Here is a 57,671-nt window from a genome sequence, read left to right on the forward strand (position 1 = left end):
GTACCCAGGTACGCAGTATCTGGATGATCGGCCTGCACGCGTTTGCCAAACGCGAAACCCGGATGTACCCGGAAGAGCCGGTATATCTGCCGCCGCGCTACCGTGGCCGTATCGTGCTGACGCGCGACCCGGACGGTTCCGAGCGCTGCGTTGCCTGTAACCTGTGTGCGGTAGCGTGCCCGGTAGGCTGTATCTCTCTGCAGAAAGCCGAGACGGTAGACGGCCGCTGGTACCCTGAGTTCTTCCGCATCAACTTCTCACGCTGCATCTTCTGCGGTCTGTGTGAAGAAGCGTGCCCAACCACGGCGATTCAGCTGACTCCAGACTTCGAGCTGGGTGAGTACAAACGTCAGGACCTGGTGTACGAGAAAGAGGATCTGCTGATTTCCGGTCCGGGCAAATACCCGGAATATAACTTCTACCGGATGGCGGGTATGGCAATCGACGGCAAAGATAAGGGCGAAGCAGAGAACGAAGCTAAGCCTATCGACGTCAAGAGCCTGTTACCGTAAGGAGAGGGCAATGGAATTCGCTTTTTATATCTGTGGCCTTATCGCCATCCTGGCTACGCTGCGAGTGATTACGCACACCAATCCGGTGCATGCGCTGCTGTACTTAATCATCTCGCTGCTGGCCATTTCCGGGGTGTTCTTCGCACTGGGCGCGCACTTCGCCGGTGCGCTGGAAATCATCGTCTACGCCGGGGCCATCATGGTGCTGTTCGTGTTCGTGGTGATGATGCTGAACCTGGGCGGCTCTGAAATTGAGCAGGAACGTCAGTGGTTAAAACCGCAGGTGTGGATTGGTCCGGCAATTTTGTCGGCCATCATGCTGGCGGTGATTGTTTACGCCATTCTGGGCGTCAACGATCAGGGCATCGACGGCACGCCGATCGGCGCTAAAGAGGTCGGTATCACGCTCTTTGGCCCATACGTTCTGGCGGTTGAACTGGCCTCAATGCTGCTGCTGGCAGGTCTGGTTGTTGCTTTCCACGTTGGCCGCGAAGAGCGTGCTGGCGAGGTGCTGAGCAACCGCACTGACGACCGCGCGAAAAGAAAAACGGAGGAGCGCGCATGATCCCCTTAACACATGGACTGATCCTCGCTGCGATTTTATTCGTTCTGGGTTTGACCGGTCTGGTTATCCGCCGCAATCTGCTGTTTATGCTGATCGGTCTGGAAATCATGATTAACGCCTCCGCGCTGGCCTTCGTGGTCGCCGGAAGCTACTGGGGCCAGACCGATGGTCAGGTGATGTACATTCTCGCCATCAGCCTCGCGGCCGCCGAAGCGAGTATTGGCCTGGCGCTGTTGCTGCAGCTCCATCGTCGCCGCCAGAACCTGAACATCGATTCAGTAAGTGAGTTGCGTGGATGAACATGCTTGCCTTAACCATTATTTTTCCGCTGATTGGCTTCGTGCTGCTGGCGTTTTCTCGCGGCCGCTGGTCTGAGAATCTGTCTGCAACCGTGGGCATTGGCTCCATCGGTCTGGCTGCGCTGGTAACGGCGTATGCGGGTATCGATTTCTTTAACAACGGGCGTCAGCCTTTCAGCGTGCCGCTGTGGACGTGGATGTCGGTCGGTGATTTCAACATCGGCTTCAATCTGGTGCTGGACGGCCTCTCGCTGACCATGCTCTCCGTGGTCACCGGCGTTGGCTTCCTGATCCACATGTTCGCCTCCTGGTACATGCGCGGTGAAGAGGGTTATTCCCGCTTCTTCGCCTACACCAACCTGTTTATCGCCAGCATGGTGGTTCTGGTCCTGGCCGATAACCTGCTGCTGATGTATCTGGGCTGGGAAGGCGTAGGTCTGTGTTCTTACCTGCTGATCGGTTTCTACTACACCGATCCGAAGAATGGCGCAGCGGCCATGAAAGCGTTCGTTGTGACCCGCGTGGGTGACGTCTTCCTCGCTTTCGCGCTGTTCATTCTTTACAACGAACTGGGCACGCTGAACTTCCGCGAAATGGTGGAACTGGCGCCGGCGCACTTCGCTGCAGGCAACAACATGCTGTGGTGGGCTACGCTGATGCTGCTGGGTGGCGCCGTGGGTAAATCCGCGCAGCTGCCGTTGCAGACATGGCTGGCCGACGCGATGGCGGGTCCAACCCCTGTCTCCGCGCTGATCCACGCCGCGACCATGGTAACCGCCGGTGTCTACCTGATTGCGCGTACCCATGGCCTGTTCCTGATGACCCCGGAAATTCTGCATCTGGTGGGTATCGTCGGTGCGGTCACCCTGGTGCTGGCAGGCTTTGCCGCGCTGGTGCAGACCGACATCAAACGCGTTCTCGCGTACTCCACCATGAGCCAGATTGGTTACATGTTCCTGGCGCTGGGCGTTCAGGCGTGGGACGCGGCAATTTTCCACCTGATGACGCACGCGTTCTTTAAAGCGCTGCTTTTCCTCTCATCCGGTTCCGTGATTCTGGCCTGCCATCACGAGCAGAATATCTTCAAGATGGGCGGGCTGCGTAAGTCCATTCCGCTGGTTTATGTCTGCTTCCTGGTGGGCGGCGCGGCGCTGGCGGCACTGCCGCTGATCACCGCGGGCTTCTTCAGTAAGGACGAAATCCTTGCGGGTGCCATGGCGAATGGTCATATCAATCTGATGGTTGCGGGTCTGGTCGGTGCGTTCATGACCTCCCTGTATACCTTCCGTATGATTTTCATCGTATTCCACGGTAAAGAACAAATTCACGCTCACGCAGGGAAGGGGATTACCCACCACCTGCCGCTGATTGTGCTGCTGGTACTGTCCACCTTCGTTGGCGCGATGATTGTGCCACCGCTGCAGGGCGTACTGCCAGACACCACCGAGCTTGAGCACGGTCGCGTTCTGACGCTTGAAATCACCTCCGGTGTGGTCGCTATCGCGGGCATCCTGATCGCTGCATGGCTGTGGCTGGGCAAACGCACGCTGGTGACTGCCGTTGCCAACAGCGCGCCGGGCCGTCTGCTGGGCACCTGGTGGTACAACGCGTGGGGCTTCGACTGGCTGTACGACATGATCTTCGTTAAGCCGTTCCTGGGCATTGCGTGGCTGCTGAAGCGCGACCCACTGAACAGCCTGATGAATATCCCGGCGATCCTTTCTCGCTTTGCAGGTAAAGGCCTGCTGTACAGCGAGAACGGTTACCTGCGCTGGTATGTGGCGTCCATGAGCATTGGTGCGGTTGTCGTGCTGGCGCTGCTGATGGTGTTGCGTTGATCGTTAAGTGAATTTTATTCGAATTCGTTGAAAATCAGGCCCCTGCTGGGGGCCTTAAAAAGGAATGTAAATCGCCATGTTACTACCCTGGCTAATATTAATTCCCTTCATCGGCGGCTTCCTGTGCTGGCAGACTGAACGCTTTGGCGTGAAGATGCCGCGCTGGATCGCGCTGATCACCATGGGATTGACGCTCGCGCTTGGCCTGCAACTGTGGTTGCAGGGCGGTTACTCACTGACCCAGTCTGCGGGCATTCCGCAGTGGCAGTCTGAGTTCATTCTGCCGTGGATCCCTCGTTTCGGCATTACGATCCACCTGGCGATTGACGGTCTGTCGCTGCTGATGGTGGTGCTGACCGGTCTGCTCGGCGTTCTGGCGGTACTTTGCTCCTGGCGAGAAATCGAAAAATACCAGGGCTTCTTCCACCTGAACCTGATGTGGATCCTGGGCGGCGTGATCGGCGTGTTCCTTGCCATCGACATGTTCCTGTTCTTCTTCTTCTGGGAGATGATGCTGGTGCCGATGTACTTCCTGATCGCGCTGTGGGGCCACAAGGCGTCCGACGGTAAAACGCGTATCACGGCGGCAACCAAGTTCTTCATCTATACCCAGGCGAGTGGTCTGGTGATGCTGATTGCTATTCTGGCGCTGGTGTTTGTTCACCACAACGCGACCGGTACCTGGACCTTCAACTACGAAGATCTGCTGAAGACGCCAATGTCCCACGGCGTTGAATACCTGCTGATGCTGGGCTTCTTCATCGCGTTCGCGGTGAAAATGCCGGTCGTTCCGCTGCACGGCTGGCTGCCAGACGCGCACTCTCAGGCACCAACGGCGGGTTCCGTTGACCTGGCGGGCATCTTGCTGAAAACGGCCGCCTATGGTCTGCTGCGTTTCGCACTGCCGCTGTTCCCGAATGCCTCCGCAGAGTTCGCACCGATTGCCATGTGGCTGGGTGTGATCGGTATCTTCTACGGTGCCTGGATGGCCTTCACGCAGTACGACATTAAGCGTCTGATTGCCTACACATCCGTTTCCCACATGGGCTTCGTGCTGATTGCTATCTACACCGGCAGCCAGCTGGCGTACCAGGGCGCGGTGATCCAGATGATTGCGCACGGTCTGTCCGCAGCCGGCCTCTTCATCCTGTGCGGTCAGCTGTACGAACGTCTGCATACCCGCGACATGCGTATGATGGGAGGCCTGTGGAGCAAAATTAAGTGGCTGCCAGCGCTGTCCATGTTCTTCGCGGTGGCTACCCTGGGGATGCCGGGTACCGGTAACTTCGTCGGCGAATTTATGATTCTGTTCGGCAGCTTCAAAGTGGTACCGGTGATTACCGTGATCTCCACCTTTGGTCTGGTGTTCGCTTCCGTGTACTCGCTGGCGATGCTGCATCGCGCCTACTTCGGTAAAGCGAAGAGCGAAATTGCTGCACAAGAACTGCCGGGGATGTCGCTGCGTGAGCTGTTCATCATCCTGCTGCTGGTCGTACTGCTGGTGCTGCTGGGCTTCTTCCCGCAGCCGATTCTGGATACCTCGCATAGCGCGATGGGTAACATCCAGCAGTGGTTTGTTAATTCTGCTTCTACTACAAGGCCGTAATTCGCCATGACAATAACTCCACAACAACTGATCGCGCTGCTACCGCTGCTGATCGTCGGATTGACGGTGGTGGTTGTGATGCTCTCCATTGCGTGGCGACGCAATCACTTCCTGAATGCCACGCTGTCGGTCATCGGCCTGAACGCCGCGTTAGTCTCTCTCTGGTTTGTTGGCCAGGGTGGGGCAATGGACGTCACGCCGCTGATGCGCGTTGACGGTTACGCCATGCTGTATACCGGTCTGGTGCTGCTGGCGAGCCTGGCAACCTGTACCTTTGCGTACCCGTGGCTCGAAGGCTACAACGACAATAAAGAAGAGTTTTACCTGCTGGTTCTGATTGCCGCGCTGGGCGGCATTCTGCTGGCGAATGCGAACCACCTGGCCGCGCTGTTCCTCGGTATTGAGCTGATCTCTCTGCCGCTGTTCGGCCTGATTGGTTACGCCTTCCGTCAGAAGCGCTCCCTGGAAGCAAGTATCAAGTACACCATTCTGTCTGCTGCTGCGTCCTCGTTCCTGCTGTTTGGTATTGCGCTGCTGTACGCACAGTCCGGTAACCTCTCTTTCATGGCGCTCGGCAAGAGCCTCGGTGACGGCATGCTGCATGAGCCGCTGCTGCTGGCAGGTCTGGGCATGATGATTGTTGGCCTCGGCTTCAAACTCTCTCTGGTGCCGTTCCACCTGTGGACGCCAGACGTCTACCAGGGCGCTCCGGCTCCGGTGTCGACCTTCCTGGCGACGGCGAGCAAGATCGCTATCTTCGGTGTGGTCATGCGTCTGTTCCTGTACGCGCCTGTGGGTGACAGCGAAGCGGTTCGCGTGGTGCTGGGCATTATCGCGTTCGTCTCCATCATCTTCGGTAACCTGATGGCGCTGAGCCAGACCAACATCAAGCGTCTGCTGGGCTACTCGTCTATCTCTCATCTGGGCTACCTGATGGTGGCGCTGATTGCGCTGCAGAGCGGCGAGATGTCGATGGAAACCGTGGGCGTGTATCTGGCCGGTTACCTGTTCAGCAGTCTCGGCGCCTTCGGCGTGGTGAGCCTGATGTCCAGCCCGTACCGTGGCCCGGATGCCGATTCACTGTTCTCCTACCGTGGTCTGTTCTGGCACCGTCCGATCCTGTCCGCGGTAATGACCGTGATGATGCTCTCTCTGGCAGGTATCCCGATGACGCTTGGCTTCATCGGTAAGTTCTACGTGCTGGCCGTCGGTGTGCAGGCGCACCTGTGGTGGCTGACTGCGGGCGTGGTTATCGGCTCCGCGATTGGTCTCTACTACTACCTGCGCGTGGCCGTGAGCCTGTACCTGAGCGCGCCTCAGCAGCTCAACCGTGATGCCCCAACCAACTGGCAGTACAGCGCCGGTGGTATCGTCGTGCTTATCTCCGCACTGCTGGTGCTGATCTTCGGTATCTATCCGCAGCCGCTGATTGATATCGTGCAGCGAGCGATGCCGCTGATGTAAAAACAAAAAACCCGCCTCGGCGGGTTTTTTTATGGTTTGCCCAGCGGCGCTACGCTTGCAGGGCCTACGGGTTTTGTAGGTCGGGTAAGCGTTGCGCCACCCGACTAAGCCAGCTGCTTCCTGCTAATTAAAGGCCCGTCAATCTTCTTCATCGAGCGATCCAGCACTTCCTCAATCACCGACGACAGCTCGTTCAGCTCAAACTTCGCCACATATCCGTCCGCCTTCACCTTGCGAATATGGTCTTCGTTGGCGTTGCCGGAAAGGGAAGAGTGGATCACTACCGGAATGTCCTTCAATATCGGATCGGTTTTGATTTTGCGCGTCAGCGTAAAACCGTCCATCTCCGGCATTTCGAGGTCGGTCAGCACCAGAGCGATCTTATCGGTGATGGGAACCCCTTCAGCCTGCGCCTGTGCGGCCAGCACGCCAATTTTCTCCCACGCGTCTTTGCCGGTGATATGCAGCTGCGCGGGGATCTCCATCGCCTGCAGACCTTTCTCCAGCATCGATCGCGCCACCTTGGAATCTTCTGCAACGATGGCGACAGCGCCTGGCTTGATATGGAATTTGGTGGTCTTCAGATTCGTGGCGTGCAGATCGTGATTGGCCGGGGTGATGTCATACAGGATCTGCTCAACGTCCAGCACCATCGCCAGATCGTTGGTATCGGTCTTCTCGTCAAGACACGCGATGCTGGTGATGTAGCGACCGCTGACGGCGGTTTCCGCCGCATGCACCTGCTTCCAGTCCAGACGCATGATGTTCTCAACCGATTCCACGGCAAACGCCTGCACGCTGCGCGCATATTCGGTGATCAGCAGGATGTTCAGCCCGGTGGTGGGCTTACAGCCCGCCACGGCGGCCAGGTCAATCACCGGGATCACCTGATCGCGAATATTCACCATTCCCATCAGCGGCGATTTCATCCCGGCGGGTTTCGTGAACTCCGGCATCGGCACAATTTCACGCAGCTTAAAGACGTTAATGCCAAACAGCTCGGATTTATTTTCGTTCAGAGAGGTGCCAAGACGGAACAGCAACAGTTCAAAACGGTTCGACAGGGTCAGATTCGCCCTGTCATCAATATCTTTCTGGAAATTATCCATTCTACCCTCGAGAGAAATGCTGACCTTTTAATCGTTATCGGCATCCTGAGGGAAAAATGAAGGACTAAACGCTAACCTGAGCGAAATCTTCGGCCAGCTCACATTCCGGGAACAGCGCGCGGCACTCTGCCAGCAGGCTTGCGCATCCCCGCGCGTCGTAGCGCGAGCTGACGTGGGTGACGATGAGCCGCCCGACGCCCGCGTCACGGGCAAGCTGCGCCGCCTGACGCGTGGAGCTATGGCCCCGGCTGTTGGCTTTCTCTTCCATCGCCGTTTCAAGCGTCGCTTCATGCACCATCACGTCCACGCCCTGAGCCAGCGTGAGCGCCGCCGGGCACGGGGCCGTATCGCCAAAAATCGCCAGTTTTTTGCCGGGCTGCGGTGCGGCGAGATAATCCTGGCCGTTAATGACGCGTCCGTCCTCCAGTGTGACGGTCTCTCCGTGCTTAAGACGCTGGAACAGCGGCCCGGGTTTTACGCCATCGGCCATCAGCGCGGCGGCGTCCAGCGCGCCGGGTTTATCATGCGCATCAATACGGTAGCCATAGCACTCCACAGGATGATTGAGCGGTTGAGCGGTAACCCGGTAATCCCCGTCATCAAAAACCAGGCCTTCGGCAATCTCAACGACCTCCAGCGGATAATCGGTCCATGACCCGCTCAGGCGTAGCGTAGTTTCGACAAATTCACGAATACCCGCTGGCCCGTAAATCGTCAGCGGGTTAGCGTTACCGGCCATCGAGCGGCTGCACAGCAGGCCGGGAAGGCCAAACAGGTGGTCGCCATGCAGATGGGTGATAAAAATTTTATCCAGCTTGCCGGGGTGGTAAGCGGTGTGTAACAGCTGATGCTGCGTCCCTTCACCGCAGTCAAACAGCCACAGCCCGCCGCGGGTGGGATGCTTAAGATCCAGCAGGATCGCCGTCACGTTCCGTGAGCGGGTTGGCACGCCAGCGGACGTACCCAGAAAAATCAGTTCCATAACGCAATCAGCCCTTTGCCGAACGGGGAGGGGTTTAGTATAACGTGATGAACCCCAGGAAGGAGACTGACATGATCCAGTGGCAAGATTTACATCATAGCGACCTCACCGTTGATTCACTTTACGCCCTGCTGAAGCTGCGCTGTGAAGTGTTTGTTGTGGAACAGACCTGCCCGTATCAGGACATCGACGGCGATGACCTCGTTGGTGAGAACCGCCATATCCTCGGCTGGCGGGATAACGAGCTGGTGGCATATGCGAGGATTCTGAAAAGCGAAGACGATTTTGAGCCTGTCGTCATTGGCCGCGTCATCATCAGCGGCAAGGCGCGGGGTGAAAAGCTGGGCTATCAGCTGATGGAAAAAACGCTGGAGACGTGCCGGAAACAGTGGCCGGACAAGGCGTTATACCTGGGCGCGCAGGCGCATCTTCAATCCTTTTACGGACACTTTGGCTTTGCGCCAGTGACGGATGTATATGACGAAGATGGCATTCCGCATATCGGCATGGCGCGAGAAGTGAAACAGGCGTAATGGCATCTCGTTGGCTATAGTTAGCGGACTGGTGTACTAACATGGAGAAAAATATGTCATTTCAATCCTGGGATACCCGTATCGACGACGACCTGGCCTTGCTGAGCGAAACGCTGGAAGAGGTGTTACGTTCGTCCGGTGACCCTGCCGATCAGAAATATATTGAGCTAAAAGCCCGTGCCGAGCAGGCGCTGCATGAAGTGAAAAACCGCGTCAGCCATGCGTCAGATACTTACTACTACCGTGCCAAAAAAGCGGTGTATCGTGCCGATGATTACGTGCATGAAAAACCGTGGCAGGGTATTGGGGTGGGTGCTGCCGTGGGGCTGGTGCTGGGGCTGCTGTTAGCCCGTCGTTAAGCCGCTTAACCACTCCCTATACGTGGGTACTGCTATTTATGGCCAGTACCCCGTATAATATGACGTTTTAACAGGGAGAGGTTCGCGTGAATTCGATTTTCCTCGCGCTGGAGCAACTGCGTACCCAGCTATCGCAAGCGTTACCCGCAGCACCCGGCATACGTCATTTCGACGTCACTTTCCCGTTAAACGACGCCTTCGATCCCCTCGCCTGGCTGGGCGAGCAGCAGTGTTATCCGCAGTTTTACTGGCAGCAGCGTAACGGTGATGAAGAGCTGGCCGCGCTGGGGGCGGTCAACCAATTTTCCTCTCTGGCATTAGCTTCGCAGTTTTTGCGCGCGCAAAACGCGGCAAGTGATACCCGCATCTGCGGCCTGAACGCCTTTAATCCCGAACAGGGTAGCCTCTTTTTACCGCGACTGCTCTGGCGACGCACCGCCGGCAACGCCACGCTGCGCCTTCAGCTGTGGAGTGACCGCTCCCTTGTGGAGGATGCCCGCGTCGCGCAGGATTTTTTACAGCAGCTCCGTCCTGCGAGATCTATCCGTCCGCTCTCCGTGCAGGTTGAGCACGAAACCCATCAGCCGCAGCAGGCCGAATGGCTGAAGCTTATACGCAGGGCGACGGAGACCATCGCGCGCGGTGACTTTGACAAGGTTGTGCTCGCCCGGGCAACCGATCTGCAGTTCACACAGCGCGTTAACCCTGTCGCGCTAATGGCCGCCAGCCGCGCCCTCAATTTACATTGCTATCATTTCTGCATGGTATTCGACGCCCGCAACGCGTTTCTCGGCTCTACGCCCGAGCGTCTCTGGCGGCGGCGCGGCAAGCTGCTGCGCACGGAAGCGCTCGCGGGAACCGTCGCCAGCCATACTGATGATAGCCAGGCGCAGCGTCTCGGCGAGTGGCTGCTGAACGATGATAAAAACCAGCGCGAAAATATGCTGGTGGTGGAAGATATCTGCCAGCGTCTTCAGCACTCTACGCAGACGCTTGAGGTACTGCCCCCCCAGGTGGTACGCCTGCGTAAGGTGCAGCATTTGCGCCGCTGTATCTGGACCGAGCTGAAACAGGCCGACGACGAGCAGTGTCTGCTCATGTTGCAGCCGACCGCGGCGGTTGCCGGATTACCCCGACAGCCCGCGCGCGAGTTTATCCGGAAGGTTGAACCCTTTAACCGCGAGTGGTACGCCGGTTCGGCCGGGTATTTATCCCCCGAACAGAGTGAGTTCTGCGTGGCGCTGCGCTCCGCGCGCGTTCAGGAGGACTCCCTGCGGCTCTACGCCGGTGCCGGTATTGTCAGCGGATCTGACCCGGAGCAGGAGTGGCAGGAGATTGAAAACAAAGCAGCCGGATTGCGCTCTCTGCTCCTAAGGGATTAACACAGATTCGCGCAATCCCGATTCATATCAAAATTCCAATTTTTTCTATTATTTATACTGTGTCGCATTCTTGATACCGGACAATCTCATGTCAGTAAGTTCTTTTAACCGACGCTGGGCGGCGGTGATCCTTGAAGCCCTGACGCGCCATGGCGTCAGGCACGTGTGTATTGCACCGGGCTCTCGCTCAACGCCGCTGACGCTGGCGGCTGCAGAAAACCGGGCGTTGATTCACCATACCCACTTTGATGAACGCGGTCTCGGCCATCTTGCGCTGGGTCTGGCGAAAGTCAGCAAAGAACCTGTGGCGGTGATCGTCACATCCGGTACCGCCGTGGCGAACCTCTATCCGGCCCTGATTGAAGCCGGATTAACGGGTGAAAGACTGATCTTACTGACGGCCGATCGTCCCCCTGAGCTTATCGACTGCGGTGCCAATCAGGCCATTCGCCAGCCGGGGCTCTTTTCTTCGCATCCTTCGCAGACGATTTCGTTACCGCGTCCCACCCAGGATATTCCGGCAAGCTGGCTGGTCTCCACCGTCGATCACGCCATGGAGACGTTGCGCAGCGGGGCGTTGCATATCAACTGCCCGTTTGCCGAGCCGCTGTACGGCGAGCTGGACGACACAGGTCTTGACTGGCAGCAGTCCCTCGGCGACTGGTGGCAGAGTGAAAAATCGTGGCTGCGCGAGCAGACGCATCTTGAGAGCGCGAAGCAGCGCGACTGGTTCTTCTGGCGGCAGAAGCGCGGCGTGGTGATTGCCGGGCGCATGAGCGCCGCAGAAGGCAAGTTGGTTGCCGAATGGGCGCAAACCCTTGGCTGGCCGCTGATTGGCGACGTGCTTTCGCAGACCGGTCAGCCGCTGCCGTGCGCCGATCTCTGGCTGGGTAACGCGAAAGCGGTCACCGAGCTTGCGCAGGCGCAGATTGTGGTCCAGCTTGGATCGAGTTTGACAGGCAAACGCTTACTGCAGTGGCAGGCCACCTGCACCCCGGAAGAGTACTGGCTGGTGGATTCGCTGGAAGGACGGCTTGACCCGGCGCACCACCGCGGTCGTCGTTTGATCAGCAGTATCGACGCCTGGCTGACGCTTCATCCGGCTGAGAAACGCAAGCCCTGGGCGGTAGCTATCCCGGATCTTTCGCGCCAGGCGTGGGAACTGACCAAAGCGCACTGTGAAGCGTTTAGCGAAGCCGGGCTGGCGCACCGAATTCGCCAGTGCCTGCCTGAACAGGGGCAGCTGTTTGTCGGCAACAGCCTGGTCGTGCGGCTGATTGACGCTTTCTCAAAGCTGCCCGCGGGCTACCCGGTGTACAGCAACCGCGGTGCCAGCGGCATCGACGGGCTGATCTCTACGGCGGCGGGCGTGCAGCGCGCCAGCGCGAAATCGACGCTGGCGATCGTGGGCGATCTCTCCGCGCTCTACGATCTTAACGCGCTGGCGCTACTGCGTCAGGCGTCAGCCCCGTTTGTGCTGATTGTGGTCAACAACAACGGTGGTCAGATTTTCTCCCTGTTGCCAACCCCGCAGAGCGAGCGCGAGCGTTTCTATCTGATGCCGCAGAACGTGCAGTTCGAACACGCCGCTGCGATGTTTAGCCTGAAATACCATCGTCCGGAAAGCTGGGAACAGCTGGACGCGGCGTTAAGCAGCGCCTGGAAACAGCCGGGCGCGACGCTGATTGAGCTGGTGGTGAACGAGGCTGACGGTGCGCAGGCCCTGCAAAGCCTGCTGGCGCAGGTGAGCCAGCTGTGATCCTCTCTGGCGTGCAGCAGGCTGGCAAACCAGGCTTTCCCTGGCTGGTCTTTTTGCACGGTTTTTCAGGCGACCGGCGCGAGTGGCAGAGGGTCGGTGAAGGGCTCAGCGATTATCCCCGGCTGTATCTGGATTTGCCGGGTCACGGTGGATCCCGAAATCTGGGCGTGACGGGGTTTGACGAGATGAGCACGTTGCTCACCCGAACCCTTCTTAGTTACAACATACTTAAATTCTGGCTCATCGGGTACTCCCTCGGCGGCCGCATTGCGATGTTTCATGCCTGCCAGCAGCCGAAGGGGTTGTTCGGGGTGATTGTTGAAGGTGGGCATCCGGGCCTGCAGTATGCCGATGCGCGAAATGCGCGGCTGGCGTCCGACCGCCGCTGGGCAACGCGTTTTCGCACCGAACCGCTGGATAAGGTGTTCGCTGACTGGTACCAACAGCCCGTGTTTGCCTCCCTCACGGACGCCCAGCGCGAGGCGCTGATTACCCTGCGCAGCCAGAACAACGGCGCGACGCTGGCGATGATGCTCGAGGCGACCTCGCTGGCCGTGCAGCCGGATTTGCGTGCCGCGCTTAGCGCACGCGATTTCTCTTTTGACTATCTCTATGGCGAACGGGATGAGAAGTTCGCGGCCCTTGCCGCGGAAGTGAACGCCGTTCGCCATGCCATTCCAGACGCCGGACACAACGCCCACCGGGAAAACCCCGATGCGGTTATCGCGAGTCTGGCTCAGATACTGCGTTATCGAATAAAGGACACTCTATGATCTATCCTGATGAAAACATGCTTTACGCCCCGGTTGAATGGCAGGACTGCTCCGAAGGCTACACCGACATTCGTTACCACAAATCCACCGATGGCATTGCCAAAATCACCATCAACCGCCCGCAGGTACGTAACGCCTTCCGTCCGCTGACCGTGAAAGAGATGATTCAGGCCCTGGCGGATGCGCGCTACGACGACAACATCGGCGTGATTGTCCTGACCGGCGAAGGCGATAAAGCGTTCTGCTCCGGCGGCGATCAGAAAGTGCGCGGCGACTACGGCGGATACCAGGACGATGCGGGTACTCACCACCTGAACGTCCTCGATTTCCAGCGCCAGATCCGCACCTGTCCAAAACCGGTGGTGGCGATGGTGGCGGGCTACTCCATCGGCGGTGGTCACGTGCTGCACATGATGTGCGATCTGACCATTGCCGCTGAGAACGCCATCTTCGGCCAGACCGGTCCGAAAGTGGGATCCTTCGACGGCGGCTGGGGCGCCTCGTACATGGCACGCATCGTCGGGCAGAAAAAAGCCCGCGAAATCTGGTTCCTGTGCCGTCAGTACAACGCTCAGGAAGCGCTGGATATGGGCCTGGTGAATACCGTGGTGCCGATTGCCGATCTCGAAAAAGAGACCGTTCGCTGGTGCCGCGAAATGCTGCAAAACAGCCCGATGGCGCTGCGCTGCCTCAAGGCCGCTCTCAACGCCGACTGCGACGGTCAGGCGGGTCTGCAGGAGCTGGCGGGCAACGCCACTATGCTGTTCTACATGACCGAAGAGGGTCAGGAAGGGCGCAACGCGTTTAACGAAAAGCGCCAGCCGGACTTCAGCAAATACAAACGGAATCCGTAATGCGTCGTGCGCAGGTTTACCGCTGGCAGATACCGATGGACGCGGGCGTGGTGCTGCGTGAACGGCGGTTAAAAACCCGTGACGGTTTCTTCGTGCATCTGCAGCAGGACGAGCGGGAAGGCTGGGGCGAAATTTCACCTCTGCCGGGCTTTAGCCTGGAGTCGCTGGATGACGTGCAGTCAGCATTGCTGGCGTGGGCGGACGCGTGGCGTGAGGGCGCGGATCCGGCGTTGCCGGACGTGCCTTCTGCGGCTTTTGGCATCAGCTGCGCGCTGGCGGAGCTGGACGGCAGCCTGCCTGAAGAGGCTAACTACCGCGCGGCACCGCTCTGTACGGGCGATCCTGACGAGCTGTTCGCGCTGCTCTCCGCCATGCCGGGCGAGAAAGTGGCGAAAATTAAAGTCGGTCTCTACGAAGCGGTGCGCGACGGGATGGTCGCTAACCTGCTGCTGGAAGCGATCCCCGACCTCCATTTGCGTCTGGACGCTAACCGCGCCTGGACGCCGCTCAAGGCGCAGCAGTTTGCTAAGTACGTCAACCCGGCGTACCGCAACCGCATTGCCTTCCTCGAAGAGCCGTGCAAAACCCGCGACGATTCGCGCGCGTTTGCCCGCGAAACGGGGATAGCCATCGCCTGGGATGAAAGCCTGCGTGAGGACGATTTTGAATTTATCGCCGAGCCCGGCGTCAGCGCGGTGGTGATTAAACCGACGCTGACCGGCAGCCTGGCGAAGGTGCGCGAGCAGGTCGCGGCGGCGCACGCCTCGGGGCTGACGGCGGTCATCAGCTCGTCGATTGAGTCCAGCCTTGGGCTGACCCAGCTGGCGCGCATTGCCGCCTGGCTAACGCCGGATACGATCCCCGGCCTCGACACGCTGAACCTGATGCAGGCCCAGCTTATCCGCACGTGGCCGGACAGCGCGCTGCCGTGCCTCGACGTCACGGCGCTGGAGCCGTTGTTATGAGTTTTACCGACTGGCCGTGGCGGCACTGGCGCGCGCAGTTTGCTGATAAACCGGCCCTGAGGCTGAACGACGAGGTGCTCAGCTGGCAACAGCTGTGCGCACGCGTCGACCGCCTTGCGGCAGAGTTTCATCTGCAGGGCGTGGAGGAGGGCAACGGCGTTCTGCTGCTGGCCCATAACCACCCGCAAACTCTGCTGGCGTGGCTGGCCCTGCTCCAGTGCGGGGCGCGTATTCTTCCCGTTAATCCGCAGCTGCCGCGCCCGCTGCTGGACGTGTTGCTCCCGCAGATGACGCTGCGCTTTGCGCTGGTGCTGGACGGTACCTGCGACGGTCTTCCTGCCCTGAGTATGCGCGAGCGCGCAGGGGAATATCGCGTTGCGTGGCAGCCGGCGCGGCTGGCGTCCATGACGCTGACCTCCGGCTCTACCGGGCTGCCGAAAGCGGCGGTGCATACCTGCGACGCTCATCTCGCCAGCGCGCGCGGCGTGCTGGCGCTGATGCCCTACGGCGAAGATGACGACTGGCTGCTTTCGCTGCCGCTGTTTCACGTTTCCGGCCAGGGGATTTTATGGCGCTGGCTGCAGGCCGGCGCGCGGTTAACCGTGCGCGAGAAACAGCCGCTGGCGCAGGCTTTGCGCGGGTGTACGCACGCCTCGCTGGTGCCGACCCAGCTCTGGCGTCTGCTTAATACCCGTCAGCCTGTCGCACTGAAAGCGGTGCTGCTGGGCGGAGCCGCCATCCCTGTGGAATTGACGCAGCAGGCGCGCGAGCAGGGGATTCGTACCTTCTGCGGCTACGGCCTGACCGAGTTTGCCTCTACCGTCTGCGCAAAAGCGGCGGACGGCGAGCCGGACGTAGGCTATGCGCTGCCGGGCAGAGAGGTGCAGGTAGTTAACGGTGAAGTCTGGATCCGGGCAGAGAGTATGGCCTCAGGCTACTGGCGGGACGGCGAACTGGTTCCGCTGACCAACGCGCAGAGATGGTTCGCCACCCGCGATCGCGGTGAATGGCATGATGGTCGCCTGACGATCCTGGGCCGCATGGACAACCTTTTTTTTAGCGGCGGAGAAGGGATCCAGCCGGAGAGCCTTGAGCGTGTTATCGCCCGCCATCCGCAGATTAACCAGGTGTTTATCGTCCCGCTGGACGACGCCGAGTTTGGACAGCGTCCGGTGGCGGTGGTGGAGTGCGAGCCGGTCACGGATATCAGCTGTTTGCCTGACTGGGTCAGGGATAAGGTGGCGCGTTTTGAGCAACCCGTCCGCTGGCTGCTGTTGCCGACCGAACTCAAAAATGGCGGCATTAAAGTCTCGCGCCGCGCGTTGCAGCAGTGGGTGAACGCCTCGCTGAAGGGATAATAACCGTTTCAAATAATTACAATCTACTGACCTGCCGCACGCAGAGTGCTTGATCCCCGGAAGACTCCGGTTAAAATCTCGCGGTTTTGGGACTTCTTTATAATAATTGTGTGGGATCACGACAATGAAAAAAGCGGCATTAGTGGGCTTCGGCCTGATGGTTGTATCTGCGGCGGCTAACGCCATCAGCATTAACGGCTCGGCGGGTCAGGATTATACCCACCTGGGCTTTGGCATGGGGACCGAGACTTCCGGTCTGGCGATGACCGGCGGCTGGACGCATAACGATGACGACGGCGACGCGGCCAGCCTCGGCCTGGGTCTGAACGTTCCTCTTGGCCCGTTCCTGGCCACCGTCGGCGGTAAAGGTATCTATACCAACCCAAATGACGGTGACGAAGGGTACGCGGCGGCAGTGGGCGGCGGCCTGCAGTGGAAAATTGGCGACAGCTTCGGCCTGTTTGGTGAGTACTACTATTCGCCGGACTCCCTCTCAAGCGGTATCGAAAGCTATGAAGAGGCCAACGCCGGCGCGCGCTGGACCATCATGCGTCCGATTACCATCGAAGCGGGCTATCGCTATCTGAACCTGGCCGGCAAAGACGGCAACCGCGACAACGCGCTGGCCGACGGCCCGTACGTGGGCGTCAGCGCAGGCTTCTAATCACTCCGGCGCGGCATTCTGTCGCGCCAGTTTCTCTCTTCTCCACCCCCGCGTTTGCGCTATAGTGTTTTGACCAAATAAGCGGGAGAACATAATGATTAACGTGGAGATGTTATCCACCGGCGACGAAGTGCTGCATGGACAAATTATCGATACCAATGCTGCCTGGCTTGCCGATCTTTTCTTTGAGCAAGGATTACCGTTAACGCGCCGCAATACGGTGGGCGACAATCTTGAGTCGCTGGTCGCTATTCTGCGCGAGCGCAGCGAGCACTGCGACGTGCTGATTGTGAACGGCGGGCTCGGCCCCACCGGTGACGATCTCAGCGCGTTGGCCGCCGCAACCGCAAAAGGCGAAGGGCTGGTTCTGCACGAGGCGTGGCTTTCGCAGATGGAGCGCTTTTTCTCCGAACGTGGCCGCGTCATGGCCCCCAGCAACCGCAAACAGGCTGAAATTCCCGCCAGCGCCGAGCTGGTCGATAACCCGGTGGGTACCGCGTGCGGGTTTGCCATGCAGCTGAACCGCTGCCTGATGTTCTTCACGCCGGGCGTGCCCTCAGAATTTAAAGTGATGGTCGAGCAGCAGATCCTGCCGCGCCTTCGCGATCGTTTTACTCTGCCTGAACCGCCGCTGTGCCTGCGTTTGACCACCTTTGGCCGCTCGGAAAGCGATCTGGCCCAGAGCCTTGACCCTCTCCCGCTGCCGCCGGGCGTCTCCATGGGCTACCGTTCCTCCATGCCGATCATTGAACTCAAGCTGACAGGCCCGGCCGAACAGAAAGAGGCGATGCTGGCCCTGTGGCCCGAGGTGCAGCGCGTGGCGGGCGAAAGCCTGATCTTTGAAGGGACGGAAGGGCTGCCCGCGCAGATTGCGACGCATCTGCAGTCGCGTCAGCTGAGCGTGACCTTAAGCGAGCAGTTCACCGGTGGCCTGCTGGCCCTGCAGCTGTTGCGCGTCAACGCGCCGCTGCTGGCCAGTGAAGTGGTGCCTTTCCAGCAGGAGACCCTGGCGCAGACCGCCCGCTGGGCTTCAGAGAGAAGGGTGAAGCATTTTGCCGGTCTGGCGCTGTTCGTCGGGGGGCTGGACGAGGAATACCTTAACTTCGCGCTGGCGACGCCGGAAGGCACCTGGGCCCTGCGGGTAAAAATGAGTATCACCCGCCACAGCCTGGCGGTGCGTCAGGAGGTTTGCGCTATGATGGCGCTGAACATGCTGCGCCGCTGGCTGAATGGCAAAGAGGTTGCCAGCGAGCACGGATGGATTAACGTTGTCGAGTCGCTGTTCATTGAGTAACACCAGTGCCGGGGCCTTTCGCCCCGGCACTGTTTAGCCCAGCGCCTTCGCCAGCAGGGTGATTGGATGCTCGCAGCGCTTGCTGGTGGACATCTCAATCTGCCACTTGCAGGTTTCGCAGTCCGTCACCACGATATCCGCGCCGCTCTCCTCAATCTGACGGAACAGCGGGGCGCCGATCGCCTGCGACGTTTCATAGTTTTCACGCTTAAAGCCGTAGGTTCCCGCAATCCCGCAGCAGCGCGAATCCAGCACCGTCAGCTCCAGGCCCGGAATTAACCGCAGCAGCTCAAGCGTATAGAGCGACCAGCCCATCTTTTCCATATGACACGGCGTGTGATACACCACTTTCAGGGGTAATTTCCCCAGCGGCAACGTCTGCCCGCTATCGAGCTTACGCCACAGGAAGCGTGTCGCCAGCTCGATGTGCTCGCGCAGGCCGGTGTTATCCACGTCCAGCAGATGCGGGTACTCATCGCGCAGGGTGAAGGTACAGGTGGACGAGGTCGCCAGCACCGGAATACCTTTATCGACAATCGCTTCGCGCAGGGAGGTGACATTGCTCTGAGCCTGCCTGCGCGCTTTATCGGTAAACCCGTTGGCGATCAGCGGTACGCCGCAGCACTTCTCTTTGTTCAGTAGCTGAACGCCCGTTCCCATGGCGTTCAGCACCTTCAGCAGATCTTTACCCAACTGCGGGTGGTTGTAGTTCACATAGCAGCCGTGGAAGAAGGCCACCTGATCGGCGTACTGCGCCTGTTCCGCCGCGACGGATTTGTACCAGCGGCGGAAGGTGCCGTGAGAATATTTCGGCAGGCTGCGGTGATGATCTATCTTCAGCGTGGCATCCAGCAGCTGGCGCACCGGTTTGAGAGAGGTCGCGGCATTCACCAGCGGGGCAAAGGGCGTCGAGACGCTGCCCATCAGATCGGTGTGGCTCAGAATAGCGTCACGCAGCGTCGGCTTTTGCGTGCTATAGCGCGCCCGGGCTCGCTGGATGATATCGCCGATTTTCACATCCGACGGGCAGGCGACTTCGCAGCGTTTGCAGTTGATGCAGTATTTCAGCGCCTCGTCGTACAGCTTGCCGTCCTTCAGGCGCAGACGCTCGCCGTCCGGCCCGGCCTGTTTTGGGCCGGGATAGCGTGGGTTCACGCCGCTCACCGGGCAGACGGTGGTACACAGCGTGCATTTAATGCAGCTTTCAAAACGGGTGTCGTTCATTGTTCAGCCTCCGTGCGTTGGCTAATCTGCTCTGCCACATACAGCGCCGTGACGGCGCAGACCCCGCCACCGCATCCCTGGGCAATGGGATCGTACCCGCCCAGAAGCGAGCCGATGGCAAAAAGATTACTGACGGGCTTACCGGAAAGTTGCGGATGCAGCTGGTTATCGACGATCACGCCGAACTGCTGCCAGGGCTGCGGCGAGAAGAAATCACTTTGATACCAGTCCGCGCGGGAGGCTCGCTGGCGAACATCCAGCCCCATAATGGCTTCCCGGATGCCCTCCCGGCTGCTCAGCAGCCCGTTGCTGAAGAAGCTGCCGCTTGCCAGCACCGTAAAGCGCGCGCGAAGCGGAATATCGTCGTGGTTGCGCGTCCAGACTTCGCTCACCGCGCCGTCGGTCAGGGTGATTTTTTTCACCTCGTCACCCGCCATCCACACGCCGCCCTGCGCGACAAACTGGCGCTGGAGCTGGGTATGCAGGCGAATGCCGGGGACGGAAGGGGGCAGGGTTGGCAGCAGGCCGAGCGTGCAGGGCAGACGATCCGAGAGCCAGCGCCAGAACCGGTTGTCGCGTAAACCAAAGCAGGCGGGCATCAGCAGGGCGTCACAGCTGTCGCTGTGGGGCATGAGCGCGTCATACAGCAGCGGCCATTTATCCTCGTTATCCAGAAAACGGGCGATATTCACCGCGCGAAACTCGCTCGGGTTGTCGCGCAGGACATCCAGTTCAGGCAGCTCTATCTCTGCCGTGTCGGCGTTAACGCCCTGGCGACAGAGCGACGCGGCCGCGAGGTGGGGCTGAAAATCCAGAAAGCCGCTAATGCCCACGACCCGCACGCGTGCGGCATTGAAGGGAGCAACGGGCACTTCTTCCGGGCTGAGCCAGGCAGAGCGTAGGGTGCCGAGCGGGGTGACGCGCTGGTGATTGAACCGGGCGCTTCCCTTCAGACGCGCGCCGCAGTCCGCCAGCAGCGCTTCGGTTTCCAGCGCAAAGCGGTCAATATGCTGGGCGCCAATCAGGTGATAAGGGTGCTCCGGCGGCAGTTTGTCGCGGTACGCTTCGTCCACCAGATCCAGAGAGCCCGACGAGAAGTGCAGGGCGCTCTGGCCCCGGGTGATAATGGCGCAGTGAAGACCCTGCTTCGAGAGCTTGATGCCGCAGAGCAGGCCTGCCAGCCCGCCGCCGACGATTACGGTATCAAATTTCATCGCGTTGCTCCTTCTCAAGACCGCAAAGCCCCTGGTAGACCCAGCGGGTAAATTCGCTTTCGCGCAGGGCATCGCCCCAGGCGACAGGCTGAATGCCTTTCCAGCGCTCGTTTAAAAACGCGCTGAGCTGATCGAGCGACTGGGTGGCGGTGGTGGTATGAAAACGCTGCAGCAGCCCGGCGGCACGACAGGCGCACAGCTCGCCCTGACAGGTTCCCATTCCCACGCGGGTGCGGCGACGAAGATCGAGCAGGCTTGTGACCGTCAGGCTCTCCACCGCGTACTGCACCTCACCGGCGGTGACGGCTTCGCACTCGCATACCAGGCTGCGGCTCAGGCGTCCTTCACCGAGCCACTGCGGCGTTCTGTCGCCGTGGCGGTAAATCGCGGATCCGCGCAGCGGCGCGGGCAGGGAGATGATTTTTTGCAGCGTTTTTTCGGTGGACTGCCGCGAGCCGGGCAGCGCCTGGTCTGCCGTCACGCATGTTTCGGTATTCCGCAGCTTGCGGCAGACGGCATCGGTCGCCCACTCGGCCATCAGGCGGTAGGTCATCAGCTTGCCGCCGGTGATGGTGATAAACCCGTCCATGCCGTCGCGCTCGGCGTGATCGAGCAGCACGATGCCCCGGCTGACGTTACGTCCGCTCGGGTCGTTGTCGCTGGCAACCAGCGGACGCACGCCCGCGTAGGCGCGCAGAATACGCGTCTGCGCCATCACTGGGGCCAGTTTTTCCCCTTCGCGCAGCAGGACGTCGACCTCTTCGGCGGTCACGCGGTTGTAGTCAATCTCGCTGTAGTCAACGTGGGTTGAGGTGGTACCGATTAACGAAATGGTGTCGCCCGGGACCAGGATATCGGCGTCGGACGGTTTGCGGCAGCGGTTGATCACGTGATTATTGATGCGGTGGTCAAGGATCAGCAGCGAGCCTTTTGCCGGGAACATGCGCACCGACAGATCCGCGTATTCCGCGATGCGCTGCCCCCAGATCCCCGCCGCGTTGACCACCACGGCGGCATACAGCTCGCTGTGTTCGTTATACTGCTTATCAAGGATCCGCGCGCCGCAGATACGATGACCTTCACGGATAAGCCCGGTCACTTCGTGCCCGGTCAGTATGCGCGCGCCATGCTCGCGGGCGTCCAGCATATTGGCGGCCGTCAGGCGAAAGGGGTCAACGGTGCCGTCAGGCACTTTTACCGAGCCGATAAGCGCCGGGTTAACCGACGGTTCAAGCCGCCGCGCCAGCGCCGGGTCCATTGCCTCAGCCTGAATGCCCGCCGCAGTGCAGGCGGTAATAAATGTGTCCTGAAAGGCGAGATCATCTTCGGGAAGAGTAATAAAGAGGCCGTTGGTTGGCTCAATGCAGTGGCGGGCGATACGCTTGAGGATCTGGTTTTCAGCAATACATTCGCGTGCGGACTCACCGTCGGTAACCGCATACCGCGCTCCGCTGTGCAGCAGGCCGTGGTTACGCCCGGTTGCGCCCGTGGCGATATCGTGGCGCTCCAGCAGTGTGACGCTTAAGCCGCGAAGGGCGCAGTCGCGTGCGATCCCGGCGCCGGTTGCGCCACCGCCAATGATTATCACATCGCTGTAACGAGGATCGTGAATGGTCATTGTTTACCCTCTATGTTCGTTTTTTTATCATTTAGCCATATCAATAGTGTGGTTTGTTTGATTTCGAACATAAACGCGCGAAATTCGAAAGTGAAACGTGATTTCATGCGCTTTTTTGCGCATTCTGTCATATTTCTGTAACAATCTGTGCGTTGATTCACAGTAACAATCACCGTGATTTCTTAACATCCCCGCCTCTGGAATTCAGGTGCGAGCCACCTGCCCATTCAATTCAAGGCCACGGAGGCTGTTATGCTCAGTATCTTCAAACCTGCGCCGCACAGGGCGCGTCTACCAGAGGCAGAAATTGATCCGCTATACCGCCGTCTGCGCTGGCAAATTTTCCTGGGGATTTTCTTCGGGTACGCGGCGTACTACCTAGTACGTAAAAACTTCGCGCTCGCGATGCCGTATCTGGTGGAGCAGGGCTTCTCCCGCGGCGATCTGGGGTTTGCGCTGTCGGGGATCTCAATCGCCTACGGTTTTTCCAAATTCATCATGGGTTCCGTGTCGGATCGCTCGAATCCGCGCGTGTTCCTGCCCGCCGGCCTGATCCTGGCGGCCGCGGTCATGCTGTTCATGGGCTTTGTGCCGTGGGCGACGTCAAGTATTGCGATTATGTTCGTGCTGCTGTTCCTCTGCGGCTGGTTCCAGGGGATGGGGTGGCCGCCGTGCGGACGTACCATGGTGCACTGGTGGTCGCAGAAGGAACGCGGCGGCATCGTGTCGGTGTGGAACTGCGCGCATAACGTAGGTGGCGGTATTCCGCCGCTGCTGTTCCTGCTGGGGATGGCCTGGTTCAACGACTGGCATGCTGCGCTCTATATGCCTGCCTTTGGCGCCATCGTCGTGGCGATTTTCGCCTTCGCGCTGATGCGCGATACGCCGCAGTCCTGCGGCCTGCCACCGATTGAAGAGTATAAAAACGACTATCCGGATGATTACAGCAAGGAGCACGAAGAAGAGCTGACCGCAAAACAGATCTTCATGAAGTACGTCCTGCCGAACAAGCTGCTGTGGTACATCGCGGTGGCGAACGTGTTCGTTTATCTGCTGCGCTACGGCATTCTGGACTGGTCCCCGACGTACCTGAAAGAGGTGAAGCACTTCGCGCTGGATAAATCGTCCTGGGCCTATTTCCTGTATGAATATGCCGGGATCCCGGGCACGCTGCTTTGCGGCTGGATGTCGGACAAAGTGTTTAAAGGTAACCGCGGCGCGACGGGCGTGTTCTTTATGACCCTCGTCACCATCGCGACAGTCGTTTACTGGCTCAACCCGCCGGGCAACCCATCAGTAGACATGGTCTGCATGATCGTTATCGGCTTCCTGATTTATGGTCCAGTAATGCTGATTGGCCTGCACGCGCTGGAACTGGCGCCGAAAAAAGCGGCAGGCACGGCGGCTGGCTTTACCGGTCTGTTCGGCTACCTGGGCGGTTCGGTCGCGGCGAGCGCCATCGTGGGCTACACCGTTGACTTCTTCGGCTGGGACGGCGGCTTTATGGTGATGATCGGCGGCAGCGTGCTGGCGGTACTGCTGCTCATTGTGGTCATGATCGGAGAGAAACGTCACCACGCGGAAGTGCTGGCGCGTCGTCAATAAGGAGCATTGCGATGAAATTATCTTACGTAACAACCGGCCTGCTGCTGGCGGGCCTGATGACAGGCTCCGCGCTGGCGGCGGATAAAATCGTTATCGCCCACCGCGGCGCCAGCGGCTATCTGCCGGAGCATACGCTCCCGGCGAAAGCGATGGCCTATGCCCAGGGCGCGGATTATCTGGAGCAGGATCTGGTGATGACCAAGGACGACCAGTTGGTCGTCCTGCATGACCACTACCTGGACCGCGTGACGGACGTGGCGGAGCGTTTTCCGGACCGCGCGCGAAAAGATGGCCGCTACTACGCCATTGATTTCACGCTGGCGGAGATCCGTTCCCTGAAGTTTACCGAAGGCTTCGAGATCGAAAACGGCAAGAAGGTGCAGGTCTATCCGGGACGTTTCCCGATGGGCAAATCTGACTTCCGGATCCATACCTTCCAGGAAGAGATTGAGTTTGTTCAGGGGCTGAACCACTCAACCGGTAAAAATATCGGCATCTACCCGGAGATCAAAGCGCCGTGGTTCCACCATCAGGAAGGCAAAGACATTGCCGCGAAGACGCTGGAGGTGCTGAAGCAGTACGGCTACACCAGCAAGAAGGACAAAGTCTACCTGCAGTGTTTTGACGCCGCCGAGCTGAAGCGTATCAAAACCGAGCTGGAGCCGAAGATGGGGATGAACCTCAATCTGGTGCAGCTGATTGCCTATACCGACTGGAATGAAACCCAGGAGAAGCAGCCGGACGGTAAGTGGGTGAACTATAACTACGACTGGATGTTTAAGCCGGGCGCGATGAAGCAGATTGCGCAGTACGCCGACGGCATCGGGCCGGATTACCACATGCTGGTGGCGGAAGGTTCAGCGCCGGGCCACGTGAAGCTGACGGCGATGGTGAAAGAGGCGCACGCCAGCAGGATGCAGGTACATCCGTATACCGTGCGTGCAGACCAGCTGCCGCCGTATGCCACGGACGTGAATCAGCTTTATGAGGTGTTGTATAACCAGGCGGGCGTGGACGGACTGTTTACGGATTTCCCGGATAAAGCGGTCGAATTCATTCACCGGAAGTAGGTTTGGCAGGTCGGGTAAGGCGAAGCCGCCACCCGACAATCAGGCTCTGCTGCCTGATACCCTCACCCTAACCCTCTCCCACCGGGAGAGGGGATAAGGACAACATCACATCTCGATCTCTATATCGCCTTTTGCCCGGCAGCAGCAGGGCAAAATTTCCCCTTCGTTGATAAAGGCCAGCGGCTCGGTCAGCCAGTCCACCTGGCCGGCGACCAGGCGGCAGCGGCAGGAGCCGCAGTAGCCGGAACGACACTGGTACTCTACTTCTACCTGATGCGCCTCAAGCGCCACCAGCAGAGAAGGGTGCTCTTCCCGACACAGCACCTCAGTGCCGGAAAGACTTAACGTGACGCGTGACATCAGAGCTGGAAGTTGCTCAGGTCGTCGGTGTTGACTTCAGAATCAATCTGACCGACCAGATAAGAGCTGACTTCCACTTCCTGCGGCGCAACCTGCACGTTATCGGACACCAGCCAGGTGTTGATCCACGGAATCGGGTTAGAGCGCGTCTGGAACGGCAGGTCAAGACCGACGGCCTGCATGCGGATGTTGGTGATGTACTCAACGTACTGGCACAGAATGTCTTTGTTCAGGCCAATCATGGAGCCGTCGCGGAACAGGTAGTCTGCCCACTCTTTCTCCTGCTGAGCCGCCAGCACGAACAGGTCGTAGCACTCCTGCTTGCACTCTTCGGCGATTTCCGCCATCTCCGGATCGTCCGTACCGCTGCGCAGCAGGTTCAGCATGTGCTGGGTACCTGTCAGGTGCAGGGCTTCATCGCGGGCGATCAGACGGATGATTTTGGCATTGCCTTCCATCAGCTTGCGCTCGGCAAAGGCGAAGGAGCAGGCGAAGCTCACGTAGAAGCGGATCGCTTCCAGCGCGTTGACGCTCATCAGGCACAGGTACAGCTGTTTTTTCAGCGCGCGCAGGTTCACGGTAATGGTTTTACCGTTCACGTTGTGCGTACCTTCGCCCAGCAGATGCCAGTAGCTGGTCATCTCGATCAGCTCGTCGTAGTAGTGGGCAATGCCTTCCGCGCGCTTCTGGATCTGCTCGTTGGTAACGATATCGTCAAACACCACCGCCGGATCGTTCACGATGTTGCGGATGATGTGGGTGTAAGAGCGGGAGTGGATAGTCTCGGAGAACGCCCAGGTTTCCACCCAGGTTTCCAGCTCCGGAATGGAGATCAGCGGCAGCAGCGCCACGTTCGGGCTACGACCCTGAATGGAGTCCAGCAGCGTCTGGTACTTCAGGTTGCTGATGAAGATATGTTTTTCGTGATCCGGCAGCGACTGGTAGTCAATACGGTCGCGGGAGACGTCCACTTCTTCCGGGCGCCAGAAGAAGGAGAGTTGCTTTTCAATCAGCTTTTCGAAGATGTCATATTTTTGCTGATCGTAGCGTGCCACGTTGACCGGCTGGCCGAAGAACATCGGCTCTTTGAGCTGGTCGTTTTTCGTCTGTGAAAAGGTGGTATATGCCATGAGTGTGTCCTGTCTTACGAAATAAAGGCGGGGATATCCCCGCCCTTCATTAGATCTTACATGCGCCGCTTTCGCAGCCATCGTCCTGAATTGACGGTACCAGGTCGTCCTGCGCGTCTTCCGCACCGTCACGGGTGTTGTGATAGTACAGGGTTTTCACGCCAAATTTGTAGGCGGTGAGCAGGTCTTTCAGCAATTGCTGCATCGGTACCTTGCCGGACGGGAAGCGCGTCGGGTCATAGTTGGTATTGGCAGAGATCGACTGGTCGATAAACTTCTGCATGATACCCACCAGCTGCAGGTAGCCGTCGTTGTTTGGCATTTCCCACAGCAGCTCGTAGTTATTGCCCAGCGTTTCGTAATCCGGTACCACCTGACGCAGCACGCCGTCTTTCGACGCTTTGATGCTCACGTGGCCGCGCGGCGGTTCAATACCGTTGGTGGCGTTAGAGATCTGCGAAGAGGTCTCGGACGGCATCAGGGCAGAGAGCGTAGAGTTACGCAGGCCGTGGGTCTTGATGGACTCGCGCAGGCCTTCCCAGTCGAGATGCAGCGGCTCGCTGACAATCGCATCCAGGTCTTTCTTGTAGGTGTCAATTGGCAGAATGCCTTTCGCGTAGGTGGTTTCGTTGAACCACGGGCACGCGCCTTGCTCTTTCGCCAGCTCGTTAGAGGCTTTCATCAGGTAGTACTGAATCGCTTCGAACGTCTGGTGCGTCAGGTTGTTAGCGCTGCCGTCGGAGTAACGCTTGCCGTTTTTCGCCAGCCAGTAGGCGAAGTTGATCACGCCGATACCCAGGGTACGGCGGCCCATTGCACCGCGTTTAGCGGCCGGGATTGGGTAATCCTGGTAGTCCAGCAGGGCGTCGAGCGCGCGAACCGCCAGCACGGCCAGCTCTTCCAGCTCGTCCAGGCTCTTAATCGCGCCCAGGTTGAACGCAGACAGCGTACACAGCGCGATTTCGCCGTTTTCGTCGTTCACGTCTTCCAGCGGTTTGGTCGGCAGGGCGATCTCCAGGCACAGGTTAGACTGGCGCACTGGCGCAACTACTGGATCAAACGGACTATGGGTGTTGCAGTGGTCCACGTTCTGGATGTAGATACGGCCGGTAGAGGCACGTTCCTGCATCATCAGGGAGAACAGGTCTACCGCCTTCACGCGCTGCTTGCGGATGCTGTCGTCTTTTTCGTATTTGGTGTACAGACGCTCGAACTCGTCCTGATCGGCAAAGAACGCGTCATACAGGCCCGGAACGTCGGACGGGCTGAACAGCGTAATGTCTTCGCCTTTCAGCAGACGGGTGTACATCAGCTTGTTGATCTGCACGCCGTAGTCCATGTGACGCACGCGATTGCCTTCCACGCCGCGGTTGTTTTTCAGAACCAGCAGGCTTTCCACTTCCAGGTGCCACATCGGGTAGAACAGGGTCGCAGCACCGCCGCGCACGCCGCCCTGAGAGCAGGATTTTACTGCCGTCTGGAAGTGTTTATAGAACGGAATACAGCCGGTGTGGAACGCTTCACCGCCGCGAATCGGGCTGCCCAGCGCGCGAATGCGACCGGCGTTGATGCCGATACCGGCACGCTGGGAAACGTATTTCACGATGGCGCTGGAGGTGGCGTTGATGGAATCCAGACTGTCACCACACTCGATCAGTACGCAGGAGCTGAACTGACGGGTTGGGGTACGCACGCCAGACATGATTGGCGTCGGCAGTGAAATCTTGAACGTGGATACCGCATCGTAGAAACGCTTCACGTATTCCAGACGGGTGTCACGCGGGTAGTTAGAGAACAGGCAGGCGGCCACCAGAATATAGAGGAACTGGGCGCTTTCGTAGATCTCACCGGTTACACGGTTCTGAACCAGGTATTTGCCTTCGAGCTGCTTCACCGCCGCGTAGGAGAAGTTCATGTCGCGCCAGTGATCGATAAACCCGTTCATCTGCTCGAACTCTTCTTCCGTATAGTCTTCCAGCAGATGCGTGTCGTATTTGCCCAGCTCAACCATTTTCACTACGTGATCGTAAAGCTTCGGCGGCTCAAACTGGCCGTAGGCTTTTTTACGCAGATGGAAAATCGCCAGACGTGCAGCGAGGTACTGATAATCCGGTGCTTCGCGGGAGATGAGGTCAGCCGCTGCTTTAATGATTGTTTCGTGGATATCAGACGTTTTGATGCCGTCGTAGAACTGAATGTGAGAACGCAGTTCAACCTGGGAGATAGATACGTTGTTCAGTCCTTCTGCTGCCCAGTCGAGAACTCGATGGATTTTGTCCAGATTGATACGCTCGGTAGTACCGTCGCGCTTTGTCACCAGCAGACTCTGATTCATGTGGGTTTTACCTGTCCGTGAAATAAAAAATATCCCCCGTTTATCCACAGATCCGCCTTGTGACTAACTCTGTGGATAAATACTACATATAGGGGGTTTGCGATAAGAAAAACGCTATATGGTGAGTATTCTAGTATCGAATCTTTTCAGCACAAGGGTTGATTTTGACGTTAAATTGAGGTTGTGAAAGGGTAAAAAAGGCTAAGTCCTCGTACCGTAAGGCCTGGAAGACATGTCAATAATTAAGAAAAAAAATTCAAAATTTGATCGAGTGCTGATTTCTTCAACGGGAGGTCAGAATTGCGCAACATGATGTCGCGCAATCTTTATAAGAATAACGAATGACGTTAGTCGTTTTTGGCGGTTGTGTGCAACATATAGTTAACATCAACGCCCGGCGCGAGTTTGAATTTATTGGTCAGCGGGTTGTAGTGCAGGCCGGTGATGTGCTGCTCTTTGAGCCACGTCTGGTCAACCCAGCTTAACAACTCCGCAGGCTTAATGAATTTCTTCACGTCGTGGGTCCCTTTCGGCACCATGCGTAGCACATACTCCGCACCGACAACGGCCATCAGCCAGGCTTTACCGTTACGGTTGATGGTTGAGAAGAAGACCTGGCCGCCCGGCTTCACCAGTTTTGCACAGGCGTGCACCACCGACTGCGGATCGGGAACGTGCTCCAGCATCTCCATGCAGGTCACTACATCGTACTGATGGGCGTGTTTTGCTGCGTGCGCTTCCACGGTTTCCTGCACGTATTCCACCTGTATACCGGACTCCAGCGCGTGAAGGCGGGCAACCTGCAGCGGTTCAAAGCCCATATCCAGGCCAGTGACGTTCGCCCCTTCGCGCGCCATGCTTTCAGCCAGGATGCCGCCGCCGCAGCCGACGTCGAGCACTTTCTTACCGAACAGACCGCCGGAACGCTCCGCGATATAGCCCAGACGCAGCGGGTTAATGCGATGCAGCGGTTTGAACTCACCTTCGAGATCCCACCAGCGGGACGCCACCGCTTCAAATTTGGCAATCTCTTCGTGGTCAACGTTGTGAGCCACCGGGGATTTTTCGGCATTCATGGGCGCTTTTACTCCTTATTTAGCAAGACAAAGGAGTATATCAGGCAATCCCCGTGAATAAAGCGTATAGGTTTACCTCAATCACCTCGGCTGTGTTATAATTTGCGACCTTTGAATCCGGGATACAGTAGAGGGATAGCGGTTAGATGAGCGACCTTGCGAGAGAAATTACACCGGTTAACATCGAGGAAGAGCTGAAGAGCTCCTATCTGGACTATGCGATGTCGGTCATTGTTGGCCGTGCGCTGCCGGACGTCCGCGATGGCCTTAAGCCGGTACACCGTCGCGTACTATACGCCATGAACGTATTGGGCAATGACTGGAATAAAGCCTATAAAAAATCTGCCCGCGTCGTCGGTGACGTCATCGGTAAATATCACCCGCATGGTGATACCGCCGTTTATGACACCATCGTTCGTATGGCGCAGCCATTCTCCTTGCGCTACATGCTGGTAGATGGTCAGGGTAACTTTGGTTCAGTCGACGGCGACTCCGCTGCGGCGATGCGTTATACGGAAATCCGTATGTCGAAAATCGCTCATGAGCTGATGGCCGACCTGGAAAAAGAGACCGTTGATTTCGTCGATAACTACGACGGCACCGAGCGCATCCCAGATGTGATGCCAACCAAGATCCCGAACCTGTTGGTTAACGGTTCGTCCGGTATCGCAGTCGGTATGGCAACCAACATTCCGCCGCACAATATCACCGAGGTGATCAACGGCTGCCTGGCCTATATCGACGATGAAGACATCAGCATTGAAGGGCTGATGGAACACATCCCGGGCCCGGACTTCCCAACGGCGGCGATCATCAACGGTCGTCGCGGTATTGAAGAAGCGTACCGCACCGGCCGCGGCAAGATTTACATCCGTGCTCGCGCCGAAGTGGAAGCGGACGCTAAAACCGGCCGTGAAACTATCATTGTTCACGAGATCCCGTATCAGGTGAACAAAGCGCGTCTGATTGAAAAAATCGCCGAGCTGGTAAAAGAAAAACGCGTTGAAGGCATCAGCGCGCTGCGTGACGAGTCTGACAAAGACGGTATGCGCATCGTGATTGAGATCAAACGCGACGCGGTGGGTGAGGTTGTGCTGAACAACCTGTACTCCCAGACTCAGCTTCAGGTCTCCTTCGGTATCAACATGGTTGCGCTGCACCATGGTCAGCCGAAGATCATGAACCTGAAAGAGATCCTGAGCGCGTTCGTGCGTCACCGCCGCGAAGTAGTGACCCGTCGTACCATCTTCGAACTGCGCAAAGCGCGCGACCGTGCGCACATCCTTGAAGCGCTGGCGGTTGCGCTGGCCAACATCGACCCGATCATCGAACTGATCCGTCGTGCGCCAACCCCGGCGGAAGCGAAAGCCGCCCTGATTTCCCGTCCGTGGGATCTGGGTAACGTCGCCGCGATGCTGGAACGTGCGGGCGATGACGCAGCGCGTCCTGAGTGGCTGGAACCTGAATTCGGCGTGCGTGACGGTCAGTATTACCTGACTGAACAGCAGGCTCAGGCGATTCTGGATCTGCGTCTGCAGAAACTGACCGGCCTTGAGCACGAAAAACTGCTCGACGAATACAAAGAGCTGCTGGAACAGATTGCTGAACTGCTGCATATCCTGGGCAGCGCAGAGCGTCTGATGGAAGTGATCCGTGAAGAGCTGGAGCTGGTCCGCGATCAGTTCGGCGATGCGCGTCGCACCGAAATCACCGCGAACAGCTCTGATATCAACATTGAAGATCTGATCAACCGCGAAGACGTGGTGGTCACCCTGTCTCACCAGGGCTATGTGAAGTATCAGCCGCTGACCGACTACGAAGCACAGCGTCGTGGCGGTAAAGGTAAATCTGCGGCACGTATTAAAGAAGAAGACTTTATTGACCGCCTGCTGGTGGCCAACACCCATGACACGATCCTCTGCTTCTCCAGCCGCGGTCGTCTGTACTGGATGAAAGTTTATCAGCTGCCGGAAGCGAGCCGTGGCGCGCGTGGCCGTCCAATCGTTAACCTGCTGCCGCTGGAAGCGAACGAACGTATCACCGCCATCCTGCCGGTACGCGAGTACGAAGAGGGCGTGAACGTCTTTATGGCGACCGCCAGCGGTACCGTGAAGAAAACCGCGCTGACCGAGTTCAGCCGCCCACGTTCCGCCGGTATTATCGCGGTGAACCTGAACGAAGGCGACGAGCTGATCGGTGTGGATCTGACCTCCGGTTCTGATGAAGTGATGCTCTTCTCTGCGGCCGGTAAAGTGGTGCGCTTTAAAGAGAACGCCGTCCGTGCAATGGGTCGTACCGCTACGGGCGTTCGTGGTATCAAACTGGCTGGCGAAGACAGCGTTGTTTCTCTGATTATTCCGCGCGGTGAAGGGGCTATCCTGACCGTGACGCAGAATGGTTACGGTAAACGTACGGCGGAAGGGGAATACCCAACCAAGTCTCGCGGCACGCAGGGCGTTATCTCTATCAAAGTGACCGAGCGCAACGGTTCCGTTGTGGGCGCGGTGCAGGTAGACGATGCCGACCAGATCATGATGATCACCGATGCCGGTACGCTGGTGCGTACCCGCGTGTCTGAGATCAGCGTGGTGGGGCGTAACACCCAGGGCGTGATCCTCATCCGTACAGCGGAAGATGAAAACGTGGTCGGTCTGCAGCGCGTTGCTGAGCCGGTGGATGACGAAGAGCTCGATTCCATCGACGGTAGCGTTGCGGAAGGCGATGATGATATCGCGCCGGAAGCCGACACCGACGATGACGTAGCGGATGACGCTGACGAGTAATGTCTCCTGATGTAAAAAAGGGCCGGATTCCGGCCCTTTTCTTTTGCACAAGCAGATAAGTCAACGTTGCGACCTGGCGCGTTTACCGCTACCTTAACCACATTCTTTTGACCCCGACGGCGGAGCCTCGCCCCCTTGAAATACCTCGTCTCCTTTCGTACTACGCTGAAAGTTTCTCGCTATCTGTTTCGGGCGCTGGCGCTCTTGCTCTGGCTGCTGGTGGCTTTGTTCTCGGTGTTTTACATCGTTAACGCGCTGCACCAGAAAGAAGCGGAGATCCGCCAGGAGTTTAACTTAAGCTCCGACCAGGCCCAGCGCTACATTCAGCGAACGTCTGACGTGATGAAGGAGCTGAAGTATATTGCCGAAAATCGTCTGACGGCGGAAAACGGCATCCTTGCGCTTCGCGGGCGGAATGACAATACCGAAGTCCCGGACTTCCAGCCGCTGTTCCCGGACTCCGATTGCTCCACCATGAGCAATACCTGGCGCGGGTCGCTGGAATCCCTTGCCTGGTTTATGCGCTACTGGCGCGACAATTTCTCCGCCGCCTATGACCTGAACCGCGTATTCCTGATTGGCAGTGAAAACCTCTGCATGGCTGACTTTGGCCTGCGCGACGTGCCCGTTGAGCGTGACGATGCGCTGAAAAGCCTGCATGAACGTATTGTGAAATACCGCAATGCGCCGCAGGACGAGCGCGGGAATAACATCTTCTGGGTTAGCCAGGGCCCGCGCCCGGGCGTGGGCTATTTCTACGCCCTGACGCCGGTGTATCTCGGCAATCGCCTGCAGGCGCTGCTGGGGATTGAGCAGACCATTCGCATGGAAAACTTTTTCACCCCGGGCAGCCTGCCTATGGGGGTGACCATTCTGGATGAAAACGGTCATCAGCTGATCTCACTCGCCGGGCCGGATAACCGGTTAAACGTCGAACCGCACTGGATGCAGGAACGGTCGTGGTTTGGCTATACCTCGGGTTTCCGCGAACTGGTGCTGAAGAAGAGCCTGCCGCCTTCGTCGCTGAGCATTGTCTACTCGGTGCCAGTGGATATGGTGCTTGAGCGGATACGCATTCTCATCATGAATGCCATTCTGCTGAACCTGATCGCGGGTGGGGCGCTGTTCACCCTGGCGCGCATGTATGAGCGGAAAATCTTTATTCCGGCCGAAAGCGACGCCCAGCGGCTGGAGGAACACGAGCAGTTTAACCGTAAGATTGTTGCCTCGGCACCGGTGGGGATCTGTATTCTGCGTACTCAGGACGGGACCAATATCCTGAGTAACGAACTGGCGCATAACTACCTGAACATGCTGACGCATGAGGACCGGCAGAGGCTGACGCAAATTATCTGCGGCCAGCAGGTTAACTTTGTCGACGTGCTCACCAGCACGCATACCAACCTGCAGATCAGCTTTGTGCATTCCCGCTATCGCAATGAAAACGTGGCGATTTGCGTGCTGGTGGATGTCTCCGCGCGCGTGAAGATGGAAGAGTCGCTGCAGGAGATGGCGCAGGCGGCGGAGCAGGCCAGCCAGTCGAAATCGATGTTCCTTGCCACCGTCAGCCACGAGCTGCGAACGCCGCTGTACGGGATCATCGGTAACCTCGATCTGCTGCAGACGAAAGAGCTGCCGAAAGGGGTCGACAGGCTGGTGACGGCGATGAACAACTCCTCCAGCCTGCTGCTGAAAATCATCAGCGATATTCTCGACTTCTCTAAAATTGAGTCTGAGCAGCTGAAAATCGAGCCGCGGGAGTTCTCGCCGCGCGAGGTCATGAACCACATCAGCGCCAACTATCTGCCGCTGGTGGTGCGTAAACAGCTGGGGCTCTACTGCTTTATCGAACCGGACGTGCCGCTGACGCTGCACGGCGATCCGATGCGCCTGCAGCAGGTCATCTCTAACCTGCTCAGCAACGCCATCAAATTCACCGATGTTGGCTGTATCGTGTTGCACGTCTGCCGGGCGGGGGATTATCTGAGCATTCGCGTGCGCGACACGGGCGTCGGCATCCCGGCGAAGGAAGTGGTTCGCCTGTTCGATCCGTTCTTCCAGGTCGGGACCGGCGTGCAGCGTAACTTCCAGGGCACCGGACTGGGGCTGGCGATTTGTGAGAAGCTTGTGAGCATGATGGACGGTGATATCTCGGTGGATACCGAGCCCGGCATGGGCAGCCAGTTCACCATCCGTATTCCGCTCTATTCGGCGCAGTATCCGGCAAAAGCGACGGTGGACGGGCTGAGCGACAAGCGCTGCTGGCTGGCGGTGCATAACGCCTCGCTGAATGACTACCTGACCGCGCTGCTTGCCCACAGCGGCGTGAGGGTGTGTCGCTATGAAGGTCAAACCCCGGATGTGGACGATGTGCTGATCGCCGACGAGATGCCGGAGCAGCCATGGCAGGGGAGAGGGTCGGTGCTCTTCTGCCGTCGCCACATCGGCATTCCTGTCGAGCGTGCGCCTGGGGAATGGGTACACAGCGTCGCAACGCCGCACGAGCTGTTGAGCCTGCTGGCGCGCATCTACAAAGTGGAGCTGGAAGAGCGCGACGGCGCGGGCGGATTGCCGTCACCGGAGTCTCTGGCGTCGGTAAATGACGATATGATGATTCTGGTGGTGGATGACCATCCGATTAACCGTCGCCTGCTGGCTGACCAGCTTGGATCGCTGGGCTACCAGTGCAAAACTGCCAATGACGGCGTTGATGCGCTGAATGTGCTGAGTAAAAATCATATTGATATCGTGCTTAGCGACGTCAACATGCCAAACATGGACGGCTACCGTCTGACGCAGCGCATCCGACAGCTGGGCCTGACGCTGCCGGTGGTGGGCGTAACGGCGAACGCGCTGGCGGAAGAGAAACAGCGCTGTCTGGAGTCAGGCATGGACAGCTGTCTGTCGAAGCCGGTGACGCTGGACGTGCTGAAACAGACGTTGTCGATTTACGCGGATCGCGTGAGAAAAACCAGAATATAAAAAAAGGCCCTTACGGGCCTTTTCGGTTTTCACCCTCTCCCTGCGGGAGAGGGACGGGGTGAGGGCATCAGGCCGCACACCCGTCCGGGATCAATCCTTGTCCGTTGCGCTCAGCGTAACGGAGGAGAGATAGTTCAGCAGGGCAATATCGTTGTCCACGCCCAGCTTCATCATCGCTGATTTCTTCTGGCTGCTGATGGTTTTAATGCTGCGGTTCAGCTTCTTGGCAATCTCGGTTACCAGGAAACCTTCTGCGAACAGGCGCAGAACTTCACTCTCTTTCGGGGACAGGCGTTTGTCACCGTAGCCACCCGCGCTGATTTTTTCCAGCAGACGAGAGACGCTTTCCGGCGTGAACTTCTTGCCTTTCTGCAGCGCAGCGAGCGCTTTTGGCAGATCGGTCGGGGCGCCCTGTTTCAGCACAATCCCTTCGATGTCCAGATCCAACACCGCGCTCAGGATCGCCGGGTTGTTGTTCATGGTCAGAACAATGATCGAGATATCCGGGAAGTGACGTTTAATGTATTTGATGAGCGTGATCCCATCACCGTATTTGTCTCCAGGCATGGAGAGATCGGTAATGAGCACGTGTGCATCAAGCTTTGGGAGGTTATTGATCAGTGCTGTAGAGTCTTCAAATTCACCGACTACATTCACCCACTCGATCTGTTCAAGTGATTTGCGAATACCGAACAGTACAATCGGATGGTCATCGGCAATAATTACGTTCATATTGTTCATGTATAAGGCTACCTTGCTACAGCAAGCTTTTGACGTAGGCGTCAATGTCGCTGATGTATTTTTCAATGCCAGAGGCATCTTTCTCACGAATTAGATGTTCCAGCGTTTCACATAACTGCTTGCCGGGAACCAGATTAAGCATGGCAAACACCCCTTTAAGCCGGTGTGCTGTCTGTGCCAGCGCTGCAAAATCATTCGCAGCGGACTCAGTATACAACCGCTTAACATCATCTGGTACTGTATCAACAAAGAGTGAATAGTATCCGCTGGCGTGAAGCTCGGCATTTTCATTGCCGCCTAACGGTGACTCCATTATCTCTTCCTGCGCCAGCTGCTCTTCTATTAGTTGTAGTACAGCTTCCTGCATCGCATTGCTTATATTAAAGTTGACGCGCAGCTGGCCAGGGCCGATTTTCCGCACGCCTGACTCATCATCGCTTAAAAGCAAGCCGGAGGCAGTAAGATTAGACGGATTATCAGTTAAAAACAGATCAAATTCTTGACTTGCAAGTCTTTCATCCGGCGTGATGCAGGCCGCACCCCAGTTTTCTAACTGACGAACGACAATATTGCGGATCTCGTTTGAGGTCACGTCGACCATCACCACGACGTCATCCAGCAGACGTTCCTCATCTTCTTCCTGCGGATTGGCCGCCATTTTCACATGCAGAGAATAGCGGGTGCCAAGGGATTCACGGGCTTTGATATTCAGGTGGCCGCCGAGCTTACGCGCCAGCTGATCGCACAGCCAGAAGGTCAGGGCATTGGCCTTGCCGTAGCGATCGCTCTGCGTGTCATTCAGGAACGGGAAGTGCAGATTATCAATTTCACTTGTTGTGACGCCTTCCCCGGTGTCCAGGATGCGGAACGTCAGACGGTCTTCTGCTGACTCCTCGGTGCTGACTTCAAGGGTGATCTTGCCGATCTGCGTGGTGGTCACGGCGTACTGAATAATCATCAGCAGAATGCGGCGCAGCGCTTCGCGATCGCCGTGGCGTTCGTCATTCGCAGGGAGATTGTTATTGATCAGCAGCTGCAGCCCTTTGCGCTTAATGACGGGCAGCACTTCCGGCACCACTTCATCGATCAGATCCTGAATGGAGAAGAGGGCTGGCGTTCCCTTCCAGAAATCATTCTCCAGCATGTTCGCCAGCTGGATCTCATCAACCATTCTGACCAGCGAATCGGCCTGGCAGGCAAGCTGGTGGCTTTCAGAGGTGTTTAACGCCGCCGCCTGGGTCGCCAGCGTTTTTAACGGCTGCTTGAAGGCATCGCCAATGTTCTGCATAAATGCGGCGCGCCCCTGCTGGTTTTTCTCATACAGCCTTTGCGCCTGCTTGAGCTTTTTATTGACCAGCACTTCGCGATCCTGGTCACGAATAATGAAGATTTGCGTGCGGGGAGCCACCTGGCTACGGAACTGACGGATCTCGTACAGTTCATTGTTGATGGTGGCCTGAATCACCCCCTGGTGTTGATCCGCCATGGTGGTGATGTTCTGCAGGTTAAGATGCGGCAGCAGATGGTCGGCAATTTTGTTGCTCATCACCGTACGATTCGCCTCCTGGTCGTGAACCAGGACCCCAAGCGGCAGCACGGAAACAATCTCTTCATTCAGTGCACGTAATACGCGCAGCTCATTGCTGGTGCCGGCCGGAACCGCAGAGGCGTCGCTCTGACGCCCCGTCTGGAAACGGAAGGTGCTGTAGCCAAACAGCGCCAGCGCCAGCAGACCGATATTCAGCAGCAGAGGCAGCAGAATATTTTGCAGGGTGTCGAGCAACAGCGTGCCAAACGGCACCTGCCACACCAGACGCATACCGGTCGAGTTCAGCGATGAGGCAATTTCGATTTTCGAACCGTTAAAGGAGATCGATACGCTCTCTGCGGCCTCTTTGTCGGACGCCGCACGCATGTTCTGGGTGCTGCTGTCTGGCTCCAGGCGGAAGCTGTCGAGCGGCATATCCGGCGGGATTAAATCATTAATCGGTAAATCGAAGGCCACCACCGTCGCCAGATGCCCTGGCTGGTTGAACGTGGTGCGCAGGGTAAAATAATGACCGTTTTGCCAGGCCAGACGACGCAGGGAAGAGAAGCTCTCACGCTCATCAAGGGCGTTCGCCTGCTGCAGCATCTCTGCCCGGCGGGAATCGACGATGCTGCCCACGGTTGTCTCTTTAAACCCGGATGAGAGATCTTTTAACGGCAGCGTCGAAATCAGGATCATGCTGTTGTCCTGACCGTTCAGATAGTACATCGACCACGGTACCGTTTCGGCACCCCAGAGGGTATCCAGATAGGTCGAAATACGCTGCGTCATCTCAAGCGTCGCGCTGTCGTGAGAGCCAAAGATAAGGGCCTCGGTCTTACGCTGCGGTTTTTCGAGATAATAGACATCCTGCTTAAGCCGCGTCTCCTGAAGTCCATCCCCGGACGAGGAGGTCGGGGCAGCCGCGATATTGTCGTAAATCTGCCAGGTGGCGTAGCGCCAGGTATCTATGCGCTTGTGCACGGCGTGGGTGATATCCACGACCTGATAGCTCTTGTCCTTCAGCCAGGCGTTAACCGCGCTTTGTACCATCACCCCCATGGTGACTAACAGCACAACGATCAAAAGAAGAAAGAAACGGGTGATGCTCCCGGGGAGAAGGGAGAATTTGCTCGGGGCGGTAGTTTCAGTCTGACTCATTGATATCTTTAACCCGTTATGGTCGTGCTCTGTGGCGATAGGGCAGTATAAAGGGTAATAACTGAATTTCCAGCGCGACTGTCCGGGAAGAGGCGACTTTTTCTCCGGACAATATCGGGGGCGGGGAGTGCAGAAAACATGTACAAACTCGCCATGCGCGTACAAATAATCGACCCACGCCGTCAATAAATAGCACGAATTAACAAGAAATTAAGTCTTGTACTAATTTATGGACTTCGAAGAATACCCGACAAGAATTTAGTTAATAGTCGTTACAATTACGGTGCGGTAGCACAAAAAAAGAGAAGTTACGTAAAGAAAGGTAAAAAAAAACCGAATGCGGAGCATCCGGTTCAATTAGGGATAAACAGACATTCAAAACTGAATGACGGTAATAAATAAAGTTAATGATGATAGCGAGAGTTATTTTAGAGATTAGGTGTGATCTTGTTTTGTCATTCAGTGCTGTAACGGATTTTATTGTAACTCTTTGATGTATATATGGTGATTTTCCTGTTTGATTATAAGTGCTAATTTTCTAAGCTATTTGTGCTTTGTAAAAGTTCCTTGATATTTACATTTTGAAACATGTTGATGGGTAAATGAAACATCTTCAAAGTTTTCGTATCATATTCGCATTGGATTATTCTGTAATTTTGCGGAGAATGAAATTGCCGACTGGTTAATGAGGGTTAACCAGTAAGCAGTGGCAATTATAAGGCATATAACAGAGGGTTAATAAAATGAAAGTTAAAGTACTGTCCCTCCTGGTACCAGCACTCCTGGTGGCAGGCGCAGCAAATGCGGCCGAAATTTATAACAAAGATGGCAACAAATTAGATCTGTACGGTAAAGTCGATGGTCTGCACTATTTCTCTGACGACAAGAGTGCCGACGGCGACCAGACTTACATGCGTCTTGGCTTCAAAGGCGAAACTCAGGTTAACGATCAGCTGACCGGTTACGGCCAGTGGGAATACCAGATCCAGGGCAACACCTCTGAAAGTGACAACCAGGCCTGGACGCGTGTGGCGTTCGCGGGTCTGAAATTCGCTGACGCGGGTTCTTTCGATTACGGTCGTAACTACGGCGTAATCTACGACGTAACCTCCTGGACCGACGTTCTGCCAGAATTTGGCGGCGATACTTACGGTGCGGACAACTTCCTGCAGTCCCGTGCTAACGGCGTGGCGACCTACCGTAACCAGGACTTCTTTGGTCTGGTGGATGGCCTGAACTTTGCCCTGCAGTATCAGGGTAAAAACGGCAGCGTAAGCGGTGAAAACGACACCGGTCGTAGCCTGCTGAAACAGAACGGCGACGGCTACGGTGCATCCGTGACCTATAACCTGGGTGAAGGCTTCAGCATCGGTGGTGCAATGTCTTCTTCCAAACGTACCGCTGACCAGAACAACACCGCTAACCTGGCGCTGAAGGGCGAAGGCGATCGTGCAGAAGTTTATTCTGGTGGTCTGAAATACGACGCCAACAACATCTACCTTGCGGCGCAATACTCCCAGACCTACAACGCAACGCGTTTCGGCAACTCTCAGAGCAGCAGCGACATTTACGGCTTCGCTAACAAAGCGCAGAACTTCGAAGTGGTTGCGCAGTACCAGTTCGACTTCGGCCTGCGTCCATCAGTGGCTTACCTGCAGTCTAAAGGGAAAGACATCGAAAATTACGGCGATCAGGATCTGCTGAAATATGTTGACGTTGGTGCGACTTACTACTTCAACAAAAACATGTCCACCTATGTGGATTACAAAATCAACCTGGTTGATGAAAATGAATTCACCCGTCAGGCGGGTATCGGTACTGACGATATCGTCGCGCTGGGCCTGGTTTACCAGTTCTAATCGCTTCATCGTGTGACGTAAGGGGCCTGCTGGCCCCTTTTTTGTGTCTCGCAGATTCGAACAACTCACCCGTTTTGGTGTACTCTTGCCGCCCTGGCATGAGGATAATAATGAATGGACATGACTTTTTTACGCGCCAGCTTTCTGGCTATGCTTTTTTTCCTGACCGCGTGTGACGATTCCGCGCCCGTGGCGAAAGCCGACGCGCCCGCCGCGACGGTGCTCGAAGGCAAAACGATGGGTACCTTCTGGCGCGTCAGCGTGATGAACCTCGATAAAACACGCACAGATGAGCTACGCGGCAAAATTCAGTCGCAGCTGGACGCCGACGATCAGCTGCTGTCGACCTATAAAAATGACTCGGCGCTGATGCGCTTTAACCTCTCCACCAGCACCTCCCTGTGGCCGGTGAGCGAGGCGATGGCCGATATCGTGACCGAATCTATACGCGTGGGTTATAAAACCAACGGGGCGATGGATGTGACCGTCGGACCCCTGGTAAACCTCTGGGGATTTGGTCCTAACAAACAGCCGGTGACCACGCCCGAACAGGCGGCCATTGATGACGCCCGCGCCCGGACAGGGCTGCGGCATCTGACGGTGATCAATCAGTACGGGCAACAGTACCTGCAAAAGGATATCCCCGATCTGTTTGTCGATCTGTCGACGGTAGGGGAAGGCTATGCGGCGGATCATCTTGCAGCGCTGATGGCCCAGGAAGGCATTTCCCGCTATCTGGTCTCCGTGGGCGGCGCGCTAGTCAGCCGGGGGATGAACGCCAGCGATAAGCCGTGGCGCGTAGCGATTCAAAAGCCGACCGATAGGCAAAATGCCGTGCAGGCGATAGTGGATATCAACGGACATGGCATCAGTACCTCCGGGAGCTACCGTAACTATTACGAGCTTGACGGGAAGCGTATTTCGCATGTTATCGATCCGCAGACCGGCCGTCCCATCACGCATAATCTGGTCTCGGTGACGGTCATCGCCCCAACCGCGCTGGAAGCGGATGCCTGGGATACTGGCTTAATGGTTCTCGGCCCGGAAAAAGCCAAAGAGGTGGTTCGCCAGGAAGGGCTGGCGGTTTATATGATCACCAAAGAGGGCGACGGGTTCAAAACCTGGAGCTCGCCGCAGTTTAATAGCTTCCTGGTGCGCGACAAAAATTAAAAAGCAAGGTTGCGGGTTTTTTATCACTAGCACTCAGGCACGCTCTATGTATGCTTACATGAGGAGCCGATAATGAGAAACTCAACCTTTATTACCGATGAGGATCGCTGGCAGGCCGTGCTGGCCCGCGATCCGCTCGCTGACGAACAGTTTGTCTTCGCCGTGCAGACGACGGGGATTTTCTGCCGCCCGTCATGCCGCGCCCGTCACGCGCTGCGTAAAAACGTCCGCTTTTATCCTGATGCCCACCATGCCGTTCAGGCAGGGTTTCGCCCGTGCAAGCGCTGCATGCCGGACAAACGCGATCCGCAGGCGCAGAAGCTGGCAAAAGTGGAACACGCCTGCCGTCTTCTGGAGCAGGATCCCACGCTAACCCTGGAGGGGCTGGCGCAGCAGGTCGCCATGAGTCCTTTCCATTTCCACCGTCTGTTTAAGTCCGTGACCGGCATGACGCCAAAAGCCTGGCAGCAGGCGGCACGAGGCCAGCGCCTGCGCACCGCGCTTGCGCAGGGCGAAAAAATTACCGACGCCGTTATGGCGGCGGGGTTTCCCGACAGCAGCAGCTATTATCGTAAAGCCAACGATGCGCTGGGCATGACGGCGAAGCAGTACCGCAAAGGGGATGCGGCAGTGCGTTATGCCATCAGCGACTGCTCGTTAGGACGCTGTCTGGTTGCGGAAAGCGAGCGGGGGATCTGCGCGATCCTGCTGGGTGACAGCGATGAAGAATTAGCCGAAGAGCTTGCCGCGCATTTTCCAAAAGCAGCGCATGCGCCGCTGGAAGAGGATTTCGCACAGCGAATCCAGCAGGTGATTGCAAGTATCGATCACCGCGACGTACCGCTTGCGCTGCCGCTGGATATTCGCGGAACCGCGTTCCAGCAGCGCGTCTGGCAGGCCCTTCGCAACATTCCCTGCGGCGAAACGGCAAGTTACCAGCAGGTGGCGCAGGCGATCGGCCAGCCCGGTGCGGTACGCGCCGTTGCCGGAGCCTGTGCGGCAAACACGCTGGCGATTGTGATCCCCTGTCATCGCGTGGTTCGGAACGACGGCGCGCTGTCGGGTTACCGTTGGGGGACGGCGCGAAAGGCGCTATTACTGAAACGTGAGGCGAAACGCCAGGAGGGATAATGCTCGATCTTTTTGCGGATGCTGAACCCTGGCAGGAGCCGCTTGCGCCGGGAGCGGTGATCCTGCGCCGTTTTGCACTCTCCCGTGCGGCGGCGCTTCTTGCCGGTATCGACGAGGTGACGGCAGTTTCGCCATTTCGCCATATGGTGACGCCGGGCGGCTACACCATGTCGGTGGCCATGGCCAACTGCGGCGAACTGGGCTGGGCGACGAACGAGCGGGGCTATCTGTATGCCCCGAACGATCCCGCTACCGGCCAGCCGTGGCCCCCGATGCCCGCGATTTTTCAGTCTCTCTGCCACGAGGCCGCCGTGGCAGCGCAATATCCTGACTTCCGGCCGGATGCCTGCCTGATCAACCGCTACGCCGTTGGCGCGAAGCTCTCGCTGCATCAGGACAAGGATGAACCCGATCTTCGCGCGCCTATCGTTTCGGTATCGTTAGGTCTGCCCGCCGTCTTCCAGTTTGGGGGATTACGCCGCAACGACCCGCTCAAGCGCATCATGCTGGAACATGGTGATGTGGTGGTGTGGGGCAGGGCGTCGCGGCTTTACTATCACGGCATTCAGCCGCTGAAGCCCGGGGTCCACCCGCTCACGGGCGAGTACCGTTTCAACCTGACCTTCCGTCAGGCGGGGGACAGTAAACAAAAATAAGAATTATTCTTGATGTACACGCAGGGCAGTTTACACTGCTTGCTGATTTTTATTGTCCGGATTGCCTGCATGCAACTACTTCTCCTCGTCTGGCGTCAGTATCGCTGGCCCTTCATCGCAGTAATGGCGTTAAGCCTCGCCAGCGCCGCGCTGGGTATTGGCCTGATCGCGTTTATTAACGTGCGGTTGATTGAAATGGTCGATACCTCGCTCTCCGTTCTGCCGGAGTTTCTCGGCCTGCTGCTCCTGTTGATGGCGGTTACGCTCGGTTCCCAGCTGGCGCTGACCACGCTCGGGCACCATTTCGTTTTCCGTTTGCGCAGTGAGTTTATCAAGCGGATCCTGGATACCCAGGTTGAGCGCGTTGAGCAGCTCGGCAGCGCTTCCCTCCTGGCGGGGCTGACCAGCGACGTGCGCGCCATCACCATCGCGTTCGTTCGTCTGCCGGAGCTGGTGCAGGGGATCATTCTGACCTTTGGCTCGGCTGCCTATCTCGCCTGGCTCTCCAGCAAAATGCTGGCGGTGACCGCGCTGTGGATTGCTATTACCATCTGGGGCGGCTTTATGCTGGTGTCGCGCGTCTACAAACACATGGCGGTACTGCGCGAAACCGAAGATAAGCTTTATAACGATTACCAGACGGTGCTGGAAGGGCGCAAAGAGCTCACCCTGAACCGCGAGCGAGCCGAGCATATCTTTAATCATCTCTATATCCCGGACGCGCGCGAATACCGTCATCATATTATTCGCGCCGATACCTTCCACCTGAGCGCGGTGAACTGGTCAAACATTATGATGCTGGGTGCCATTGGCCTGGTATTCTGGATGGCGAACGGCCTGGGCTGGGCGGACACCAACGTCGCGGCAACCTACTCGCTGACTCTGCTGTTTTTGCGCACGCCGCTGCTCTCAGCGGTCGGTGCGCTGCCCACCCTGCTGAGTGCGCAGGTGGCATTTAATAAGCTCAAAAAATTCGATCTCGCGCCGTTTAAAGCCGAATTCCCGCGCCCGCAGGCCTTCCCGAACTGGCAGACGCTGGAGCTGCGTAACGTCACGTTTCGCTATCAGGACAGCGCCTTCTCCGTGGGGCCGGTCAACCTGACGATCCGGCGCGGTGAACTGCTATTCCTCATCGGCGGCAACGGCAGCGGTAAATCTACGCTGGCGATGTTGTTGACCGGACTCTATCAGCCGCAGTCGGGCGAGATTTTGCTGGACGGCAAGGCGCTGAGCGCGGAGAAGCCCGAGGATTACCGCAAGCTTTTCTCGGCGGTGTTTACCGACGTCTGGCTGTTCGATCGGCTCCTGGGGCCGGAAGGGCAACAGGCCAATCCTGCGCTGGTGGAAAAATGGCTGGCGCAGCTGCAGATGTCGCACAAGCTGGAGTTACAGGACGGGAAGATCCTCAACCTGAAGCTTTCCAAAGGGCAGAAAAAGCGCGTGGCGCTGCTGCTGGCGCTGGCGGAAGAGCGTGACATCATCCTGCTGGACGAGTGGGCTGCCGATCAGGACCCGCATTTCCGCCGCGAGTTTTATCAGGTGCTGCTGCCGCTGATGCAGGAGATGGGCAAAACCATTTTCGCCATCAGCCACGACGATCACTACTTCATTCATGCTGACCGCCTGCTGGAGATGCGTGACGGCAAGCTGAGCGAGCTGACCGGTGAAGAGCGCGATGCGGCCTCGCGTGACGCGGTGGCGCGTACGGCCTGATACCCTCACCCTAACCCTCTCCCACAGGGAGAGGGGATAGATCGTGGCCGTAATGACGCTTTTTTCTCCATCCCGTCCCGTTGTTTATTCTTATTTACATATCCCCGCGCTATGCTTAACCCCAACACATTTAATGGATTTATGATTGATGTCGGTATTAAAGAAAAACAGCGCCAGACAGCGTGACCAGGAGCGCGCGCGACTCATCTGGCTTCTCACGACCGATAAAGCGGTCACTTCTACGCTATTGGGCAAACTCACCCTGGCTGAGCAATATGATGTCGGCACCCTGGCCGACGATATTGCTGAGGTAGGTGCGCTGGTTGCTCATTTACCCCCGCCGGATCTGGCGGATACCCTTGAGGCGCTTCCCTCGGAAGAGCGTCACGCCCTGTGGCGTCTGGTGCAGGATCACGAGCGCGGGCAGGTGCTGCTTGAGGCCTCCGAAAACGTCTGGGACGACCTGATCGACGAGATGAGCGACCGGGATATTCTCGACGCGGTGCAAACCCTGGATATCGACGAGCAGATTTACCTCGTTCAGCACCTGCCGCGAAACCTGACCGGCCGCCTGCTGGCGTCACTGCCTGCCGATGAACGCGCGCGCGTGCGTCAGGTGATGCACTACGAGAAAAACAGCGTCGGCGCGATCATGGAGTTCGGCGTTATCACGGTGCGACCGGACGTCACGCTCGGCACCGTGCAGCGCTATCTGCGTCGTCTGGGCAAAATGCCGGACAACACCGATAAACTGTTTGTCACCTCCCGGGATAAAACCCTGCTTGGCGAACTTGAGCTGAAAACCATCCTGCTCAACAGCACCCAGCGGAAGGTGAGCGAGGTGATGGAAAACGAGCCGATGGTCTTCTCCCCGGAAGACGACGCGGAGAAAGCGGCCCGTACCTTCGAGCGTGATGACCTGGTGAGTGCCGCCGTCGTGGATTCCGTCGGCAAACTGATGGGGCGTCTGACCATCGATGAAATCGTTGACGTGGTCTATGAAGAAACCGACAACGACCTGCGCGCGCTCGGCGGGATCAGCGCCGAAGATGACGTCCATGCCTCCGTCGGCAAGGCGGTAAAAACGCGCTGGGCGTGGCTGGCCATTAACCTGTGTACCGCGTTTATCGCCTCCCGGGTGATTGACGGGTTTGAACACACCATTTCTCAGCTGGTGGCGCTGGCCTCGCTGATGCCGATTGTGGCCGGAATCGGCGGCAACACCGGAAACCAGACCATCACCATGATCGTCCGCGCGCTGGCGCTGGAAAATATTCAGCCAGGTAACTTTTCGTGGCTCATTTTTAGAGAGATGGGCGTCGCGCTAATTAACGGCCTGGTGTGGGGCGGGATTATGGGCGGCATCACCTGGTGGCTGTACGACGATATGGCCCTGGGCGGCGTGATGATGCTGGCGATGGTGCTGAACCTGCTGGTAGCGTCGATAATGGGCGTGATTATCCCGCTGACGATGACCAAACTGGGCCGCGACCCCGCGGTGGGGTCGAGCGTGATGATCACCGCCATAACCGATACCGGCGGTTTCTTTATTTTTCTTGGGCTGGCGACGATTTTTCTGCTTTAAGCCGACGCTTAATGCGGGCGGGGAGGAGTGCCATGACGATAATCCCGCCCAGCACGCCAATCGCCAGATTGCCGGTTGATACCGTGGCGGCAACAGTGACCAGCATGACGACCGTTTCTGCTATCGGGGCCGTTTTCACCGTGGCTGGCTGAAGGCTGTGCCAGCTGAAGGTTTTGACGGCGACAATCGCCATAATACCCGCCAGCACCGCCATCGGGATTTTGGCCATCACGTCGCTGAGCGCCGTCACCAGGATCAGCAACACAATGCCCGCCGCAAAGGTTGAAATGCGGCTTCGACCTTTCCCCATCTCCACGTTGACGATGGTTTGTCCGATCATCGCGCAGCCTGCAATTCCGCCATAAAATCCGGCCAGAATATTGCCGACGCCTAATCCAATACTTTCGCGGCGTTTACCTGACGGTGTCGAGGTCAGCTCATCCACCAGCTTTGCCGTCAGCAGGGATTCCAGCAGGCCGACAAACGCGATGCTCAGCGCGCACGGCCAGATAATGCTCAGCGTCTGCACATTGAGCGGGACCAGCAGCTCGGTAAGACCCGGCAAACCGCCGCTCATGGAGCCTTCATCGCCCACGGTCGGCAGGATTTGACCGGTTGAAACGGTGAACAAGGTAAGCACAACAATCGCAATCAGCGGGGAAGGGATGCTTTTGATATAGCGCGGCACCCACAGCACAATCAGCAGCGTCAGGAAGAACAGGCCCACAATCAGCGGGCTTCGGCTCCAGAAATGCGGCACCTGAGCGAAGAAGATCAAAATGCCCAGAGCGTTAACAAATCCGGTCATGACCGACTGGGGGATAAAGCGCATCAGCCTTGCCATGCCCAGTACGCCAAACAGAATCTGAATCACGCCCGCCATCAGCACGGCGGGAAGTATGTACTGTACGCCGTGCTGATGCACCATCGGGCCAATGACCAGCGCCACGGACCCGGCCGCTGCCGTGACCATCGCCGGACGGCCCCCGAGTACAGACAGGGCAAGACACAGCACCACGGAGGCGATCAGGCTGACCTTCGGGTCGACGCCCGCCACCACGGAAAATGAGATAACCTCGGGGATCAGCGCCAGGGCGGTAATCACGCCTGCCAGCGTTTCACGCGTCAGCTGCTTTGGGGAACGCAGCACGTTGGCTACGCGGTCTTCGGGGGATACAGCAGAATGGGGTAAGGACATAACAGTTCGCTGGTTAGGGCAGGCTTCCGTGCGCGCGATCACAAAACGCAACATACTATCCAGTAAAACCGCGCTTTACCAGACGCATCGATAATTCCTCACAAACAATCCATCATTAAATTTCACAATTACAATAATTTCGTAACCTTTAAACAATATTTAAAAGTTGTTACCGTGCCCCCGCAGCTTTTTTCACCTGCAATTTCCACGCATCAAGCACTTTTACACTAAGGCATAAATTATGAAAAAAATGACTGCCATGCTCTTTTCTCTGGCTGTGGGGCTTAACACCGTCTCCATGGCGGCGAAAGCTGACGCACCAAAAGAGCAGGAAACGGACGTCCTTTTAATTGGTGGCGGTATCATGAGCGCCACGCTGGGAACCTATCTGCAAGAACTGCAGCCGGACTGGTCTATGACCATGGTCGAGCGCCTTGATGGCGTGGCGCAGGAGAGTTCGAACGGATGGAATAACGCCGGTACCGGACATTCGGCACTCATGGAACTGAACTATACGCCGCAGAAAAAGGACGGTTCCATTAGTATCGAGAAGGCGGTAGAGATCAACGAAGCATTCCAGGTTTCTCGCCAGTTCTGGTCTCATCAGGTCAACAGCGGCGTGATGCACGACCCGCACTCCTTCATCAACACCGTGCCGCACATGAGCTTTGTGTGGGGCGAACAGAACGTTAACTTCCTGCGCGCGCGCTACGCCGCTCTGCAGCAGAGCACGTTGTTCCGCGGGATGAAATACTCTGAAGACCACGCGCAGATTAAAGAGTGGGCTCCGCTGGTCATGGAAGGTCGTGACCCGAACCAGAAAGTGGCGGCGACCCGAACCGAAATTGGTACTGACGTTAACTACGGTGAAATTACCCGTCAGCTGGTGACGTCTCTGAAGAAAAAAGAGAACTTCAACCTGCAGCTCAGCACCGAAGTGCGCGGTTTCAAGCGCAACGCGGATAACAGCTGGAGCGTGACCGTCGCCGATCTGAAAAACAACGAAGCCGAGCACGTCATCAAGGCGAAGTTTGTCTTTATCGGTGCGGGCGGCGCGGCGCTGAAGCTGCTGCAGGAGTCCGGTATTCCGGAAGCGGACGACTACGCGGGCTTCCCGGTGGGCGGCCAGTTCCTGGTGTCCGATAATCCGGAAGTGGTGAATCGTCATCTGGCAAAAGTGTACGGCCAGGCTTCCGTTGGCGCACCGCCGATGTCTGTTCCGCACATCGACACCCGTGTGCTTGACGGCAAACGCGTGGTGCTGTTTGGGCCGTTCGCGACCTTCTCCACGAAGTTCCTGAAAAATGGCTCCCTGTGGGATCTGCTCAGCGCCACGACCACCTCTAACGTCAAGCCGATGATGGACGTGGGTCTGGATAACTTCGACCTGGTGAAATACCTGATTAGCCAGGTGATGCTCTCTGACGACGACCGCTTCGAGGCGCTGAAAGAGTACTATCCGCAGGCGAAGAAAGAAGACTGGCGTCTGTGGCAGGCGGGTCAGCGCGTACAGATCATCAAGCGCGATCCGAAAGAGGGTGGCGTGCTGCGTCTGGGTACCGAAGTGGTAAGCGATAAGGATGGCACCATTGCCGCGCTGCTGGGTGCGTCACCGGGCGCGTCTACCGCTGCGCCAATCATGCTGCACCTGATGGAAAAAGTGTTTAAAGACAAAGTCGCCAGCCCGGAATGGCAGGCGAAGCTGAAAACCATTATTCCATCCTACGGCACGAAGCTGAACGGCAACGTGAGCGCGACGGAGCAGGAGCTGGAATACACCAGCCGCGTACTGCAGCTGCAATACATCAAGCCACAGGCTGCGGATACTGCGCCAAAAGCGGAGCTGAAGCCTCAGCCGGAAAACAAACCGGTTGCGGATATCGCGCTGTAGTGTAAACAAAGCCGGGTGGCGCTGACGCTTACCCGGCCTACGTTCGGTGCTGTTTTGTAGGTCGGGTAAGGCGAAGCCGCCACCCGACTTATTTTTAACGTACTACCGCTTGTCCGACAGTCTCATCAGCCTTCCACACGCGATACTTCACTTCCACGTTTTCAGGCGTATAGACCACGATCGGCAGCTTGCTGTTGTAGCGCAACAGACTGTTGTCGCCCAGATACGCCGTCACAAATTTCTTCTCTTTCTTGCCGTCCGGGCAGGCCATCATGGTGGAGACCGGAGAGGTCACTTTGTCAAAGACGTAATAATCGTAACCCCAGCCTTCCAGGGTTTTACTTTCCAGCTGACCGCCCAGACGGTGCTGGTTGCAGTCCACTTCCAGCGTCTTGCCAATTAACAGTTCCACTTTAAAGTTCGCTTCATCCTGCTGAACCGGCAGCTGAATCACCTGACGCTTCATCCCTTTGTCCGCCTGCGGGTACGGAGCCACTTTTTCCAGCGGCTGCTGTTTTGGGGTTTCGCTGGCGAAAGCGCTGCTGCTGACGCACGCGGCGGCGATGAGGGCGATGGCAAATTTAGGTACGTTTTTCATTGTCATTCCTTTATGTCAAAACGATCCTGCGCAGGTTAACATAACAACGATGAATGACCGGTGTTATTTACTTACATTTTCACTATGGGTAGCGTTATGCGCTTTTAATTTACCTGTTTAGTGGTTGTTTGTGCTGGTGTGGAGTCAGGTGTCAGTTCGTGTTATTTTAGACCCTATATATTGTTATTCATCTGTAAAAGGGAAGAGAGATGGTTCGTGCAAAACTGAAAACGCCTGAAGGCCGCAAGTTCCTCCTGGCGCTGCTGGTTGTATTTATGATTGCTGCCGCGTGCGTGGGGCGGGCAACCATCGTTGGCGTGATCGAACAGTACAATATCCCCCTCTCTGCCTGGACAACCAGCATGTATGTCCTGCAGTCGGCGATGATCTTCGTCTACAGCCTGGTGTTCACCGTTCTGCTGGCCATCCCGCTGGGCATTTTCTTCCTGGGCGGACGTGAGAAGCATTAAGCGCGGACTCGCAAGAGCTAAGCCATCCTGCCGGATGGCTTTTTTATGGTCTCATCACACTCTCCTCAGGTTTTTTTAATCCGCGATATCCTATCCTGTAAGCATTCAGGCAACTGTTTTTAAAGCAGGAGCGTTAGATGCGTTCCAGATTTCCAGTGCTCAGTCAGATCCCCAAAGGCGTCTGGGTTGTGGGGGGCGTCAGTATGCTGATGGATATCTCGTCAGAGAGTATTCACAGCCTGCTGCCACTTTTTATGATGACCACCCTCGGTACGAGCGTGCTGTTTATCGGCCTGATTGAAGGGCTGGCGGAGGCCACTGCGCTTTTTATTAAGGTCTTTTCGGGGGCGATAAGCGACTACCTGGGTCAACGTAAGGGGCTGGCCCTGTTAGGGTATGGCCTGGGGGCACTAAGCAAACCTCTTTTCGCATTAGCGTCCTCTTTCGGGATGGTTTTAGGCGCACGTCTCATGGACCGTACGGGGAAGGGAATACGGGGCGCCCCGCGGGATGCGCTGGTTGCAGACGTCACGCCGCCGGAAATGCGTGGTGCGGCATATGGTCTGCGTCAGTCAATGGATACCACAGGCGCATTTCTTGGCCCATTACTGGCCGTAAGCTTAATGCTGTTACTGGACAATGATTTTCGCACTGTTTTCTGGATAGCTCTTATCCCCGGTCTGCTTTCAGTTGCCTTGCTCTATTTCGGCCTTCAGGAGCCGAAAACTCCCCTCGAACATAAACGTACTAATCCCATTAAACGAGAGAATTTAAGGCGGCTGGGGAAAGCGTGCTGGTGGGTGATTGGCCTTGGTGCGGTATTCACGCTTGCCCGGTTTAGCGAGGCTTTTCTTGTACTTCGTGCGCAGCAGTCGGGCGTTCCTCTGGCCCTTATTCCGCTGGTGATGGTGGTCATGAACGTACTCTATTCACTCTCGGCCTATCCCTTTGGCAAACTTTCTGATGGCATGAGCCACACCCGGCTCCTGCAGTGGGGATTAATGTTGTTGATTAGCGCAGATGTCGTTCTGGCGCTGAGTAACCACTGGATCGGTATTATTGTCGGTGTCGCACTGTGGGGCGTTCATATGGGTATGACTCAGGGATTACTGGCGGCAATGATCGCTAAAACCGCACCGCCCGATCTGCGCGGCACGGCTTTCGGTATTTTTAGTCTGGTAAGCGGCGTGGGATTATTAATCGCCAGCGTGGGAGCCGGCGCAATATGGGAATCGTTTGGCGCGGAATATACGTTTTATGCCGGAGCGGTGATTTGTCTGGCTACGCTAGTGTATCTGCGCAAAACGCCGGACGAGGCGAAATAAAAAACCAGCCATCAGGCTGGTTTTCAGTGTGTTTTTGGTCGGCACGAGAGGATTTGAACCTCCGACCCCCGACACCCCATGACGGTGCGCTACCAGGCTGCGCTACGTGCCGACGCATAAAAAGAATACTACTCGATTCCGTTTTGAATGCAAGGGAATCTGTCGCTAACTGGTTTATTATTAATCAGTTAGCGATGAAGCGCTTCTCATCCGTCAGGACCTGAAGCAGCAGGCTCAGCTGCGGTTTCTGATCTTTCAACCGTTCACCCTGCAGATTATACGTCTGATAATTCCCGTTGCTGTTCAGAACCAGCGTCAGCTTCGGCGTGGTGACTACCAGCGTATTATTCCCCGCCGCCGTCACCCAGCTGTGGCGGCGCGCGGCGCTGAAGAGATCCTGCCCCTGCGAATACTCGTTTGCTGGCGTGCTGACGTGCAGCAGGCGTTGCATCAGGGTAGTCATCACATCTTTATGCTCGGTGAGCATATTGATGCGCTGCGCCGGGGTGCCAGGCCAGTGGATCACCAGCGGAACCTGCAGATTCGGGCGAGACCAGCTCATACTCTTCGTCTCGTCACCTAGCGGGATGCCATGGCCCGCGGTCACGATCACCACGGTGTTGTCCAGCTTGCCCGACTCGCGAAGCGCATCAAGCACGCGGCCTATCTGCGCATCAACATCGCCAGCCGCGCGACCGTAGCGGCGCGCAAAGTCACTCTTATTGCTGTCAGCAAGCGTTGTGCCGTTAAAGGCAACCCATGAGAACCAGCGGTTATCTTCCTGGGCGTAGCGCTGCAGCCAGTTTATCCATTGGCTGGCGGTCTGCGCATCGGACTGTTTTTGCGCCGTCGGCAGTGAGAAATCGGACAGCAGCGCCTGGCGGTAGAGCGGGCTGTTAAAGCCATCGGAGGAGAACAACCCTAACTGATAGCCTTGCTGATTCAGCCCGGTGATCAGCGCCGCAGGCGTGCGGGTAGACAGTACGCCGTCCATGTAGCCGGCTGAAATGCCATAAAAGAGGCCAAAGATGCCCGCATCGGCGGTGTTACCGGAGCTCATATGCTGAGTAAACGAGACGTTTTGACTCGCGAAAGCGGCCAGCGCCGGCATCTGCTTCTCGAAACGGGAATAGTTCAGGCCATCGACGGTGATCAGCAGGACGTTTTGCCCGCGCCCCATATCGCGGTAGTTCAGGTCGCTCAGAGGATACTGAACGCTGACGGCTTCCGGGTTACCCTGCTCGATAAGACGGCGCTGGTACTCCTGCGCATCAAGCAGGCCGTGTTTCTCGAGGAAGCGACGGGCCGTCATCGGGTACGAGAGCGGCAGGTTCGCGCGCTGCATGGTAATAGGGCGATAGAAGTTCGCATCCGCCCAGATATACATGATGTGCGAACTGATAAAGGAGACGAAAAAGAGCGCGGCGACGGGCTTCGCATAATGGCGTCGCCGGGTCAGGCTGCGGAGCTTTTGCCAGCTCCAGGTAGCGAACAGCATCTCAATCAACAGGATCACCGGGACGCTGATAAACATCAGCTGCCAGTCACGGGCCGTTTCGTTCTGGTCGGGGTTAATCACCAGTTCCCAGACGATGGGGTTGAGGTGCAGGTGGAAGCGGGTGAACACTTCACTGTCGATAAGCAGCAGCGTCATCCCCACCGTCGCAAGGATGGCGGACAAGAACCGCATCAGACGCTGCGACATGACGATAAACGTCAGAGGGAACAGGATCAGCAGATAGGTGGCGAAAACCAAAAAGCTAAAGTGACCCACAACGCTCATCCAGGAGTAGATACGCCCGGTTAGCGTTGTTGGCCAGTCTGCGACAAACAGATAACGACAGCCAATGACCGTCGCCAGCAGAATGTTGAACAGGGCAAACCAGTGCCCCCAGCTGACCATCTGGGAGACTTTTTCACGGTAGCGCTGACGATTCGTCACCATAAACTGTTGTTCGTATCCCTTAATGGGCCGGGTCGTTGCTGACGGACGACTGTAAAGCCTGGGCGAACGATTTTGCGATCGCCTGACGCTGAGCCGGAGCAACGCTGGTGTTAATCAGGTTGGTGACCATATTTCCCAAAACCATCAGGGAGAGATCGGTCGGCGTTTTATGTTTTTCCAGTACGTTGACCAGCTCACTGAGCAGTTGTTCAACGTGTTCATCACTGTAGCGGGAATGTTGTGGCATAAATCAAAATCAGTTTGTTGATGAAAGGGCAACATATTACCGTAGCAACAGCTTTTTTTCCCCTTTTTTATCTGTTGTTGCACACATGTCCTGGTGATGGTTGAATACCGCCCGGTCTAAAAGGAGAGTTTATCATGAGTCTGGAAATCAACCAGATTGCCTTGCACCAGCTTATCAAGCGTGATGAGCAAACCCTTGAAGTGGTGCTGCGCGATTCGTTACTGGAACCCACGGCGACCGTGGTGGAGATGATGGCAGAGCTGCATCGCGTCTATAGCGCCAAAAATAAAGCCTATGGCCTGTTCAGCGAAGAGAGTGAACTGGCTGATAGCCTGCGCCTGCAGCGTCAGGGCGAAGAGGATTTCCTGGCGTTTAGCCGTGCTGCAACCGGGCGTCTGCGCGACGAACTGGCGAAATATCCGTTCGCCGACGGCGGGATCGTGCTGTTCTGCCACTATCGCTACCTGGCGGTCGAGTATCTGCTGGTTACCGTGCTGAATAACTTAAGCAGCATGCGTGTGAACGAGCAGCTGGATATCAGCTCAACGCATTATCTGGATATCAACCATGCGGATATCGTGGCGCGTATTGATTTGACCGAGTGGGAAACTAACCCGGAGTCGACCCGCTACCTGACATTCCTGAAGGGGCGCGTGGGCCGCAAAGTGGCGGATTTCTTTATGGATTTCCTCGGTGCCAGTGAAGGTCTTAACGCCAAAGCGCAGAACAAAGGGCTGCTCCAGGCGGTGGATGACTTTACAGCAGAAGCGCAGCTCGATAAATCTGAGCGCCAGACCGTGCGTCAGCAGGTCTACAGCTACTGCAACGAACAGCTGCAGGCAGGGGAGGAGATCGAGCTGGAGTCCCTGTCAAAAGAGCTGGCGGGCGTCAGCGAAGTCAGCTTCCAGGAATTCACCGCGGAGAAAGGCTATGAGCTTGAAGAGAGCTTCCCGGCCGATCGCAGCACGCTGCGTCAGTTAACCAAGTTTGCCGGCAGCGGCGGTGGGTTAACCATCAACTTTGACGCGATGTTGCTGGGTGAACGCATCTTTTGGGATCCGGCCACCGATACGCTGACCATTAAAGGTACGCCGCCGAACCTGCGCGATCAGCTTCAGCGCCGCACCTTGGGTGGGAAATAACAGCCATAAAAAAACCCCGCAGAAGCGGGGTTTTTTTTCGACGAGTTTGCGATTACGCGCGAACGAAGTCGATGTGAGTCAGTTTTGGCTTGAACGCGTGACGCTGAACAGCCTGAACTTTCACTTTTTCTTCTTTACCGCCAACAACGATGGTCAGAACTTCGCTGTAGAATTCAGCTTTGGTCTGCAGGTTCCACAGTTTGTCGTGATCCAGTTCGATTGCAACTGGAGCAGCTTCGCCACCGTAAACGATAGCCGGGAACTTGTTAGCGTTACGCAGGCGGCGGCTCGCACCCTTACCCTGCACGTTACGTACTTCTGCTTCGATAGTGAACATTGATTTCTCTCTGTATTTAAAACCCTACTACAGGCGACCCAGCAGCAGGTGAGTGTTCTGCCTCACGGATGTGAAGCGGGCGGCATTTTATACTCAAATGCCCCTCACATCAATGAAAAGTCCCGCTAACCGCGCAATTCGTTGGCGCGACGGAAGCGACCTTCGTAGTCAAAGAGCTTCTCACGCACCTGCCAGAACTGGCCTTTTTTACGGGCGACGACAAAATCCGGATGGCGCAATAGCATCTGCTGGCGCACGATATCAGCTACGGTTATCCAGCGCAGGGGCACGCCCGGCGTGCGGGTATGCGGGCGGATAAACAGCTGTTCGAAGGCCATTCGCTGGGCAGGCGTCTGAACCCGGAAGCGCTCGCTGACGTCCGCCCCGTCTTCGTCGTAATAGGTGATTTTCAACCACTCGCCTTTTTCATCGGCGCCGGGCTGCAGCGCCATGCCGGAACAGCGCAGCACCAGGGCATCTTTCAGCTTTAGCGCCGCTTTCAGCATGTCGTCCGGGTCAACCAGCACCGCGTCGCATTCCCGGCAGCGGCGGGCGGCAATGTCGTTTTCGGCGTTGCACTGCGGGCAGTTTTTGAACCGGAAGCGGAAATCGCACTGCTCGCGATGCCCGTCATCATCTTCAAACCAGCCCTGACAGCGGCGGCCAAAGTGTTCGATCAGCGTACCGTCGGCGGTGGTTTTTCCCCAGAAGGTGTTGGCAAACCCGCAGGCAGGGCAAAAGACCTGCACGGGCACGTTGTCGCTTTTCCCTTTTGGCGTGCCGACCTCAGGCGTATAGAGATCGTGGGGGTTACCGGCATAATCCAGAATCAGGCAGTCGGTTTTTCCCGGGGCCAGACGCAGGCCGCGGCCAACAATCTGCTGATACAGACTGACCGATTCGGTCGGGCGCAAAATGGCGATCAGGTCGACGTGCGGGGCGTCAAAGCCGGTGGTCAATACCGACACGTTTACCAGATAGCGGAACCGCTGGGCTTTAAAGGCGTCAATCAGGCCGTCGCGCTCCGGGCCGGGCGTTTCGCCGGTGATTAACGCCGCGTCGCCGGCGGGCAATAATCCGGTGATTTCACGCGCGTGCTCAACGGTGGCGGCAAAGATCATTACCCCCTTGCGCGTCGCGGCGAACTCCTCAATCTGGCTGATAATATGCGGCGTAATACGCTTCTGCTTTTTCAGCTCCTGATTGAGATCCGCTTCGCTGAATAAGCCGTTGCTCTGTGCCTGCAAACGGCTGAAATCGT

General features: G+C 57.2%; 47 protein-coding genes and 1 tRNA gene (2 of these 48 cut by a window edge). 30 read left to right on the top strand and 18 right to left on the bottom strand.

What is annotated here, in order from left to right:
* From nuoI to nuoN, 6 genes are all read left to right on the top strand, one after another.
* On the top strand, positions 1-512 hold the 3' portion of the coding sequence (gene nuoI, locus UTM25_RS04270) for an NADH-quinone oxidoreductase subunit NuoI (protein ID WP_003861491.1). The gene continues 31 nt to the left of window position 1, outside the view; only the last 512 of its 543 coding nucleotides appear in the window; its start codon lies beyond the left edge, outside the window; the stop codon is at positions 510-512.
* Positions 513-522: 10 nt separating this feature from the next.
* Positions 523-1,077 carry an NADH-quinone oxidoreductase subunit J gene (gene nuoJ / locus UTM25_RS04275; RefSeq protein WP_023312534.1) on the top strand — a complete coding sequence of 185 codons (555 nt, stop codon included), beginning with the start codon at positions 523-525 and terminating at the stop codon, positions 1,075-1,077.
* A complete protein-coding gene (gene nuoK / locus UTM25_RS04280) occupies positions 1,074-1,376 on the top strand; it encodes an NADH-quinone oxidoreductase subunit NuoK (protein WP_003861496.1) in 303 nt (100 codons plus the stop codon). The genes nuoJ and nuoK overlap by 4 nt, the downstream gene beginning before the upstream one ends.
* Positions 1,373-3,214, top strand: a complete 1,842-nt coding sequence (gene nuoL, locus UTM25_RS04285) for an NADH-quinone oxidoreductase subunit L (RefSeq protein WP_014884634.1) — start codon at positions 1,373-1,375, stop codon at positions 3,212-3,214. Before nuoK ends, nuoL begins: the two co-directional genes overlap by 4 nt.
* 76 nt (positions 3,215-3,290) lie before the next feature.
* Complete coding sequence (gene nuoM, locus UTM25_RS04290; protein ID WP_023312532.1) at positions 3,291-4,820, top strand: NADH-quinone oxidoreductase subunit M; 1,530 nt, start codon at positions 3,291-3,293, stop codon at positions 4,818-4,820.
* 6 nt (positions 4,821-4,826) lie between these two features.
* Complete coding sequence (gene nuoN, locus UTM25_RS04295; RefSeq protein ID WP_023312531.1) at positions 4,827-6,284, top strand: NADH-quinone oxidoreductase subunit NuoN; 1,458 nt, start codon at positions 4,827-4,829, stop codon at positions 6,282-6,284.
* A gap of 104 nt (positions 6,285-6,388) precedes the next feature.
* On the opposite strand, the gene UTM25_RS04300 is transcribed toward nuoN, so the two are convergent.
* Positions 6,389-7,393: a chemotaxis protein gene (locus UTM25_RS04300; protein ID WP_033146077.1), complete on the bottom strand. Its 1,005-nt coding sequence runs from the start codon at positions 7,391-7,393 to the stop codon at positions 6,389-6,391.
* Positions 7,394-7,457: 64 nt separating this feature from the next.
* Positions 7,458-8,375: a ribonuclease BN gene (rbn, locus tag UTM25_RS04305; RefSeq protein ID WP_182071322.1), complete on the bottom strand. Its 918-nt coding sequence runs from the start codon at positions 8,373-8,375 to the stop codon at positions 7,458-7,460.
* Between the two features lie 71 nt (positions 8,376-8,446).
* Here rbn and UTM25_RS04310 point away from each other — a divergent pair, with 71 nt between their 5' ends.
* From UTM25_RS04310 to UTM25_RS04355, 10 genes are all read left to right on the top strand, one after another.
* Entirely contained in the window at positions 8,447-8,908 is a 462-nt protein-coding gene (locus tag UTM25_RS04310; RefSeq protein ID WP_194400386.1) for a GNAT family N-acetyltransferase, read from the top strand.
* A gap of 53 nt (positions 8,909-8,961) precedes the next feature.
* Complete coding sequence (elaB, locus tag UTM25_RS04315; RefSeq protein WP_008500219.1) at positions 8,962-9,267, top strand: stress response protein ElaB; 306 nt, start codon at positions 8,962-8,964, stop codon at positions 9,265-9,267.
* A gap of 86 nt (positions 9,268-9,353) precedes the next feature.
* Entirely contained in the window at positions 9,354-10,649 is a 1,296-nt protein-coding gene (menF, locus tag UTM25_RS04320; protein ID WP_194400388.1) for an isochorismate synthase MenF, read from the top strand.
* Positions 10,650-10,737: 88 nt separating this feature from the next.
* The gene (menD, locus tag UTM25_RS04325; protein WP_194400390.1) at positions 10,738-12,408 is read left to right on the top strand and encodes a 2-succinyl-5-enolpyruvyl-6-hydroxy-3-cyclohexene-1-carboxylic-acid synthase; all 1,671 of its coding nucleotides are present in this window, start codon (positions 10,738-10,740) and stop codon (positions 12,406-12,408) included.
* Positions 12,405-13,181, top strand: a complete 777-nt coding sequence (gene menH / locus UTM25_RS04330) for a 2-succinyl-6-hydroxy-2,4-cyclohexadiene-1-carboxylate synthase (RefSeq protein ID WP_194400392.1) — start codon at positions 12,405-12,407, stop codon at positions 13,179-13,181. The genes menD and menH overlap by 4 nt, the downstream gene beginning before the upstream one ends.
* On the top strand, positions 13,178-14,035 hold the full coding sequence (gene menB, locus UTM25_RS04335) for a 1,4-dihydroxy-2-naphthoyl-CoA synthase (protein ID WP_023312524.1): 858 nt from the start codon (positions 13,178-13,180) through the stop codon (positions 14,033-14,035). Before menH ends, menB begins: the two co-directional genes overlap by 4 nt.
* Entirely contained in the window at positions 14,035-15,000 is a 966-nt protein-coding gene (gene menC / locus UTM25_RS04340; RefSeq protein WP_194400393.1) for an o-succinylbenzoate synthase, read from the top strand. The genes menB and menC overlap by 1 nt, the downstream gene beginning before the upstream one ends.
* Positions 14,997-16,358 carry an o-succinylbenzoate--CoA ligase gene (menE, locus tag UTM25_RS04345; protein WP_320714345.1) on the top strand — a complete coding sequence of 454 codons (1,362 nt, stop codon included), beginning with the start codon at positions 14,997-14,999 and terminating at the stop codon, positions 16,356-16,358. The genes menC and menE overlap by 4 nt, the downstream gene beginning before the upstream one ends.
* Positions 16,359-16,482: 124 nt before the next feature.
* On the top strand, positions 16,483-17,022 hold the full coding sequence (locus UTM25_RS04350) for a YfaZ family outer membrane protein (RefSeq protein WP_109846089.1): 540 nt from the start codon (positions 16,483-16,485) through the stop codon (positions 17,020-17,022).
* Between the two features lie 94 nt (positions 17,023-17,116).
* Positions 17,117-18,316: a nicotinamide mononucleotide deamidase-related protein YfaY gene (locus UTM25_RS04355; RefSeq protein ID WP_194400395.1), complete on the top strand. Its 1,200-nt coding sequence runs from the start codon at positions 17,117-17,119 to the stop codon at positions 18,314-18,316.
* A 33-nt stretch (positions 18,317-18,349) separates the two neighbouring features.
* Here the strand turns inward: UTM25_RS04355 and glpC are convergent, their stop codons facing one another.
* Genes glpC through glpA form a run of 3 tightly spaced genes read right to left on the bottom strand, consistent with a single transcriptional unit; the run spans position 18,350 to position 22,372 of the window.
* Positions 18,350-19,540: an anaerobic glycerol-3-phosphate dehydrogenase subunit GlpC gene (gene glpC, locus UTM25_RS04360; RefSeq protein ID WP_194400396.1), complete on the bottom strand. Its 1,191-nt coding sequence runs from the start codon at positions 19,538-19,540 to the stop codon at positions 18,350-18,352.
* A complete protein-coding gene (gene glpB / locus UTM25_RS04365) occupies positions 19,537-20,754 on the bottom strand; it encodes a glycerol-3-phosphate dehydrogenase subunit GlpB (protein WP_194400397.1) in 1,218 nt (405 codons plus the stop codon). Before glpB ends, glpC begins: the two co-directional genes overlap by 4 nt.
* On the bottom strand, positions 20,744-22,372 hold the full coding sequence (gene glpA / locus UTM25_RS04370) for an anaerobic glycerol-3-phosphate dehydrogenase subunit A (protein WP_320714350.1): 1,629 nt from the start codon (positions 22,370-22,372) through the stop codon (positions 20,744-20,746). Before glpA ends, glpB begins: the two co-directional genes overlap by 11 nt.
* A 252-nt stretch (positions 22,373-22,624) precedes the next feature.
* On the opposite strand from glpA, the gene glpT reads away from it, so the two are divergent.
* Together glpT and glpQ are read left to right on the top strand one after the other, a co-directional pair.
* Positions 22,625-23,977: a glycerol-3-phosphate transporter gene (glpT, locus tag UTM25_RS04375; protein WP_194400401.1), complete on the top strand. Its 1,353-nt coding sequence runs from the start codon at positions 22,625-22,627 to the stop codon at positions 23,975-23,977.
* 11 nt (positions 23,978-23,988) lie between these two features.
* Positions 23,989-25,047: a glycerophosphodiester phosphodiesterase gene (gene glpQ / locus UTM25_RS04380; protein ID WP_023312515.1), complete on the top strand. Its 1,059-nt coding sequence runs from the start codon at positions 23,989-23,991 to the stop codon at positions 25,045-25,047.
* A gap of 105 nt (positions 25,048-25,152) precedes the next feature.
* On the opposite strand, the gene yfaE is transcribed toward glpQ, so the two are convergent.
* The 4 genes from yfaE to ubiG all read right to left on the bottom strand — a co-directional run bounded on the left by yfaE (position 25,153) and on the right by ubiG (position 29,948).
* Entirely contained in the window at positions 25,153-25,407 is a 255-nt protein-coding gene (yfaE, locus tag UTM25_RS04385) for a class I ribonucleotide reductase maintenance protein YfaE (protein WP_008500234.1), read from the bottom strand.
* Positions 25,407-26,537 carry a class Ia ribonucleoside-diphosphate reductase subunit beta gene (gene nrdB, locus UTM25_RS04390; RefSeq protein WP_023312514.1) on the bottom strand — a complete coding sequence of 377 codons (1,131 nt, stop codon included), beginning with the start codon at positions 26,535-26,537 and terminating at the stop codon, positions 25,407-25,409. The genes yfaE and nrdB overlap by 1 nt, the downstream gene beginning before the upstream one ends.
* Before the next feature lie 49 nt (positions 26,538-26,586).
* On the bottom strand, positions 26,587-28,872 hold the full coding sequence (gene nrdA, locus UTM25_RS04395; RefSeq protein ID WP_045402753.1) for a class 1a ribonucleoside-diphosphate reductase subunit alpha: 2,286 nt from the start codon (positions 28,870-28,872) through the stop codon (positions 26,587-26,589).
* 347 nt (positions 28,873-29,219) lie between these two features.
* Positions 29,220-29,948 (bottom strand): bifunctional 2-polyprenyl-6-hydroxyphenol methylase/3-demethylubiquinol 3-O-methyltransferase UbiG, encoded by a 729-nt coding sequence (ubiG, locus tag UTM25_RS04400; protein ID WP_194400403.1) that lies wholly within the window; start codon positions 29,946-29,948, stop codon positions 29,220-29,222.
* 146 nt (positions 29,949-30,094) lie between these two features.
* Between ubiG and gyrA the strand changes: the two genes are divergently transcribed.
* Positions 30,095-32,731 (top strand): DNA topoisomerase (ATP-hydrolyzing) subunit A, encoded by a 2,637-nt coding sequence (gyrA, locus tag UTM25_RS04405; RefSeq protein WP_039263204.1) that lies wholly within the window; start codon positions 30,095-30,097, stop codon positions 32,729-32,731.
* A gap of 135 nt (positions 32,732-32,866) precedes the next feature.
* Entirely contained in the window at positions 32,867-35,713 is a 2,847-nt protein-coding gene (rcsC, locus tag UTM25_RS04410; protein ID WP_194400405.1) for a two-component system sensor histidine kinase RcsC, read from the top strand.
* A 90-nt stretch (positions 35,714-35,803) separates the two neighbouring features.
* Here the strand turns inward: rcsC and rcsB are convergent, their stop codons facing one another.
* Together rcsB and rcsD are read right to left on the bottom strand one after the other, a co-directional pair.
* Complete coding sequence (rcsB, locus tag UTM25_RS04415) at positions 35,804-36,454, bottom strand: response regulator transcription factor RcsB (protein ID WP_003859405.1); 651 nt, start codon at positions 36,452-36,454, stop codon at positions 35,804-35,806.
* A gap of 16 nt (positions 36,455-36,470) precedes the next feature.
* Positions 36,471-39,143 (bottom strand): phosphotransferase RcsD, encoded by a 2,673-nt coding sequence (gene rcsD, locus UTM25_RS04420; protein WP_194400407.1) that lies wholly within the window; start codon positions 39,141-39,143, stop codon positions 36,471-36,473.
* Positions 39,144-39,886: 743 nt separating this feature from the next.
* Between rcsD and UTM25_RS04425 the strand changes: the two genes are divergently transcribed.
* From UTM25_RS04425 to mgtE, 6 genes are all read left to right on the top strand, one after another.
* Complete coding sequence (locus tag UTM25_RS04425) at positions 39,887-41,002, top strand: porin OmpC (protein ID WP_047744215.1); 1,116 nt, start codon at positions 39,887-39,889, stop codon at positions 41,000-41,002.
* Positions 41,003-41,116: 114 nt separating this feature from the next.
* Entirely contained in the window at positions 41,117-42,172 is a 1,056-nt protein-coding gene (gene apbE, locus UTM25_RS04430; protein ID WP_194400409.1) for an FAD:protein FMN transferase ApbE, read from the top strand.
* A 72-nt stretch (positions 42,173-42,244) separates the two neighbouring features.
* Positions 42,245-43,303 (top strand): bifunctional DNA-binding transcriptional regulator/O6-methylguanine-DNA methyltransferase Ada, encoded by a 1,059-nt coding sequence (gene ada / locus UTM25_RS04435; RefSeq protein ID WP_194400411.1) that lies wholly within the window; start codon positions 42,245-42,247, stop codon positions 43,301-43,303.
* Positions 43,303-43,959 (top strand): DNA oxidative demethylase AlkB, encoded by a 657-nt coding sequence (gene alkB, locus UTM25_RS04440; RefSeq protein ID WP_194400413.1) that lies wholly within the window; start codon positions 43,303-43,305, stop codon positions 43,957-43,959. Before ada ends, alkB begins: the two co-directional genes overlap by 1 nt.
* A gap of 69 nt (positions 43,960-44,028) precedes the next feature.
* Positions 44,029-45,672: a multidrug ABC transporter permease/ATP-binding protein gene (locus UTM25_RS04445; protein ID WP_194400415.1), complete on the top strand. Its 1,644-nt coding sequence runs from the start codon at positions 44,029-44,031 to the stop codon at positions 45,670-45,672.
* Positions 45,673-45,820: 148 nt separating this feature from the next.
* Positions 45,821-47,257: a magnesium transporter gene (mgtE, locus tag UTM25_RS04450; protein WP_047647232.1), complete on the top strand. Its 1,437-nt coding sequence runs from the start codon at positions 45,821-45,823 to the stop codon at positions 47,255-47,257.
* Here the strand turns inward: mgtE and UTM25_RS04455 are convergent.
* Positions 47,220-48,509 carry a SulP family inorganic anion transporter gene (locus tag UTM25_RS04455; RefSeq protein ID WP_320714354.1) on the bottom strand — a complete coding sequence of 430 codons (1,290 nt, stop codon included), beginning with the start codon at positions 48,507-48,509 and terminating at the stop codon, positions 47,220-47,222. The two genes, mgtE and UTM25_RS04455, sit on opposite strands and share 38 nt — an antisense overlap.
* Before the next feature lie 187 nt (positions 48,510-48,696).
* Between UTM25_RS04455 and mqo the strand changes: the two genes are divergently transcribed.
* Positions 48,697-50,346, top strand: coding sequence for a malate dehydrogenase (quinone) (mqo, locus tag UTM25_RS04460; RefSeq protein WP_194400419.1), 1,650 nt, complete (start codon positions 48,697-48,699; stop codon positions 50,344-50,346).
* 94 nt (positions 50,347-50,440) lie between these two features.
* On the opposite strand, the gene eco is transcribed toward mqo, so the two are convergent.
* Positions 50,441-50,944, bottom strand: coding sequence for a serine protease inhibitor ecotin (gene eco / locus UTM25_RS04465; protein ID WP_194400421.1), 504 nt, complete (start codon positions 50,942-50,944; stop codon positions 50,441-50,443).
* Between the two features lie 209 nt (positions 50,945-51,153).
* On the opposite strand from eco, the gene UTM25_RS04470 reads away from it, so the two are divergent.
* Together UTM25_RS04470 and UTM25_RS04475 are read left to right on the top strand one after the other, a co-directional pair.
* On the top strand, positions 51,154-51,414 hold the full coding sequence (locus tag UTM25_RS04470) for a DUF2534 family protein (protein WP_008500962.1): 261 nt from the start codon (positions 51,154-51,156) through the stop codon (positions 51,412-51,414).
* A gap of 137 nt (positions 51,415-51,551) precedes the next feature.
* Positions 51,552-52,739 (top strand): MFS transporter, encoded by a 1,188-nt coding sequence (locus tag UTM25_RS04475; protein ID WP_194400423.1) that lies wholly within the window; start codon positions 51,552-51,554, stop codon positions 52,737-52,739.
* A gap of 35 nt (positions 52,740-52,774) precedes the next feature.
* Here the strand turns inward: UTM25_RS04475 and UTM25_RS04480 are convergent.
* From UTM25_RS04480 to UTM25_RS04490, 3 genes are all read right to left on the bottom strand, one after another.
* A tRNA-Pro gene (locus tag UTM25_RS04480) sits at positions 52,775-52,851 on the bottom strand.
* A gap of 72 nt (positions 52,852-52,923) precedes the next feature.
* Positions 52,924-54,684, bottom strand: a complete 1,761-nt coding sequence (gene yejM / locus UTM25_RS04485; RefSeq protein WP_045402776.1) for an LPS biosynthesis-modulating metalloenzyme YejM — start codon at positions 54,682-54,684, stop codon at positions 52,924-52,926.
* Between the two features lie 19 nt (positions 54,685-54,703).
* A complete protein-coding gene (locus UTM25_RS04490) occupies positions 54,704-54,931 on the bottom strand; it encodes a YejL family protein (RefSeq protein WP_008500958.1) in 228 nt (75 codons plus the stop codon).
* Positions 54,932-55,065: 134 nt separating this feature from the next.
* On the opposite strand from UTM25_RS04490, the gene yejK reads away from it, so the two are divergent.
* Positions 55,066-56,073: a nucleoid-associated protein YejK gene (yejK, locus tag UTM25_RS04495; protein WP_194400501.1), complete on the top strand. Its 1,008-nt coding sequence runs from the start codon at positions 55,066-55,068 to the stop codon at positions 56,071-56,073.
* A gap of 52 nt (positions 56,074-56,125) precedes the next feature.
* Here yejK and rplY read toward each other — a convergent pair whose 3' ends face one another.
* Positions 56,126-56,410 carry a 50S ribosomal protein L25 gene (gene rplY / locus UTM25_RS04500; protein ID WP_023312497.1) on the bottom strand — a complete coding sequence of 95 codons (285 nt, stop codon included), beginning with the start codon at positions 56,408-56,410 and terminating at the stop codon, positions 56,126-56,128.
* 125 nt (positions 56,411-56,535) lie between these two features.
* Positions 56,536-57,671, bottom strand: the 3' portion of a protein-coding gene (locus UTM25_RS04505) for a DEAD/DEAH box helicase (protein WP_194400503.1). Its footprint extends 625 nt past the window's final position; 1,136 of the gene's 1,761 nt are visible here — the last part of the coding sequence; its start codon lies beyond the right edge, outside the window; it ends in the stop codon at positions 56,536-56,538.

The organism is Enterobacter sp. 61D5 (assembly GCF_034107965.1).
Taxonomy (GTDB): domain Bacteria; phylum Pseudomonadota; class Gammaproteobacteria; order Enterobacterales; family Enterobacteriaceae; genus Enterobacter; species Enterobacter cloacae_M.

Bases quoted from the DNA above. Each gene is read 5' to 3' on its own strand.
- nuoJ (WP_023312534.1), top strand. From the start codon at position 523: ATGGAATTCGCTTTTTATATCTGTGGCCTTATCGCCATCCTGGCTACG.
- nuoK (WP_003861496.1), top strand. From the start codon at position 1,074: ATGATCCCCTTAACACATGGACTGATCCTCGCTGCGATTTTATTCGTT.
- nuoL (WP_014884634.1), top strand. From the start codon at position 1,373: ATGAACATGCTTGCCTTAACCATTATTTTTCCGCTGATTGGCTTCGTG.
- nuoM (WP_023312532.1), top strand. From the start codon at position 3,291: ATGTTACTACCCTGGCTAATATTAATTCCCTTCATCGGCGGCTTCCTG.
- nuoN (WP_023312531.1), top strand. From the start codon at position 4,827: ATGACAATAACTCCACAACAACTGATCGCGCTGCTACCGCTGCTGATC.
- UTM25_RS04300 (WP_033146077.1), bottom strand. From the start codon at position 7,393: ATGGATAATTTCCAGAAAGATATTGATGACAGGGCGAATCTGACCCTG.
- rbn (WP_182071322.1), bottom strand. From the start codon at position 8,375: ATGGAACTGATTTTTCTGGGTACGTCCGCTGGCGTGCCAACCCGCTCA.
- UTM25_RS04310 (WP_194400386.1), top strand. From the start codon at position 8,447: ATGATCCAGTGGCAAGATTTACATCATAGCGACCTCACCGTTGATTCA.
- elaB (WP_008500219.1), top strand. From the start codon at position 8,962: ATGTCATTTCAATCCTGGGATACCCGTATCGACGACGACCTGGCCTTG.
- menD (WP_194400390.1), top strand. From the start codon at position 10,738: ATGTCAGTAAGTTCTTTTAACCGACGCTGGGCGGCGGTGATCCTTGAA.
- menB (WP_023312524.1), top strand. From the start codon at position 13,178: ATGATCTATCCTGATGAAAACATGCTTTACGCCCCGGTTGAATGGCAG.
- menC (WP_194400393.1), top strand. From the start codon at position 14,035: ATGCGTCGTGCGCAGGTTTACCGCTGGCAGATACCGATGGACGCGGGC.
- menE (WP_320714345.1), top strand. From the start codon at position 14,997: ATGAGTTTTACCGACTGGCCGTGGCGGCACTGGCGCGCGCAGTTTGCT.
- UTM25_RS04350 (WP_109846089.1), top strand. From the start codon at position 16,483: ATGAAAAAAGCGGCATTAGTGGGCTTCGGCCTGATGGTTGTATCTGCG.
- UTM25_RS04355 (WP_194400395.1), top strand. From the start codon at position 17,117: ATGATTAACGTGGAGATGTTATCCACCGGCGACGAAGTGCTGCATGGA.
- glpC (WP_194400396.1), bottom strand. From the start codon at position 19,540: ATGAACGACACCCGTTTTGAAAGCTGCATTAAATGCACGCTGTGTACC.
- glpB (WP_194400397.1), bottom strand. From the start codon at position 20,754: ATGAAATTTGATACCGTAATCGTCGGCGGCGGGCTGGCAGGCCTGCTC.
- glpA (WP_320714350.1), bottom strand. From the start codon at position 22,372: ATGACCATTCACGATCCTCGTTACAGCGATGTGATAATCATTGGCGGT.
- glpT (WP_194400401.1), top strand. From the start codon at position 22,625: ATGCTCAGTATCTTCAAACCTGCGCCGCACAGGGCGCGTCTACCAGAG.
- glpQ (WP_023312515.1), top strand. From the start codon at position 23,989: ATGAAATTATCTTACGTAACAACCGGCCTGCTGCTGGCGGGCCTGATG.
- yfaE (WP_008500234.1), bottom strand. From the start codon at position 25,407: ATGTCACGCGTCACGTTAAGTCTTTCCGGCACTGAGGTGCTGTGTCGG.
- nrdB (WP_023312514.1), bottom strand. From the start codon at position 26,537: ATGGCATATACCACCTTTTCACAGACGAAAAACGACCAGCTCAAAGAG.
- nrdA (WP_045402753.1), bottom strand. From the start codon at position 28,872: ATGAATCAGAGTCTGCTGGTGACAAAGCGCGACGGTACTACCGAGCGT.
- ubiG (WP_194400403.1), bottom strand. From the start codon at position 29,948: ATGAATGCCGAAAAATCCCCGGTGGCTCACAACGTTGACCACGAAGAG.
- gyrA (WP_039263204.1), top strand. From the start codon at position 30,095: ATGAGCGACCTTGCGAGAGAAATTACACCGGTTAACATCGAGGAAGAG.
- rcsB (WP_003859405.1), bottom strand. From the start codon at position 36,454: ATGAACAATATGAACGTAATTATTGCCGATGACCATCCGATTGTACTG.
- rcsD (WP_194400407.1), bottom strand. From the start codon at position 39,143: ATGAGTCAGACTGAAACTACCGCCCCGAGCAAATTCTCCCTTCTCCCC.
- UTM25_RS04425 (WP_047744215.1), top strand. From the start codon at position 39,887: ATGAAAGTTAAAGTACTGTCCCTCCTGGTACCAGCACTCCTGGTGGCA.
- apbE (WP_194400409.1), top strand. From the start codon at position 41,117: ATGGACATGACTTTTTTACGCGCCAGCTTTCTGGCTATGCTTTTTTTC.
- ada (WP_194400411.1), top strand. From the start codon at position 42,245: ATGAGAAACTCAACCTTTATTACCGATGAGGATCGCTGGCAGGCCGTG.
- alkB (WP_194400413.1), top strand. From the start codon at position 43,303: ATGCTCGATCTTTTTGCGGATGCTGAACCCTGGCAGGAGCCGCTTGCG.
- UTM25_RS04445 (WP_194400415.1), top strand. From the start codon at position 44,029: ATGCAACTACTTCTCCTCGTCTGGCGTCAGTATCGCTGGCCCTTCATC.
- mgtE (WP_047647232.1), top strand. From the start codon at position 45,821: ATGTCGGTATTAAAGAAAAACAGCGCCAGACAGCGTGACCAGGAGCGC.
- UTM25_RS04455 (WP_320714354.1), bottom strand. From the start codon at position 48,509: ATGTTGCGTTTTGTGATCGCGCGCACGGAAGCCTGCCCTAACCAGCGA.
- mqo (WP_194400419.1), top strand. From the start codon at position 48,697: ATGAAAAAAATGACTGCCATGCTCTTTTCTCTGGCTGTGGGGCTTAAC.
- eco (WP_194400421.1), bottom strand. From the start codon at position 50,944: ATGAAAAACGTACCTAAATTTGCCATCGCCCTCATCGCCGCCGCGTGC.
- UTM25_RS04470 (WP_008500962.1), top strand. From the start codon at position 51,154: ATGGTTCGTGCAAAACTGAAAACGCCTGAAGGCCGCAAGTTCCTCCTG.
- UTM25_RS04475 (WP_194400423.1), top strand. From the start codon at position 51,552: ATGCGTTCCAGATTTCCAGTGCTCAGTCAGATCCCCAAAGGCGTCTGG.
- yejM (WP_045402776.1), bottom strand. From the start codon at position 54,684: ATGGTGACGAATCGTCAGCGCTACCGTGAAAAAGTCTCCCAGATGGTC.
- UTM25_RS04490 (WP_008500958.1), bottom strand. From the start codon at position 54,931: ATGCCACAACATTCCCGCTACAGTGATGAACACGTTGAACAACTGCTC.
- yejK (WP_194400501.1), top strand. From the start codon at position 55,066: ATGAGTCTGGAAATCAACCAGATTGCCTTGCACCAGCTTATCAAGCGT.
- rplY (WP_023312497.1), bottom strand. From the start codon at position 56,410: ATGTTCACTATCGAAGCAGAAGTACGTAACGTGCAGGGTAAGGGTGCG.